The sequence below is a fragment of the uncultured Subdoligranulum sp. genome, from assembly GCF_937890665.1.
Window position 1 is genome coordinate 1 of sequence record NZ_CALADU010000095.1, and the last position, 57,298, is coordinate 57,298.

Annotated in this window: 54 protein-coding genes and 1 pseudogene (1 of these 55 cut by a window edge); 27 read left to right on the forward strand and 28 right to left on the reverse strand. The window is 56.9% G+C overall.

From position 1 onward, the window contains the following. The 3 genes from Q0526_RS05420 to Q0526_RS05430 all read right to left on the reverse strand — a co-directional run. Nucleotides 1-3,154: FtsX-like permease family protein (locus Q0526_RS05420; protein WP_298731439.1), on the reverse strand; the 3,154-nt coding region annotated here is incomplete at its 3' end. Then, nucleotides 3,155-3,880, reverse strand: a complete 726-nt coding sequence (locus Q0526_RS05425; RefSeq protein WP_298731440.1) for an ABC transporter ATP-binding protein — start codon at nt 3,878-3,880, stop codon at nt 3,155-3,157. It lies immediately after the preceding gene. A 112-nt stretch (nt 3,881-3,992) separates the two neighbouring features. Next, on the reverse strand, nt 3,993-4,586 hold the full coding sequence (locus tag Q0526_RS05430) for a penicillin-binding transpeptidase domain-containing protein (protein WP_298731441.1): 594 nt from the start codon (nt 4,584-4,586) through the stop codon (nt 3,993-3,995). Between the two features lie 194 nt (nt 4,587-4,780). On the opposite strand from Q0526_RS05430, the gene Q0526_RS05435 reads away from it, so the two are divergent. Next, a complete protein-coding gene (locus Q0526_RS05435) occupies nt 4,781-6,178 on the forward strand; it encodes a citrate transporter (RefSeq protein WP_298731442.1) in 1,398 nt (465 codons plus the stop codon). Nucleotides 6,179-6,284: 106 nt separating this feature from the next. On the opposite strand, the gene Q0526_RS05440 is transcribed toward Q0526_RS05435, so the two are convergent. Beyond that, nucleotides 6,285-7,838: a recombinase family protein gene (locus Q0526_RS05440; RefSeq protein ID WP_298731443.1), complete on the reverse strand. Its 1,554-nt coding sequence runs from the start codon at nt 7,836-7,838 to the stop codon at nt 6,285-6,287. Between the two features lie 230 nt (nt 7,839-8,068). Next, nucleotides 8,069-9,442, reverse strand: a complete 1,374-nt coding sequence (locus Q0526_RS05445) for a penicillin-binding protein 2 (RefSeq protein ID WP_298731444.1) — start codon at nt 9,440-9,442, stop codon at nt 8,069-8,071. Nucleotides 9,443-9,633: 191 nt separating this feature from the next. Between Q0526_RS05445 and Q0526_RS05450 the strand changes: the two are divergent. The 3 genes and pseudogenes from Q0526_RS05450 (at nt 9,634) to Q0526_RS05460 (ending at nt 13,751) form a co-directional block, all read left to right on the forward strand. Further along, nucleotides 9,634-10,840, forward strand: a pseudogene (locus tag Q0526_RS05450) (iron-containing alcohol dehydrogenase). A gap of 205 nt (nt 10,841-11,045) precedes the next feature. Further along, the gene (locus Q0526_RS05455; RefSeq protein ID WP_298731445.1) at nt 11,046-12,275 is read left to right on the forward strand and encodes a peptidoglycan DD-metalloendopeptidase family protein; all 1,230 of its coding nucleotides are present in this window, start codon (nt 11,046-11,048) and stop codon (nt 12,273-12,275) included. Between the two features lie 33 nt (nt 12,276-12,308). After that, nucleotides 12,309-13,751, forward strand: a complete 1,443-nt coding sequence (locus Q0526_RS05460) for a M23 family metallopeptidase (protein WP_298731446.1) — start codon at nt 12,309-12,311, stop codon at nt 13,749-13,751. Between the two features lie 306 nt (nt 13,752-14,057). Here the strand turns inward: Q0526_RS05460 and Q0526_RS05465 are convergent, their stop codons facing one another. From Q0526_RS05465 to Q0526_RS05475, 4 genes are all read right to left on the reverse strand, one after another. Continuing rightward, a complete protein-coding gene (locus Q0526_RS05465) occupies nt 14,058-14,609 on the reverse strand; it encodes a methionine ABC transporter permease (RefSeq protein WP_366522032.1) in 552 nt (183 codons plus the stop codon). Continuing rightward, entirely contained in the window at nt 14,606-14,749 is a 144-nt protein-coding gene (locus tag Q0526_RS18775; protein ID WP_366522033.1) for a hypothetical protein, read from the reverse strand. Before Q0526_RS18775 ends, Q0526_RS05465 begins: the two co-directional genes overlap by 4 nt. Then, a complete protein-coding gene (locus Q0526_RS05470; protein ID WP_298731447.1) occupies nt 14,749-15,747 on the reverse strand; it encodes an ATP-binding cassette domain-containing protein in 999 nt (332 codons plus the stop codon). Before Q0526_RS05470 ends, Q0526_RS18775 begins: the two co-directional genes overlap by 1 nt. A gap of 103 nt (nt 15,748-15,850) precedes the next feature. Continuing rightward, entirely contained in the window at nt 15,851-16,729 is an 879-nt protein-coding gene (locus Q0526_RS05475) for a MetQ/NlpA family ABC transporter substrate-binding protein (protein WP_298731448.1), read from the reverse strand. Nucleotides 16,730-17,236: 507 nt separating this feature from the next. Here Q0526_RS05475 and Q0526_RS05480 point away from each other — a divergent pair. After that, nucleotides 17,237-17,662, forward strand: coding sequence for an Rrf2 family transcriptional regulator (locus Q0526_RS05480; protein ID WP_298731449.1), 426 nt, complete (start codon nt 17,237-17,239; stop codon nt 17,660-17,662). 59 nt (nt 17,663-17,721) lie between these two features. Here Q0526_RS05480 and Q0526_RS05485 read toward each other — a convergent pair whose 3' ends face one another. Next, nucleotides 17,722-19,008, reverse strand: coding sequence for a GDSL-type esterase/lipase family protein (locus tag Q0526_RS05485; protein WP_298731450.1), 1,287 nt, complete (start codon nt 19,006-19,008; stop codon nt 17,722-17,724). 176 nt (nt 19,009-19,184) lie between these two features. Continuing rightward, nucleotides 19,185-19,835 (reverse strand): ECF transporter S component, encoded by a 651-nt coding sequence (locus tag Q0526_RS05490; RefSeq protein ID WP_298731451.1) that lies wholly within the window; start codon nt 19,833-19,835, stop codon nt 19,185-19,187. Between the two features lie 161 nt (nt 19,836-19,996). Here Q0526_RS05490 and Q0526_RS05495 point away from each other — a divergent pair, with 161 nt between their 5' ends. Continuing rightward, nucleotides 19,997-21,388, forward strand: a complete 1,392-nt coding sequence (locus Q0526_RS05495; RefSeq protein WP_298731452.1) for a PLP-dependent aminotransferase family protein — start codon at nt 19,997-19,999, stop codon at nt 21,386-21,388. Nucleotides 21,389-21,444: 56 nt separating this feature from the next. Here the strand turns inward: Q0526_RS05495 and Q0526_RS05500 are convergent, their stop codons facing one another. The 4 genes from Q0526_RS05500 to Q0526_RS05515 all read right to left on the reverse strand — a co-directional run bounded on the left by Q0526_RS05500 (nt 21,445) and on the right by Q0526_RS05515 (nt 27,352). Next, the gene (locus tag Q0526_RS05500; protein ID WP_298731453.1) at nt 21,445-22,338 is read right to left on the reverse strand and encodes an SPFH domain-containing protein; all 894 of its coding nucleotides are present in this window, start codon (nt 22,336-22,338) and stop codon (nt 21,445-21,447) included. Nucleotides 22,339-22,365: 27 nt separating this feature from the next. Further along, nucleotides 22,366-22,818 (reverse strand): NfeD family protein, encoded by a 453-nt coding sequence (locus Q0526_RS05505; protein WP_298731454.1) that lies wholly within the window; start codon nt 22,816-22,818, stop codon nt 22,366-22,368. Nucleotides 22,819-23,029: 211 nt separating this feature from the next. Continuing rightward, nucleotides 23,030-24,880 (reverse strand): glycoside hydrolase family 13 protein, encoded by a 1,851-nt coding sequence (locus Q0526_RS05510; RefSeq protein WP_298731455.1) that lies wholly within the window; start codon nt 24,878-24,880, stop codon nt 23,030-23,032. A 69-nt stretch (nt 24,881-24,949) separates the two neighbouring features. Continuing rightward, nucleotides 24,950-27,352 (reverse strand): glycogen/starch/alpha-glucan phosphorylase, encoded by a 2,403-nt coding sequence (locus Q0526_RS05515; RefSeq protein WP_298731456.1) that lies wholly within the window; start codon nt 27,350-27,352, stop codon nt 24,950-24,952. A 265-nt stretch (nt 27,353-27,617) separates the two neighbouring features. Between Q0526_RS05515 and Q0526_RS05520 the strand changes: the two genes are divergently transcribed. The 15 genes from Q0526_RS05520 (at nt 27,618) to Q0526_RS05590 (ending at nt 41,234) form a co-directional block, all read left to right on the forward strand. Continuing rightward, on the forward strand, nt 27,618-27,995 hold the full coding sequence (locus Q0526_RS05520) for a cell division protein ZapA (RefSeq protein ID WP_298731457.1): 378 nt from the start codon (nt 27,618-27,620) through the stop codon (nt 27,993-27,995). Further along, on the forward strand, nt 27,992-30,070 hold the full coding sequence (locus tag Q0526_RS05525) for a U32 family peptidase (RefSeq protein WP_298731458.1): 2,079 nt from the start codon (nt 27,992-27,994) through the stop codon (nt 30,068-30,070). Before Q0526_RS05520 ends, Q0526_RS05525 begins: the two co-directional genes overlap by 4 nt. Before the next feature lie 10 nt (nt 30,071-30,080). Continuing rightward, nucleotides 30,081-30,527 (forward strand): dUTP diphosphatase, encoded by a 447-nt coding sequence (gene dut, locus Q0526_RS05530; protein WP_298731459.1) that lies wholly within the window; start codon nt 30,081-30,083, stop codon nt 30,525-30,527. 94 nt (nt 30,528-30,621) lie between these two features. Next, entirely contained in the window at nt 30,622-31,176 is a 555-nt protein-coding gene (locus tag Q0526_RS05535) for a Maf family protein (protein WP_298731460.1), read from the forward strand. A gap of 90 nt (nt 31,177-31,266) precedes the next feature. Then, nucleotides 31,267-32,286: a rod shape-determining protein gene (locus Q0526_RS05540; RefSeq protein ID WP_298731461.1), complete on the forward strand. Its 1,020-nt coding sequence runs from the start codon at nt 31,267-31,269 to the stop codon at nt 32,284-32,286. 165 nt (nt 32,287-32,451) lie between these two features. Continuing rightward, nucleotides 32,452-33,615 (forward strand): LegC family aminotransferase, encoded by a 1,164-nt coding sequence (locus tag Q0526_RS05545; protein ID WP_298731462.1) that lies wholly within the window; start codon nt 32,452-32,454, stop codon nt 33,613-33,615. Nucleotides 33,616-33,645: 30 nt separating this feature from the next. Continuing rightward, on the forward strand, nt 33,646-34,695 hold the full coding sequence (locus tag Q0526_RS05550; RefSeq protein ID WP_298731463.1) for a nucleotidyltransferase family protein: 1,050 nt from the start codon (nt 33,646-33,648) through the stop codon (nt 34,693-34,695). Between the two features lie 22 nt (nt 34,696-34,717). Continuing rightward, entirely contained in the window at nt 34,718-35,713 is a 996-nt protein-coding gene (gene neuB / locus Q0526_RS05555) for an N-acetylneuraminate synthase (RefSeq protein ID WP_298731464.1), read from the forward strand. Continuing rightward, nucleotides 35,694-36,944 (forward strand): UDP-N-acetylglucosamine 2-epimerase, encoded by a 1,251-nt coding sequence (gene neuC, locus Q0526_RS05560; RefSeq protein WP_298731465.1) that lies wholly within the window; start codon nt 35,694-35,696, stop codon nt 36,942-36,944. The genes neuB and neuC overlap by 20 nt, the downstream gene beginning before the upstream one ends. A gap of 1 nt (nt 36,945) precedes the next feature. Next, nucleotides 36,946-37,923, forward strand: a complete 978-nt coding sequence (locus Q0526_RS05565) for a Gfo/Idh/MocA family oxidoreductase (RefSeq protein WP_298731466.1) — start codon at nt 36,946-36,948, stop codon at nt 37,921-37,923. 24 nt (nt 37,924-37,947) lie between these two features. After that, complete coding sequence (locus tag Q0526_RS05570) at nt 37,948-38,295, forward strand: DUF2500 domain-containing protein (protein ID WP_298731467.1); 348 nt, start codon at nt 37,948-37,950, stop codon at nt 38,293-38,295. A 16-nt stretch (nt 38,296-38,311) separates the two neighbouring features. Beyond that, nucleotides 38,312-39,259 carry a Gfo/Idh/MocA family oxidoreductase gene (locus Q0526_RS05575; RefSeq protein ID WP_298731468.1) on the forward strand — a complete coding sequence of 316 codons (948 nt, stop codon included), beginning with the start codon at nt 38,312-38,314 and terminating at the stop codon, nt 39,257-39,259. A gap of 1 nt (nt 39,260) precedes the next feature. Then, nucleotides 39,261-40,025: an acylneuraminate cytidylyltransferase family protein gene (locus Q0526_RS05580; RefSeq protein ID WP_298731469.1), complete on the forward strand. Its 765-nt coding sequence runs from the start codon at nt 39,261-39,263 to the stop codon at nt 40,023-40,025. After that, the gene (locus Q0526_RS05585; protein WP_298731470.1) at nt 40,015-40,794 is read left to right on the forward strand and encodes a threonine/serine exporter family protein; all 780 of its coding nucleotides are present in this window, start codon (nt 40,015-40,017) and stop codon (nt 40,792-40,794) included. Before Q0526_RS05580 ends, Q0526_RS05585 begins: the two co-directional genes overlap by 11 nt. Continuing rightward, a complete protein-coding gene (locus tag Q0526_RS05590) occupies nt 40,788-41,234 on the forward strand; it encodes a threonine/serine exporter family protein (RefSeq protein ID WP_298731471.1) in 447 nt (148 codons plus the stop codon). Before Q0526_RS05585 ends, Q0526_RS05590 begins: the two co-directional genes overlap by 7 nt. 58 nt (nt 41,235-41,292) lie before the next feature. Here Q0526_RS05590 and Q0526_RS05595 read toward each other — a convergent pair whose 3' ends face one another. Together Q0526_RS05595 and Q0526_RS05600 are read right to left on the reverse strand one after the other, a co-directional pair. Continuing rightward, entirely contained in the window at nt 41,293-41,853 is a 561-nt protein-coding gene (locus Q0526_RS05595; protein ID WP_298731472.1) for a DUF4830 domain-containing protein, read from the reverse strand. Nucleotides 41,854-41,913: 60 nt separating this feature from the next. Further along, nucleotides 41,914-42,774 (reverse strand): glycerophosphodiester phosphodiesterase, encoded by an 861-nt coding sequence (locus tag Q0526_RS05600; protein WP_298731473.1) that lies wholly within the window; start codon nt 42,772-42,774, stop codon nt 41,914-41,916. Between the two features lie 176 nt (nt 42,775-42,950). Here Q0526_RS05600 and Q0526_RS05605 point away from each other — a divergent pair, with 176 nt between their 5' ends. From Q0526_RS05605 to Q0526_RS05615, 3 genes are read left to right on the forward strand one after another with little or no spacing between them, the layout of a single operon-like run. Continuing rightward, nucleotides 42,951-43,634 carry a response regulator transcription factor gene (locus Q0526_RS05605; RefSeq protein ID WP_298731474.1) on the forward strand — a complete coding sequence of 228 codons (684 nt, stop codon included), beginning with the start codon at nt 42,951-42,953 and terminating at the stop codon, nt 43,632-43,634. Between the two features lie 17 nt (nt 43,635-43,651). Beyond that, nucleotides 43,652-45,172 (forward strand): HAMP domain-containing sensor histidine kinase, encoded by a 1,521-nt coding sequence (locus Q0526_RS05610; RefSeq protein ID WP_298731475.1) that lies wholly within the window; start codon nt 43,652-43,654, stop codon nt 45,170-45,172. A gap of 19 nt (nt 45,173-45,191) precedes the next feature. Further along, complete coding sequence (locus tag Q0526_RS05615) at nt 45,192-45,728, forward strand: hypothetical protein (protein WP_298731476.1); 537 nt, start codon at nt 45,192-45,194, stop codon at nt 45,726-45,728. A 145-nt stretch (nt 45,729-45,873) separates the two neighbouring features. Here Q0526_RS05615 and Q0526_RS05620 read toward each other — a convergent pair whose 3' ends face one another. Further along, entirely contained in the window at nt 45,874-46,032 is a 159-nt protein-coding gene (locus Q0526_RS05620; RefSeq protein WP_298731477.1) for a DUF1540 domain-containing protein, read from the reverse strand. A gap of 127 nt (nt 46,033-46,159) precedes the next feature. Between Q0526_RS05620 and Q0526_RS05625 the strand changes: the two genes are divergently transcribed. Further along, nucleotides 46,160-46,330 carry a FeoB-associated Cys-rich membrane protein gene (locus Q0526_RS05625; protein WP_298731478.1) on the forward strand — a complete coding sequence of 57 codons (171 nt, stop codon included), beginning with the start codon at nt 46,160-46,162 and terminating at the stop codon, nt 46,328-46,330. Nucleotides 46,331-46,434: 104 nt separating this feature from the next. Here the strand turns inward: Q0526_RS05625 and Q0526_RS05630 are convergent, their stop codons facing one another. The 9 genes from Q0526_RS05630 to Q0526_RS05670 all read right to left on the reverse strand — a co-directional run bounded on the left by Q0526_RS05630 (nt 46,435) and on the right by Q0526_RS05670 (nt 54,663). Beyond that, nucleotides 46,435-47,262 (reverse strand): histidinol-phosphatase HisJ family protein, encoded by an 828-nt coding sequence (locus Q0526_RS05630; RefSeq protein ID WP_298731479.1) that lies wholly within the window; start codon nt 47,260-47,262, stop codon nt 46,435-46,437. 1 nt (nt 47,263) lies between these two features. Continuing rightward, nucleotides 47,264-47,920 (reverse strand): bifunctional phosphoribosyl-AMP cyclohydrolase/phosphoribosyl-ATP diphosphatase HisIE, encoded by a 657-nt coding sequence (hisIE, locus tag Q0526_RS05635; protein ID WP_298731480.1) that lies wholly within the window; start codon nt 47,918-47,920, stop codon nt 47,264-47,266. A 111-nt stretch (nt 47,921-48,031) separates the two neighbouring features. Next, nucleotides 48,032-48,790 (reverse strand): imidazole glycerol phosphate synthase subunit HisF, encoded by a 759-nt coding sequence (hisF, locus tag Q0526_RS05640; protein WP_298731481.1) that lies wholly within the window; start codon nt 48,788-48,790, stop codon nt 48,032-48,034. A 15-nt stretch (nt 48,791-48,805) separates the two neighbouring features. After that, nucleotides 48,806-49,522, reverse strand: coding sequence for a 1-(5-phosphoribosyl)-5-[(5-phosphoribosylamino)methylideneamino]imidazole-4-carboxamide isomerase (hisA, locus tag Q0526_RS05645; RefSeq protein ID WP_298731482.1), 717 nt, complete (start codon nt 49,520-49,522; stop codon nt 48,806-48,808). 12 nt (nt 49,523-49,534) lie between these two features. Further along, entirely contained in the window at nt 49,535-50,152 is a 618-nt protein-coding gene (gene hisH / locus Q0526_RS05650) for an imidazole glycerol phosphate synthase subunit HisH (protein WP_298731483.1), read from the reverse strand. Nucleotides 50,153-50,179: 27 nt separating this feature from the next. Beyond that, nucleotides 50,180-51,250, reverse strand: a complete 1,071-nt coding sequence (hisC, locus tag Q0526_RS05655) for a histidinol-phosphate transaminase (protein WP_298731484.1) — start codon at nt 51,248-51,250, stop codon at nt 50,180-50,182. A gap of 16 nt (nt 51,251-51,266) precedes the next feature. Then, on the reverse strand, nt 51,267-52,556 hold the full coding sequence (gene hisD / locus Q0526_RS05660; protein WP_298731485.1) for a histidinol dehydrogenase: 1,290 nt from the start codon (nt 52,554-52,556) through the stop codon (nt 51,267-51,269). Beyond that, complete coding sequence (gene hisG / locus Q0526_RS05665) at nt 52,553-54,133, reverse strand: ATP phosphoribosyltransferase (protein ID WP_298731486.1); 1,581 nt, start codon at nt 54,131-54,133, stop codon at nt 52,553-52,555. Before hisG ends, hisD begins: the two co-directional genes overlap by 4 nt. Before the next feature lie 137 nt (nt 54,134-54,270). Beyond that, complete coding sequence (locus Q0526_RS05670; protein ID WP_298731487.1) at nt 54,271-54,663, reverse strand: hypothetical protein; 393 nt, start codon at nt 54,661-54,663, stop codon at nt 54,271-54,273. A 169-nt stretch (nt 54,664-54,832) separates the two neighbouring features. Between Q0526_RS05670 and Q0526_RS05675 the strand changes: the two genes are divergently transcribed. Further along, nucleotides 54,833-55,195 carry a CidA/LrgA family protein gene (locus Q0526_RS05675; protein ID WP_298731488.1) on the forward strand — a complete coding sequence of 121 codons (363 nt, stop codon included), beginning with the start codon at nt 54,833-54,835 and terminating at the stop codon, nt 55,193-55,195. Beyond that, nucleotides 55,188-55,883, forward strand: coding sequence for an LrgB family protein (locus Q0526_RS05680; protein ID WP_298731489.1), 696 nt, complete (start codon nt 55,188-55,190; stop codon nt 55,881-55,883). Before Q0526_RS05675 ends, Q0526_RS05680 begins: the two co-directional genes overlap by 8 nt. A gap of 61 nt (nt 55,884-55,944) precedes the next feature. Here Q0526_RS05680 and Q0526_RS05685 read toward each other — a convergent pair whose 3' ends face one another. Next, nucleotides 55,945-57,298 carry the 3' portion of a cation-translocating P-type ATPase gene (locus tag Q0526_RS05685; RefSeq protein WP_298731490.1) on the reverse strand. 1,289 nt of this gene lie beyond the right edge of the window, so the window shows 1,354 of its 2,643 coding nt (coding positions 1,290-2,643); the start codon falls outside the window, past its right edge; its stop codon occupies nt 55,945-55,947.

Genomic DNA, 57,298 nt, shown 5'->3' on the forward strand with positions numbered 1-57,298 from the left:
TGATGCGCTCCAAGAGGATGCGCTTGCCCGCTTTCGGTGCCCGGGGCAGCATGAGCGAAGCGGGCACTTCGGACAGCGACGCCCGGCAAGCCAGTGCCGTCACCCCTACTGTCAGTACCGTCAAGGTACCGCCGGCGAAAAGTGCCTGCGTAAGCCGCCACGGTGTGGCCAGTTCCGGCATATAGTACATCATCGTGTAAGCCGACCAGATGATGGTGGGGAACGCTTTGAATCCTATGGCCAACCCAACCACCGTACCGGATACCGCCGCTGCAAAAGCATACCACAGATACTTTTGCATAATCTCGCGGCGGGTATAGCCCAGCGCTTTCATGGTGCCAATTTGCAGCCGCTCTTCTTCCACCATGCGGGTCATCGTAGTGGAAACCACCAGTGCCGCTACCAAAAAGAAGAATACCGGGAAGATGGTGGTGATGGCCGTCAATTTGTCCACGTTGCCGGTAAAAGAGGAAAAACTCACGTTGTTGCTGCGATCCCAAATATACCATTCCGGCATCTCGATGTCATCCAGCTCTCGCTGTCCGTCCTCGATTTCCGCCCGGGCATCGGCCAATTCCTGCTCGGCCTCCGCTTTGGCATCTTCGTATTCGATCTCGCCGTCCCGCAGTTTTTGGGCATTTTCCGCAATGGTCGCCCGCGCATCATCCAACTCTGCCCGGGCATCGGCCAATTCGGCCTTGGCATCCTCCAACTGACGGCGTGCATCGTCTAGCTGGATTTGCTTGTCGGTCAGGGTTGCCCAACCGTCCTCTAGCTGGACCCGGCCGTCTGCCAGCTCTTTTTTACCCGCCTCGTACTCGGCCACGCCGTCCCGATACTCGGCCCAGCCATCCTCCAATTCTTTCTGGGCATCGCGCAGTTGTACGGCACTATCCTCCAACTGTTTGCGGCCGTCACTCAGTTTCTTTTCATTGGCATAGTACGCTTCCCAAGACGTGTCCAGCGTGCGTCGCCCGTCCACCGTCTCGGCAAAGCCTTCCATGAAGAAGCCCATTTTTTCCTGCTCGGTTTCCAGCCCCTGCTGCCCGCCTGCCACCAGTTTGGCAAAGTAGGTCACGGCTCCCGGCCACGGCTGCGCCTGCTGGTCCAGCCAATTTTGAGCCGCCGCCAAGGTGTCAGCCATCTGGGAACGATCTGACTGCACAATCGCCGTCAACTGCTGGATCAACTGCTGCATCTGTTCTTCTTCGGCCAGTTGATCACCGGTAGCCACAACGGTTTGCTGCGGTGCCTTCTCTTTGGGAGCCGCTTCCTCGGTACAAGGCTGCGCCTCGGCAGGAGCTGCTTCGCTGTCGGTTGCTGCCTGCGGTTCCGACGTCATCTCCTGCAAAGCAGCTTCCTCCGCCGGGGCTCCTTTCTCCGACGCAGCCGGCTCCTGCACCGCTTCTTCCTGTCCTGCCTCCTCGATTTCCGGCTCCGCTGTTTCTTCAGCCGTTTCCGCCGGAGCTTCCGGCAAAGTTTTTCCCTCGGTTTCAGGCTCGTCCGGGTTCGTTTCTTCTGCGGGTTCTTCTTCCGCCATATCCGACGGGGCTGGCGTTTCAGACGGTTCCTCTTCCGGTTCCGCTTGCACGGTCTCATCCGATTCAGAGGCACTTTCTTCTTCACCACCGGTGGGCGGTAGCTGTGCCATCAAATCATCCAGCATCTGCTGAGCCTTCTGCTGCACCTCTCTTGCCGCAGAAGTCAGCGAAAGATCGGCCGCAGAAAGTCCCATCGGCGCCAGATAAGCGTCCAGATCATCCAACGCTTCGTCATAGCTTTCCGGTGTGGGGAGTTCGTTGTCCAACAGCCAGTCTATAAACCCTTGTACATCCTCTGCCGAGACGGTACCTTCCATTTCCGGATTTTGGGTTTGCAGCAGCAAGTTGATCCCTTGGACCAACTGCGCAAGTCCCTCCGCATAGTCCTCTTCGGCGGCATCCAACTGCTTTTTACCGGCGGCCAGCGCCTCTTCCCCATCGGTCAGCTTTTGCAGCGCCTCGTTATATTGCTCTAAACCAGACTCGTACTCTGCCTGTCCCGCTTCCAACTGGCGGCGGGCATCCTCCAACTTAGGTGCATTGGCCGCCAGTTCCGCTTCTCCCTCTTCGATCTTCGCTTGGTTGTCCAGCAGCTCCTGCCGGCCGTCTTCCAACTGGGCGTCCCCATCGTTCACCGTGGCCTCATTGTCCGCCACTTCCTGAACACCGTCGGCATACTCCTGCTCGCCATCCCAGTATTCTTGTTCGCCATCCGCCAACTCCTTGCGGCCGTCTTCCAATTCTGCGGCGGCATCTGCCAGTTCCTGCTGCGCCTCCGCTTCGGCGTCGTAGTACTCTGCCCAAGCATCGTTGATTTCCTGTTGTCCTTCGGCGCGGGTTTCGGCATACCGCGCCTCGCAGCGTTCTTGCTGGATAGCTTCCACGTTGGCTTCCACTGCTTCTACCGTGGCCTCGTAGGCATCCCCCATACTGTTCTGTTCCAGCGCGCCCTGCGCCGTCACATAGATTTCCGTATAGGTTTCGTAGGCAAAGTCCTCGGGCTGCAGGTACATGACCAGATCCACCGTACCGTTGCCTACACTGGCAGGTTCCCGCTCAAAGCTGAAATAGTTGGCGTTATGTACAATGCCGACCACCGTATACTCGGTACAGGCCAGCTTGGTATCCAAGTCTTCGTTTTCGCTGCTGATGGTCAGTTGGGTGCCAATGGGATAATTTGTGTCGGTCAAGTTGGCCCCGGCCTCCACCACACATTCCCCAGACTTTTCCGGCCAGCGGCCATCCGCCAATACAACATGGTTGATGGCATCCTCCCCTTCCGGAGGCAAACTCTGTACCCGGGACACCACAACATCGGCCCCCGCGTTGACCAGCAAATCGGCCGAATAGGCCGGCTGGACCGCGCGGACGCCTTCCACCTGCCGCAGCGCTTCCACATCCTCATCGGTGAGGCCCATTGTCGAGACGATTCGCAGATCGTAGAAGTTAGCGTCGTCCAGATAGGTTTCCATCGACTCCTTCATATCCATGGGCGTCGAATTCAACCCTGCCAAAAAACCGACTCCCAACGCCACGATGGAAAAAATCGCCACGAAGCGGCTGCGAGCACTTTTAAAGGTACGCAGTATGTTTTTTCGGTAGGTGCGTGTCATTTACCATTCGATCCTTTCCACCGGAGTGGGGTTCGGGTTGATCGTTTCCTCGACTACGCGGCCACTGTTGATGCGGATAACCCGGTCCGCCATTGCCGCCAGTGCACTGTTGTGGGTGATGACAATAACCGTTCGCCCCTGCCGCCGGCAGGTGGCTTGCAGCAGCGCCAGCACCTGTTTGCCAGTCTTATAATCTAAGGCACCGGTGGGTTCGTCGCAGAGCAAAATCTTGGGATTTTTCGCCAACGCCCGGGCAATCGATACCCGCTGCTGCTCACCGCCGGAAAGTTGTGCCGGGAAGTTATCGCGCCGATGGGCAAGGCCGACTTCTTCCAGCACGGTATCGGCATCCAACGGGTCCCGGCAGATCTCCGCCGCCAGTTCTACATTTTCCCGGGCGGTCAGATTCTGCACCAGATTGTAAAACTGAAATACAAACCCCACATCATATCGGCGATAGGTAGTCAGCCGCTTTTGGTTAAAATCGCTGACGCACTCTCCGTCCAGCAGGATCTTGCCTTCATCACAGGTATCCATCCCGCCCAGCATATTCAGTACCGTGGTTTTTCCTGCTCCCGAAGGGCCTAAAATGACACAGAATTCCCCCTTCTCGATGGTAAAGCTCACATGATCCGAGGCTGCGATCCGTGTATCGCCCATCTGGTAGTATTTGCAGACATTGTCAAACACCACAAAGGGCTGCTGTTCTTTTTCGGTGTTGGCCATTTTGCTTCTCCTCTGGTTTGGGGTTCTTTTGCTTGTATTATAGCAGACTTTTGTGCAAAATTCCCATACAAATTTTAAACTTTGTGCCCAAATCGACTCTTTTTCACAACTTTCATGGCTGTGCTTCCGGTTCCGCTTGCTGCGGTTCAATGCCCAAATAGGGCAGCGCTTTTTGCAGCACCTCGGCGCATACCGGCCCCGACAACGTACCGCCGCTGGTCGTCCAGCTATGCGGTTCGTCCAGACAGACCAGCACCGCCAGACGCGGCTCGTCGATGGGCGCCACCGCCACAAAGCTGCTGATCCGTGCTCCTTCGTTTTCACTATCCAATTTTTGGCTGGTACCGCTTTTGCCCCCTACACGATAGCCTTTTACCGCTGCGTTTTTACCGGTACCGTCGGTAACCACCCCTTCCATAAGCGTGCACATCGTGGCGCTGGTCTCTTCGCTGATAACGCGGCGTTTCACCGCGGGCTGTGTTTCCTGCACCACCGTGCCATCGGGAGCGGTGATGCGCTGCACCACGTAGGGCTGCATTAGGTTGCCGCCATTGACCACCGCGCAAACCGCCGTTAGCATTTGCAAATAGCTGACCTTACTGCTTTGCCCAAAAGAGCAAGATGCCAGCTCCACCGGCCCCAGCTGATACAGAAATTTGGACCCTAGAACGTTTTTTCTTCTACGCAGCCATTTATAAATTTTCATTATATAGTTAAAATTTCGCTTAAGCCTTCTGGAGAAACTCCCAAAAGCGGCTTGTCAAATATGACAATTTTTTCAAAAAAACGTGAACTTTTTGTTGCATATTCAAACACCTTCGTATATAATGTGTTTTGATAAAATAATCACAACTGCTCGTTCGGAAGGGGGACGAGCAGTCCATAAAAAGGAGGAATACAATGGAATTTGTGATTGGTATCATTCTGGTTCTGAGCTTCTTTGCACTGGCTTACTACTGTGTCAAAGGCCACAACCTGATGATCGGCTTTTTGGTCATTGCTACCGTTTGGACGGTGCTGTCCCTGTTGGGTACGATGGTCGCCTCTCCCGAATTTATTGCGGAAAATGAAATCTTGCAGTTCGGCGGAGATTCCGGCACTACCCTCGTTTCCATTCTGAACAAAATCTATCAGAGTGCACCCGAAGGCTGGGGCACCACGCTGGTCAACGTCTGCTGGGGCGCTTGGTTTGGTCGCGTCCTGATGGACACCGGCATTGCCTCCACCCTGATCCGCAAGACTGTTGAGCTGGGCGGTGACCGTCCCATCGTCACCATCGTCCTGCTGAACGTCGTCACGGCCTTCATCTTCACGGCCATGATGGGCGCAGGTCCCGTTATCGCGATCGGTGTTATCGTTCTGCCCATCTTGATGAGTCTGGGTGTGCCGAAAGCTATTGCCATGTTCACCTTCATGGGTTCCGTATCTGCCGGTATGTATCTGAACCCGGTTCTGCAGTGGAGCCAGCTGCGCGCCTTCATTCTGGCGGCTGACGAAATGCCCGAGTTCTCCTTCACCTGGTACGCCACCCACTGGGGCTACTTCGCACTGGGCATCTCTCTGGTTGTGGTCTGCGTTTTGGCAGGCGTCTACCTGAAGATGAGCAAGCCCAGCCATGCTTGGGCCGCCCAGAGCCGCGGTGCTTCCGAGCAGAGAGACGCGCCCATCTACACGCTGCTCCTGCCGATCGTCCCCGTTGTGCTGAAGATTGCCTTCGACTTCTCCGTCATTGGCGGCTTCGTCATCGCCGGTTTTGCAGCGCTGTTCCTTTGCGGCCGTATGAACGGTTCCTTTAAGGAGAACTGCCAGCTGGTCAACAAGCTGTACTACGACGGCGTTGTGGATACCGCCCCGCTGATCGGCTTCCTGCTGACGCTTCCCATGTTCAACACCTGCGCCAGCTACGCAGCCCCCTACTTCAAGGAAGTTCTGGGCAGCTTCATGCCTACCAACGAGTACGTTATCTGCGCACTGTTCGCAGTCCTGTCCATCATGGGCTTCTTCCGTGGTCCCCTGACCCTGTACGGCTGCGGCGCCGCTACGTTGGGTGTTCTGCGTGCTGTGGGCAACTTCTCTGCTCCCTTCCTGTTCTGCGTGTTCACGATCCCGTCCACGACTGTGAACGTTGGTTCCTGCATCACCCAGAGCTGGATTGCTTGGGGCTTGGCGTACACGAAGGTTGAGTCTCGTGATTACCTCAAACTCTCCATTCCGTTTGCGTACATTGCCTCCATCCTGCTGTACATCCTGACGGCCTTCACCGTGACTGGCCTGACCGGTTCTTGGCTCGTTTCCTAACGGAAGCCGTTTTCGAAAACGCCCCCTTCCGACGTAATCGTTTAATACGACCTCTTTAGGCAGATACCTAAAAGAATAAGCCCCCGGACCTTGTAGGTCCGGGGGCTTATTCTTTTTCCGTGTCCGTGAAGTTGAAGAAGATGGTGATATGTTTGTGGGCATCCACCTCCACACGGCGCACCAGTTGTTGCAGTTGGGCTTTTGCTAGATGATCGAACCGGAGAAACGCCTCTACTTTTTCCTCTACCATGCGAATCTGGTCCTGCTTGTCTTTTCCCTGCGCCAGTTGTTCCAGCTTCTGCTGGCAGCGAAGCTCTTCTTGCCGTAGATTTTTTGAGATGTAACCAAATTCATCCTCACGTAAAATTCCGGCCGCTTTATCTTTGTATGCCTCCAAACGGATACGGCGGACTTTTTCCTGTTGCTGTTCCCATTTGCTGCGCTGTTTCTCAAGATTCAGGTTGTGCTGTTGTTTTTCCGCACACTTTTGAGCTATCGCTTTTGGATCCACCTGATTCTGCGCAAGGGTACGCAGCACCTCCCCCACCATCTGCAAAACCACATCTTCCCGCATGCTATGGGAAGTGCAGCGGTGCGCCGCAGGCTCCCGGCCGTAGGTGTAGCAGTTCAAATACCAGTACCGCCCCCGCTTCTTAGCATAAAGCGGAGCGCCGCAATCGGCACAGTAAGCAATGCCGGTCAACAGGTGGGGATGGTGGGTTGTTTCGTAAGTACGGACTTGCTGCATCGCTTGCGCCAGCGCAAAATCCTCCCGGCTGACCAACGGTTCATGCGTTCCCGCCACCACGATCCAATCTGAAGGATCGACCCGACGGCGGACATGCACTTTATAGTTCACCGTCCGGGTAAACTGCTGGGCCATATCCCCCTGATAGACCGGGTGGCTTAGGATGCGGCGAATCGTTTCGGCATTCCACAAACCTGTAAAGCGGCGGCTCGAATCGACCATCTGCTTTTTTACCGCCGGGGACGGAATCTGCTCCCGATTGAAAATCTTGGCAATTTGGGTGCGGCTGGCCCCACCCAGAAACAACGCAAAGATGCGCTGTACCGTAGGGGCCGTTTCCTCATCCGGCAGAAGATGATACTTGTCCGCCGGATCAATACGGTACCCATAGGGTGCCTGCCGTCCCAGAAACTTTCCCTGCCGTTTCAGAATGCCCAGTGAGGTCCGCACCTTCGCGCTGGCATCGGCAGCGTATAGATCGTTGAACACATTTTTGAAGACCGCCATCTGCTGGACGCTGTCGGTATTGCGGGCGGAGTCATACTGGTCGTTGACCGCGATGAAGCGAATCCCCAAACGGGGAAAAATCTGTTCCAGATACCGCCCCATTTCCGCATAGTTACGGCCCAGCCGGGACAGATCTTTGACAAGGATGCAGTGAACACTGCCGTCCATCAAACAGCGATTCAGTTCCTGAAATCCCGGACGCTCAAAGTCCGTACCGGTATGTCCATCATCCACAAACTCCCGCACAACACGGAACCCATGCCCTTGCGCCCACTCCTGTAAGAAAGCCCGCTGATTTTGGATGGAATCCGACTCGGCCGCCGGGCCATCCGCCGAGGAAAGGCGCAGATACAACACCGCAGCCTCTCTGGCAGGCATCTTTTCCAACGCCCTGTTTTCCTTCATATGGCTTCCCCCTGCCCTTCGAGGTTCAGATTGCTCAGCAGTTGTTCCAGATAGTCCGCCAGCGTTCGGCTCCCTGCCTCTGTGGCAAATAGGACGGTAATCTCCGGTTCGTCCATCGTCACTCCCCCTTTTTCCCTCATGGTGCTCCCCAGATTCTTTGGTTCATTCTATGCAGAACTTTTCCGCAATATTTTCTTTGGTTTGGGAGTAGAAGAGAACCCCTTATGACTCTAACCCAAAAGGGATTTTTCCAGCGCTATAACCGGTTTGTTTCTTATCCCCTGTAACCGTCCAAAAGTATGCACCGGCCCCATCCGGTCGGCGGTATAGTATTCACTCCGCTTGATTTCTCCGGGCAGATCGATTCCGGTGCCCTCCCGCAGACCGAACGCTTCGAAATAATTGCAGAAGTTTTCCTTCCCCAATCGCGCGCCGATCTGGATGAAGCAGGGATTGCAACTGACCGCCAACCCCTGCGCGAAAGTTTCCAGTCCATGGACATGGCCATTGGCACAGCGGAAGCGCGTCCCGGCCACATTGATTTTACCGGCGCAGACAAAGGTATCGGTGGGGGTACACACCCCTGTATCCAGTGCTGCCGCCGCTGTAATCAGTTTAAAAACACTGCCCGGTTCATACAAATCACTGATTGCCTTGTTCCGCCATTGGGTCTGTTGGGCTTCTTGCAGGGCTGCGCTGCGTGCCTCCCCCGTCAAGGCATCCACTTGCGCCCGTAATTCTTCGTTGATGAGCAGCCGCGGCGTGTTGGGGTCATAGTCCGGTTGGCTGGTCATTGCCAATACCGCCCCGGTTTGTACATCCATAACGATACCTACCCCGCGCTGGGCCACGTTGTGTTCTTTCACCGCCGCATCGATGGCGCTTTCCAGCCAATGCTGGATATTGGCATCAATCGTCAGCGTCAACGTATTCCCCGGGACCGCTTCCACCAAAGTTTGGTAATGGGTAGGCATATCATAGCCCCACGCATTTTTTGCCGTCAAAATCTCACCGTTTTGTCCGGTCAAGACCTCGTCGTATTCCAGCTCCAATCCCCATAGACCGGCATTGTCCACATCGGTAAAGCCCAGTATTCCCCCCATGAAATCCCCTTGCGGGTAAACCCGCTTGGTATCCTGTCGGATCTGGATGCCTTGTGCTCCCTGCTCGATACACCAACTGCGCACCGCATCTGCCATCTCTTGGTCCACACGGCGGCGCAGCAAACAATCGTTGGAACTGCGCTGGTTGAGCTTTTCCAAAGTTTCTTCGTAGTCCAGTTCCAAAATCTCGCTGAGTGCTTGGGCTGCCGGTTCCACCAGTTCATCCGCCAATTCCCGCGGCGCCGCACGGATGGTCCAGCAGGTTTCACTGGCTGCCAACAAGGTTCCGTCAGCCGCATAGATTTCCCCCCGGGCCGCCGGCAGTACAGCCCCCCGAAGCTGCTGATCCGCCGCTCGCGCGGCATAGCCCGCGGGGTCCCACAACTGCAAAACACAAAGACGGGCCAACAGCCCACCAAAGCATACTACTGCCAACCCAGCGGCCAGCACCCGTGCCCGCCGCCGCATGGTACGATTTTGTTGGGGTGAGAGATGGCGCATGGCAAACCCTCCTTTTTATAAAGCAGCCCCTTAGACCACTGCTGTTGTACCCTATGCCAAGGCTTCCGTCAAAATGCCGAATTTCGAGGTGGAAATTCTCCCTATCGCCGATTGACGTTTGCCTGTTGCCATTGTACACTGGAGTCAACAACATTGACATTTTCTTGTCAATTACTAAGGAGGTAATTCCCATGGCAAGATTTACTTTACCCCGCGACCTGTATCATGGCCCCAACGCGCTGGAGGCGCTGAAAACCCTTCCCGGCAAACGCGCTATGATTTGTGTCGGCGGCGGTTCGATGAAGCGCTTCGGTTTTCTGGATCGTGCCGAAGCATACTTAAAGGAAGCTGGTATGGAGGTTGCCCTGTTTGAGGGCATCGAACCCGATCCTTCGGTGGAAACCGTTATGAAGGGCGCTGCTGCCATGCAGGAGTTCCAGCCCGACTGGATTGTTGCCATCGGCGGCGGTTCCCCCATCGACGCGGCCAAGGCGATGTGGATCAAGTACGAATACCCCGACATCACCTTTGAGGATATGTGCAAGGTATTCGGTATTCCGCCGCTGCGCCGCAAGGCACATTTCTGCGCCATTTCTTCCACCTCCGGCACCGCCACGGAAGTCACGGCTTTCTCGATCATTACCGACTACGACAAGGGCATCAAATATCCCATTGCCGACTTTGAGATTACGCCCGACGTGGCCATCGTGGATCCCGAGCTGGCCCAAGAAGCTGGTGGCCCACACCGGTATGGACGCCATGACCCACGCCATCGAGGCCTATGTCTCCACGGCAAATTGTGATTTCACCGATCCTTTGGCACTGCATGCCATCGAGATGATCCAGAACGACCTCGTCGGCAGCTACAACGGCGACATGGCCAAGCGTGACGCGATGCACAACGCACAGTGTCTGGCCGGCATGGCGTTCTCCAACGCGCTGCTGGGCATTGTACACAGCATGGCCCATAAGACCGGTGCTGCTTTTGCCGACTACGGCGCCCATATCATCCATGGTGCTGCCAATGCCATGTATCTGCCCAAGGTCATTGCCTTTAACGCCAAAGACCCCACGGCCAAAAAGCGTTACGGCGTGATCGCCGACAAGATGCATCTGGGCGGCGGCAACGATGATGAGAAAGTCGCCCTGCTGATTGCCTATCTGCGCGGCATGAACGACGACCTGAACATCCCGCATTGCATCGCGCATTACGGTGCAGATTCTTACCCCTGCGAGCAGGGCTTTGTACCGGAAGAAGTCTTCCTGCAGCGTCTGCCTGAGATTGCCAAGAACGCTATCGGCGATGCCTGCACTGGTTCCAACCCGCGTCAGCCCTCGCAGGAGGAGATGGAGAAACTGCTGAAGTGCTGCTACTACGACACCGAGGTAGATTTCTAAAAAAAGAAGATCTTGTGGCTCTCCTGAGCGCCGCATAACAAACAAAGAACGCCTCTCTGGTCCTTCCAGAGAGGCGTCCTTTGTTGCGGTCAGTCGGCCGCCGGTGGGTCTGCCGTTTCTTGACAGATTTAGTCTATCGTGATAGACTAATGATACGTTTTGGCAGTTTTTCCCTCATTCCAAGATAAAAAAGGAGGCCTGCTGTATGATCGGTTTGCCACGGGCACGCGTTGCCGCTGCTTTGTCGGCAGTCTGTCTGCTTGCTTGCACAGCTTCCCTTCCGGTACGCGCCGACAACCGGGAACAGCAGTTGGCTAACCAGCAGCAGCAAGCACAACAGGCCTACGAAAATGCACAGAACCAACTGGAGGATTTGCAAAACCAACAAGCCGAAACTGAATCGCAGATCGATCAACTGCAAGGGAAAGCCTCCGATGTTGCCGCCCAGCTTTCCAGTGTATATACCGCCCTGCAGGAGGCTGACCGAAACCTTTTGGAGCAGCAGGCTTTGGCCGACGAAGCGGCCGAAGCCTTAGCCCAGACCCAACAGGCCTATGACGACAGCCTGCTTCGCTGCAAAGAACAACTGCGGGCTATGCAAGTCTTGGAGGGTGGCGGTGCCATCGGGCTGTTGGCACAGGCGGACAGCCTGTACCAGCTATTGACCTTCACCGAAAGTTTGCAGCAAATCAGTGCCAAAAACGAGGAGATTTTGCAGGATCTGGACACACAAGCCGCCGCCTTGGAGGAGGCCAAGAAGCAAGCGGAAGCTGCCCGTCAGCAGGCAGAGGAGGCCAAAACAGCGCTGGATGCTCAGCAAAATCAGTTGAGCGATACGCAAACCCAACTGCAAACGGCTCTGCAAGACGCCAACGATGCTTTGAGCGAGCAGGAGGCCCAAGAGCAGGCCCAAGCGGTAGTCACCGAGGCCGCCAAAAAGGCCTATGAAGAAGCCACCGCCGCTTTGGATGCCTATGTGCGGGCCCAGAGCGACCGCTATACCACCGCCGACTTAGTCCTGACCAGTCTGGACTTCCGCTGTCCTTTGGACAGTTACAGCAGCATCACTACCCGCTTTGGCGAAGCCGACTCGTGGGGCACACCGCATCGCGGCACCGACTTTGCTGCACCCAACGGAACCCCCATCTATGCCATCGCCGATGGTGTGATTAGCGCCGCAGGACCGGTGACCAGCTACGGAAACTGTGTGCAGGTCAGCCATGGTACCGCCAGCGACGGCAACCGCTATGACAGCCTGTATGCCCACATGAGCCGAATCGCGGTCACACAGGGTCAGAGCGTCCAAAAAGGGGATGTCATCGGGTATGTGGGCAATACCGGTGATGTCTACGGCGTCAACGGAGGATACCACCTACATCTCGAGTTGCGTGTCAACGGCAACCGGGTGGATCCGCTGTCCTATGTGCCCTGCTGATTTACACTACCGAGGCGGAGGAGGCGCCGCATCATGTTTCTTTCTTCCATCCTGCAAAGTACGCTGGGTGATTTTCTCTATGCCGTAGGGTTCTTTGTCGAATACAGTTTTGTGCGCTTGGTGCGCGGTCTAAAATCGATTTGGCGCTGGCTGCTGGTTTCGCTGGGCAACCTGCTGGTGGTGGCGCTTCGGCCACCGGTACAGGCATTGGTAGATTTCGGCAGCGCTTTGCGTCAGCCGGGGCAGTTGCTTCGCTATCTGCTACCGTTGGTCGCTACAGGCGGACTGGTTTTTCTGGTCCGCGCCGGGCTCTCTCTGCCTTTCGCACTGCGGGTAGAGGTCAACGGCCAGACTGTAGGATATGTGGCCAGTGAATCGGTTTTTGACAGCGCCCGCGCCGATGTGCTGGCCCGCGTGAACTCCGCCCGAACACTGTTGGCCGCCGACAGCGAAACTCTGGACTGGGAGATTGAACCCGGCTATACCCTTTCGGTCAGTACAGAAACGATGACCGAAACAGAGATCGCCAACGAGATCTTGCGGATCAGCGGCAGCGAGATCACGGAAGGCACTGCCGTTTACGTAGACGGCGCCCTGCGTTTTGTCACCACCGAGGGGGATCATCTGCGCCGGTATCTGCGTACCATCGAGGAGCCTTGGGAAGATCCCACCAGCACCAGCACACGGGTTTCTTTTGCCCACGATCTCCGGTTGGTGGACGGTGTTTATCTGACGGATTCCATTACGCCCTACACCGACATTCTGCAAGATTTGCAGGCAGAGGACGGTGCCCTGCTGCAAGTTCAGGTCAACCAAACGGTGACCGAAGTGCAGGAAATCGCCTACGATACCGAAACACAGGAAGACAGCGAGATGGATTTCGGGAAGAGCGAGACGATTCAAGCCGGTGTGCCCGGCAGCCAAGCCATCACCCATGAATTGACCTATGTCAACGGAACGCTGCTGGACGATCAGGTCGTAGATGTGCAAGTGCTTCAGTCCCCCACCCCCGAGATCATTCGCCGTGGCACGCGGCTGCAAAGCGGCATGATCGGCAAACTGGGTACCGGCACCTTCATCTGGCCGGTGCCGGGCTACCGCTCCATCTCCCGTTGGGCCAACTTGAACCGCAACTCTCCCGGCTATCACCGCGGTGTGGATATCGCGGCCCCCTACGGCACACCGATCTACGCCGCCGACAGCGGCACCGTCGTGGCAGTGGTCCATATGCATTATAGCTGGGGCAACTACGTGCAGATCGACCACGGCAACGGATATAAGACTTTATACGCCCATATGTCCAGCTTTGCAGTCGAGCTGGGTGATACCGTCACGCAGGGTCAGGTCATTGGTTATGTGGGCAACACCGGCAATTCCTACGGCAACCATTGCCATCTGGAAATGACCTACAACGACGTTCTATTTAGCGCCCGGGATGTTTTCCCCGATATGCCCACCAGAAACCCTGACTTCTAACACAAAACATTCCAAGAAAAAGCTCCGCCCCCAAATGCGATTGTGCGCATCTGGGGGCGGAGCTTTTCGGTTGCAAATTTTAGGGGAGTAACAACTTGAACTTGAGGAATCTTTATTCAAAAGGCACGAGGCCGAATTGGTTGTCTGCGCCGGGCCGGGACATTTGCCCCTCGCATGGTCCGGCGACAGTGAATTGGGTCTTTGGTATGTACCTTGACTTCCCTTATAGGATAACGGGCGAATGTGTCCGAGTTGTCACATGATTTTGAACCTTTTATGAATTTGGAAAAATCCGGCAAGTCGCTTTCAGCGCTGGATCCGCTTGTCGCAGCGGTTGGCCAGATAGGTTCCCACGGTTTGCAGAATCTGTACCAGAATGACCAGCAAAGCGGTAGCGAAGATTTCCAGCAGACCGTTGAAGCGATAGTAGCCGTAGTTGATGGCGATTTTGCCCAAACCACCGCCGCCGATAATAGCTGCCATAGCGCCATAGCCCATGATGGTGGTGGTGGCAATGGTCACGTTGGCGATCAAACTGGGCATACTCTCAGGAATCATGACTTTGGTAATGATCTGCAGCGGTGTGGCGCCCATGCTTTGGGCCGCTTCGATCACACCGGCATCCACCTCTCGGATGCTGGTTTCCACCAGACGGGAAACAAAGGGAAAAGAAGCAATGACCAACGGCACAATCGAAGCCGGCGTACCGATAGAAGTCCCCAGCAGCAGCCGGGACAGCGGGATGACAATGATCATCAAAATCAGGAACGGCACACTGCGCAGCAGGTTGATCACTGCATTGAGCAGGCTCATAAACCAACGCGGCAAAGGCCGAATGCCGCCGGCTTCACCCGTCACAAGGCAGACGCCCAACCGAAAACCAAGGCCAACAAAGTGGCTACGGCCGTGGACCAGATGGTTTCCCACGTTTCAAAGGGGATGGTGGGCAATACCTGCAAAAAAGTAGCCCACTCTTTACTTGCCAACAATTCTGCCATCAGCCGTTCACCTCCTCACAGGTAATGCCGGGATAGTTCCGAATGTACTCCATCGCTTTGTCTGCGGTTTCATCTTCCGGCAAAGCCAACAGCATGCTGCCCAGCGTCTGCCCATTTACCACCCGGGTATCTGCTGCCAAAATCGACACCAGCGCGCCGCACTGGATGGCCAAGCTGGCCACCAGCGGTTTGTCGGTGGTCTGGGTACCGTTGAACGCTACCCGGACCAGCTTGTGCCCCGGCATAGCTTCCGCCTTGGGCGCCCCAGCCGGATAGACCAGCCGCCGCGCCGCATCGGAGGTGGGGTGGCTGAAGATTGCCTGTACCTCCCCTTCTTCCACTACGGTACCTTCATCCAGAATCGCCACACGGTTGCAGATTTCCTCCACAACGCTCATCTGGTGGGTGATGACCACCACCGTAATCCCCAGCTCCCGGTTGATCTTCTGGATCAACTGCAGGATGGCGTGGGTAGTGTTGGGGTCCAGCGCACTGGTCGCCTCGTCGCACAGCAAAACTTTGGGATTGGTAGCCAGCGCACGGGCAATGGCAATGCGCTGTTTCTGTCCGCCGGAGAGCTGGGCCGGATAGGCTTCCGCTTTATCCGGCAAGCCCACCAATTCCAGCAGTTCCCGGGCACGGGTTTCCGCCTTTTCCTTCGGCACTTTGGCCAGCTCCATCGGGAACATAATGTTGCGCAGGCAGGTGCGCTGCATCAGCAGGTTGAACTGCTGAAAGATCATCGTGATGTCGCGGCGTGCCGCACGCAGTTCAGCCGCACTGAGCTGCTGCATCTGGTGGCCGTCCACCACCACATTGCCTTCATCGGGTCGTTCCAGCATATTGATGCAGCGCACCAAGGTGGATTTGCCTGCACCGGACATGCCGATGATGCCGTAGATATCTCCGTCCCGGATGGTCAGGTTGATATCGTTCAAGGCGACGACCGTACCGCTTTTGGTGGCAAAGCGTTTGGTCAGGTGTTGCAATTCGATCATGGGTTTTCCCCCTCATTCTACAATAGGGAACGGGACCAACGCCCGTTCCCTATTGATTGTACCTTACATGCCCCGGGCTTGCAAGGCTTTTTGCCGTTTTTACTTAGAAAAGGGCCACAACAGCGCCGTCATAGGTCTCGTTGATGTAATCCTTGACTTCCTGACTCTGCAAAGCCTGCAGCAGAGCCTGTACGCCGGGGTTATTTTCGTTGCCTTCCTTGACCACCAGCACATTGGCGTAGGTCTGGGCCGCTTCCGAGGAAGCATCCTCGGTGGCCAGCGCGTCATTGCCTACCGAGAAGCCGGCTTCCAACGCATAGTTGCCGTTCATCACCGCGTAGTCTACATCCGCCAGCGTACGGGGCAACTGAGCAGCTTCCAGTTCCTTTACCTCCACATTGTGGGGATTTTCGGTAATGTCATTGACGGTGGCAGTCAGACCCGCATCCTCCCGGATGGTGATGATGCCCTGTGCAGCCAGAAGCTGCAACGCACGGGCTTCGTTGGTGGTGTCGTTGGGCACCGTGATAACCGCGCCGTCAGGGATCTCCTCCAGACTCTGACTCTTGCCGGGGTAGATGCCCAGCGGCTCGTAGTGAATGTCACCTACGCTGACCAGATGGGTGCCGTTTTCCTCGTTAAAGGAGTCGAGGTAGGGCTGATGCTGGAAGTAGTTCGCGTCCACTTCACCGCTTTCGGTGACCATATTGGGCTGCACATAATCGCTGAACTCAACGATTTCCAGCGTAATGCCCTGCTCTGCCAGCAGTTCCTTGGCCACATTGAGGATCTCGGCGTGAGGCGTGGGAGAGGCCGCCACCTTGATGGTAGTCCCGGCCAAATCGCTGCCAGTCTCCGCCGTAGAGGCAGCTTCCGAGGAAGCCGAGGTCGCGGTGGATTCGGAAACAGAAGCGGTAGAACCGCAGGCGGCAAGGCTAAGAGCCAGCGTACCGGCCAGAGCAGCAGAAATCAACTTTTTCATAGGTAAAATCTCCTTTTCATTTGGTTGTGTGGTGTTGTGTGCGGGCAGGTCCCTCTACCTGCCGTCACATTCGCACACCGGGCTGTTTGTATACCGGACCACGTTCCATTACAATGTCCTCCTTATCGGATTAGAAGCCAAAACAAAAGCGGGGCGCCGAACCGCTTCGGCACCCCGCTGTGTTCCTTTCTTTACGCGCCCAAATTCGCGCACGAGAAGGCAAGCACAGGCCGCCGAAGCAAACTGCACATGCACATCATCATGCCAAAGTGACGGCTACGGTTCATCGCCTGTGTTCCCCTTTTTTGCAAATTGGGCAAGCCGGTAAACGGCTTCTCTGGCTATGAGTATAGACTTGTTTGCGGCATCTGTCAACACTTTTTGCATAAAATGTGTCTAAAATCAGAATTTTATACAAACCAAGGCAAAAATCCACAAAGGGCTTGCCAATTTCCTACAAATATGGTATGGTAATGGTAATCCAACACAAAGAAAGAGGCAACCCAGATGAAATTTTCGACCCGCGACCGTTACGCTTTGCGCCTGATGGTGGAGCTGGCCAACCACGGCGAGACACTGGTACCCCTGAAAGAGATCAGCGATACCCAGCAGATCAGCCTAAAATATCTGGAACAGATCATCACGCCCCTTGCCAAAGCCGGGCTGGTCACCAGCGTCCGCGGGGCACAGGGCGGGTATCGGCTGGCGCGCCCCGCCGAGCAGATCACTGCCGGGGAAATTTTGCGTGCAGTGGAGGGCGAGCTGACTGCCATCCCCTGCCTTGGCGCCAACGTGGATTGTCCCCGCCGAGATCAATGCCAGACCTTAGATTTTTGGTGTGGTCTGAACGACCTGATCAACGACTATGTGGACGGCATTAGCCTTGCCCGTCTACAAGCCGGGCAGCAAAAAAACAAATCAACCGCAGAATAAGAAAAGCCCTCGCAGCATTCCGTTGGGATGCTGTGGGGGCTAAGTATTTGTACCAGAAATCAGGCGGTTTCGTTGCCGTCTGTTTCGGCTGTGTTATCGGTTCCGGAGTTCTGCTCACCGTCGCCGGAACTCGATCCACCAGAAGGCGAATCGGTAGACTCCGGAGGCGGCGCCTCCGTCGGCACCGGTGTAGGAGTAGCCGGTACCGGCGTGGGGGTAGCCGGTTCGGGAGTAGGTGCTTCCGTGGGCACCGGGGTGGGTGCCTGTGTCGGTACTGGCGTAGGCGCCTGCGTCGGAACCGGAGTCGGCGCTACCGTCGGCGCCGCCGTAGGTGCCGGGGTAACCACAACCTCCGACGAGGAGGACTGCGACTGGCTCTGCGCCGCACTGGACGACGAGGTGTTGGTCACCGTAGACGCCGTGGAAGAGGAAACATCCTTATCCCCGATGTGCTTTGCCACATTTTTTACGGTAGGACGATCATCTTCGGTAATATAGCTGTGGGTACGCACATAGTCGAACAGTTCTTCCATCGCTGCCTTGGTCAAGTGGATTCCGTCGCTGGATTCCACGTATCCGCTCTTGGCGTAACCGGTGGAAGAATCCTTGAGCACCTCAGCGCTGTTCAAGAATTTCCAATCATTTTCTTTGCACATCTCCACCAGCGCTTTGTTGTACTCGTCCACCTGCGTCTGGGTCAAGTTCTGGTTGGAGTGTACCTTGCCCAGCGGCGGGATGGAATTCACAATGATGTCCACACTGGGATAGGCTTCCACGATGGTTTCGATGCCCGCCTGATAGTTCTCTACAAATTTTTCTGCCGAATAGCTGGGGCTCAAATCGTTGGTGCCGAAGGTCAAAATCACACGGCGCGGCTGCATCAAGGCCACGGCTTTGGCCATTGTCACATAATTGGAATAGCCCTGTAACTGCACACAAGCATAGGTAGCCAGCGAACGGGCACTCATGCCCACCGAGCCAATGGCATTGTCGTAGGTGCAGTAATCGAACATGCGGTACATACGCGCCGTGTTGCTGTCCCCTAGGAAAAGGGTCTCATCCACATAACTCTGCCCGGCATCCTCGCTCTCTTCCAAAATCGTGGAAGAATACTGCGTTGCATCGATAGTATTTTCGTCCTTATTGTACCCGCTTTCGGTCACAAGGGACTCGCTGTCCGAGGTTACCTCTTCCTCCGAGGCGAACAAATCCAGACCGCCCACCAATACAAAGGATATAGCTACGCTGACCAGCAGCATCAGACTGCACAAACCCATGACAAGGTACATCTTGCTGCGGAGATCCAGCGGCATCTTTTTTGCATTTTGCTTTGTTTTGCGTGCCATTGCGTTTCCTTTCGCGCAAAGGGACTTTCTGTGCGCCCCCATTTTTCTGTACAACGCTTTTACATATATCGTCTATTGTACACTATTTTTGCCGCAAGCGCCAGTGTTTTCGCAATTTTTACATATTTTAGCGCGCAAAAGACAAACCCCTGCAGATGCAGGGGTCTTTTCTTAGTTCATGCCTGTTTGGGGAGCAAATGCGCCCGCGTAAGAGCCGGCTCCAAAGCCAGATACAAAACCACCGCGCAAACCGTAGACACCAACGAATTGACCAACGTCACACCGCCGGCAACTTTGATAAGTACCGTGGCCACCTCAACAGGCTGGCCAAAAATGTACCGGTCCCGGAAGTAGCCAATCAAGGGGTCGGTAAAGACATTGACCAGCAGGCCGCTGAACGCACTGGCGGTCACCATAACCAGATACCGCGCTTTGCCGTCCCCTTTGCGGTGACCCAGCTTGAAAACACGGTGCGCCGTGAAGCCACAGACGATGCCAATGATAAACTTCAAGATAAAGGTGGTAAAAGCATAACCCGGATCCCCGGCGATCACATCGGCCAGCGCCAGACCAATCGCGCCTGCCAACCCGCCCGAAACACCGTCCAGCAGCAAGGCCGTCAACGCCGTGAAAGTGTTGCCCAGATGAAAGGAAGAACCCCCCGCAAAAGGGATGCGGAAAAACTCGTAGGCCACAAAGCTCAATGCCGCCATAACGCCCACCATGCTGATCTTTTGCACGGTAAACTTGGTTTTGGTCAGCGCGGCAATCAGCAGCGCCGCCGCCACCGCGGCAAACAGCAGCAACCACATTGTTGCAGTATCCATGGTAAAACCACTCCTTGTATTGATTTTCTCCACCCCTTTTGCGCATGAGGGCGGTTGACAAATTCTTTCCTGCAGGGTATGCTCCTATTATAGCGTTTTCTGGCTCCGAATAAATGCCCAGTTTTTGATTTTTTTATGGTGCCAGTTGGAGGTGGCTTTTCATGATCGAACTGCATCCCGAGGAGAAAATCCCTCTATACGAACAGCTCTATCACGCGCTGGCGGATGAAATCCGCAGTGGTCAGCGAGCGCCCGGCACCGCACTGCCCGGCCGGCGCACCATGGCCGCCCAGCAAGGGGTCAGCATCAACACCGTGGACAGCGCCTACCAGATGCTGGCCGCGGAAGGTCTGGCAGAGGCCCGGCCACGCAGCGGATTTTATGTGCAAAAGACCTACGGCATGCTGCACAATCGCCAAGTGCGTTCCACGCCGGTTTCCGCTGTGCAAGAGCCGGCAGTCCCCGCGCCACGGTATGACCTGTCCACCGGCAGCATCGACACCGATTTGTTCCCGGCACGCAGTTGGGGACGCATCCAAAAGGAAATGCTTTACCAACGCCCTGAGTTGTTGCAGCGCGGCGAGATGCAGGGGGATGAAGCGCTGCGGCTCCAGATTGCCCGGTATCTTTCGGCCTATCGCGGCGTCGATTGCACCCCTGAGCAGATCGTGATTGGCGCCGGCATAGAATATCTGCTGGGTTGTCTGGCACACCTGTTTGCGGGCAGCACCGCCGCGGTGGAAAACCCCGGCTACTCTCGGACCCGGGCCGTGCTGCAGAACAATGGTATCCCCTGTCGGTTGGTGGACATCGATCAGGAGGGCCTTTCCGCCGAAGCACTGGAAGAAAGCGGCGCCAACCTTTGTTACCTGACTCCCAGCCATCATTTTCCCACCGGCGTAACGATGCCCGCCCCACGGCGCGCACAGATTCTGGCTTGGGCGGCAGCGCAGCCGGGGCGATATATCTTAGAGGACGACTATGACTCGGAATTTCGCTTTGACACCCGCCCCCTGCCCAGCCTGCAAGGAATGGCCGGTCCCGACGGACCGGTAGTCTATCTGACCACTTTCTCGAAAAGTTTGGCGCCGGGAATTCGCATCGCCTGCATGGTGCTGCCCCGCAATTTGCTGGCTCGCTACCGACAAGATTTTGCCGTGTATGCCAACACCGTAGGACGTTTTGACCAACAAACCCTTGCCGAATTTATGGCAGGCGGCTATTTTACCCGTCATTTGGCGCGGATGCGTTTGGTCTACAAGCGCCGGATGGAAGCTTTTGCCGCGGCGCTGCGCTGTCAGTTGCCGGGTGTCACGTTGGGCAGCGTACACAGCGGACTTCACTTTTTGCTGACGCTGTCCGGGGCTGGCGGAGAAACGGCTATGGTGGAAGCCGCTGCCCGGGAAGGCGTTCGGCTGCGTGGATTGCGGGAATACTACCTAGCCCGTCCCGAATACTGTCCACCGGACACGGTGGTGGCAGGTTATTCCGCCTTGAAAGAGGAGGATATTCCCGCCGTAGCCGCCGCATTGGCTCGGGCTTGGATCGGCTGATACAACAAAAGAGGGACGACCAACGCCGTCCCGGTCTGTTTGCTGTATCTTTTGTTTTACTTGGCCGCGCCGCCAGAAATTTCCTGAATGGCCGCCACAGTGGCCGCCAGATTCTGCATATCGCTGGGTACAATGAGCTTGGTAGCCTTGCCGTCGGCCACCTTTTCCATCGCTTCCATGCTGCGCAGCGCCAAGAAGTTATGGTTGGGATTGGCCTCGTTGATCAGCCGGATGGCATCGGCCTGCGCCTTCTGCACCGTCAGCAGGGCCTGCGCCTCACCTTCGGCCTCCCGAATGCGCTGCTGCTTGACGGCTTCCGCCCGCAGGATTGCCGACTCCTTCTCGCCCTCTGCACGGGTGATGGCAGCCTGCTTTTCGCCTTCCGCCAACAAGATGGAGGCGCGCTTTTCCCGGTCAGCTTTCATCTGCTTTTCCATGGCCTGCCGAATTTCCAGCGGCGGTTCGATATTTTTCAGTTCCACACGGTTGACCTTGATGCCCCAACGGTCGGTGGATTCATCAAGGCTGGCGGTGATACGCGTGTTGATGGCATCCCGGCTGGTCAGCGTTTCGTCCAACGTCATCGAACCGATGATATCACGCAGCGTGGTGGCAGACAAATTTTCGATAGCCTGAATCGGACGGTTGACACCGTAGGCATAGAGCTTCGCGTCAAACACTTGGAAGAACACCACCGTGTCGATCATCATGGTGACGTTATCCCGGGTGATGACCGGCTGAGGCGGGAAATCTGCCGCTTCTTCCTTCAGGGAAACTTTGCGGGCCACCCGCTCCACAAAGGGGGTGCGGATATGCAGGCCGGCGCCCCAAGTGTCTTTGTAGACACCAAGCCACTCGGTCACATAGGCATTGGACTGCGGCACGATGACGATGCAGCGCACCAAAATGATCAGAACCACCACCAACAGTATGGCAAAAATCAGTAACATAGAGGGACCTCCTTTTTTCTTCCAAAATCAGGCGGTGGCTGTTGTGTCCACAGTCACCGGACATACGATGAGAATCGCGCCATCCACATCGGTGACACGGCAGGGCGTGCCTTGCGGCATGGGGGCTTCGGCGCGGGCCTGCCAGTCCAAACCATCTACCCGCACACGACCCAAGTATCCTGGCTGAATGTCCACCAACACCACACCCTGCTTCCCGATGGTCAGCGGGGAACCATTGGTGACCGGCGCTTTCCGCTGTTTGCGGCGCTTGGCCAGCGTAGGGATCATGATAAGCAGCGCCACTGCGGAAACCACCGCAAAGACCGCGATCTGCACCGACAGGGATTCAGTGAAGAAACTTACGATCATTGCGGCTGCGGCCCCTGCCGCAAACCAGATGGACACCAGTGCAGTGGTGGAAGCTTCCAGCACCACAAAAGCGATCACGGCAATCAGCCAAAAAAAGACGTCTGTCGACATAGGACGGAACCTCCTTCCGTACAGGACCTTCTTTGTCAACACTTTAACATGTTAAACGAAGACTGTCAAGATTCTTACTTGTAAATTTCCCGTTTACCACATAGATTCCGCTTCCTCTGTATAGAAGACGTTTTTGCTTGTACGGCAGCCCTTTTTCCGCCAGCAAAAAGCGCTTTGGCCGCCGTCCATAGCAGCCAAAGCGCTTCATAATTTAATAGATGGAAAAATACCCCACATGAACCGGAGCGTTATCCTCCACCAAAACGGTGAAGCCGCCGGGATTGACTTCGGTGGATTTACCAAAGGCTGTTTCTGCCAAAAGATGCGGACCACGGTTCAAAATGATCTCCGCCGTCTGCTTCCTGCCCACCCGCCGGTAGTGAAGGATATCCCCTTCGGCACGGACGATTTCAAACCGGCCGCCGTCAAAGGCATCGCAGCTCTTGCGCAGCCGCGAAAGGGTCTTCATCGGTCCACGCAGCCGTTCCTCGGTGGAATTCCAGTCAAAGTAGGCCCGGTTGAAGGGGTCCCGGTAGCCTTGCATCCCAATCTCGTCGCCGTAGTAGACGCATGGCACGCCGGGCAGCGTGAAGATCATCGCATACCCCAACAGCATCTTGCGCAGACCTTCCTCCACTTTGCTGGGCGGGATACGGCGGCCGCTCTGCCAGTAACGGTCCCGGCCGTTGGCAGGTTCCCCTGCTATGGCGGTCAGTGCCCGCTCTGTATCGTGGGTAGAAAGGAAGTTCATCAGGCAGTGGAGTGCCGGCGGCGGATAGTTCTCACAGATCGTCAGCAGTTGCTCGCTCACTGCCGCCACGTCGGCCCCCCGCAGGTAGTCCAATACGGCGTTGCGGAAGGGATAATTCATGACCGTGTCCAGTCCCTTGCCCCGTAGGTAGGTGCGGCGGCGTCCAAAGGCTTCCTTGGTGGTAGCGTCCTCCCACACTTCCCCTATGAGCAGTTTATCTTCGCCATGGGCTTTGACAGCCTGCCGGATCTTTTCGATAAACTCGTCGGGCAACTCATCGGCCACATCCAACCGGAAGCCGGAAGCTCCCAGTCCCAGCCATGTATCGATGACGCCGCCCTTACCGCAGACAAATTCCTCGTAGGAGGGGGAATCTTCCTGCACTTCAGGCAGGGTTTCAAAGCCCCACCAGCAACGATACCCGCTGGGGTAACCGGAATCGAAGTCGTACCAGCTTCGATAGGGCGAGTGGCGGTCACGATAGGCACCGCCAGGTCCATAGCGGCCTTCCCGGTTGAAATAAAGGGAATCCGATCCCGTATGGCTGAACACCCCATCCAGAATGATGCGGATGCCCTCCTTTTTGGCGGCAGCGCATAACGCCGCGAAATCGGCGTTGGTGCCCAGCAAGGGGTCCGCCTTGAGGTAGTTGGCCGTATTGTAGCGATGGTTGGCATGGGCCTCAAAAATCGGGTTGAGATAGATGCAGGTCACGCCCAACTCCCGCAGGTAGGGCAGCTTTTGCTGGATGCCCGCAAAGTCCCCGCCGTAATAATCCATGTTCAGGTAGCCATCGTCCTGCTCGTTGGGCCAGAAATAGGGCTCACCGGTTTTGTCGGCCCGGTAGATCCGATCGGCAAAAGGCATGGGTTTATTGGGGATTCCCTCACAAAAACGGTCCGGGAAAATCTGGTACATCGTTCCATTGCGGAACCAGTCCGGTGTGGTGAAGCCTTTTTCGTAGACGGTCAACTGCCAACTGGCGCCCCCCGTCCAACTAAGCACCCCTTCCCCACCGCCGCCCCGATAAATCTTGCGAAAATCGGTGTACAGGTCGAAATAATAAAAGTACAATCCCGGTGTGGTCGGTGCGATGCGAAAGGTAAAGTGGTTGACCTGCGGTGTCTGACCGTCAAAATTCATGCGGTAGTGGACAGGGTCCTCCTTGTCTTTGGTCAGAACCAGATGAGGATCCACATAGCCCAACTGCTCGGGGACGGTCAGGTGAAAGGTCACTTCCTGCCCAGCCTCCACAGCGCCGAAAGGCGTCTTGCAGGCAGGATCAAAACTGTTGTAATAGGTGTGCGGCATACAAAGCCCCCTGTTCAGAGTAAAACTGCCGCGGTCAGACGGCCGCGGCAGCAAAATTACACAGGGAAATTATTTGACCGGCGTGGCACCCCAGATGTCGCGCGCGTAGTCCATGATGGAACGGTCGGCACTGAAGATGCCCGCATTGGCAATGTTCATCAGGCTCATGTGGTTCCACTTCTTCTTGTCCTGGTACAGCTGCTGGACAGTCTGCTGGGCACGGCGGTAATCCTTGAAGTCTGCCATGACCATGTACGGGTCAGAGTTGCGCAGGTTGTTGGTCACTTCGCTGAAGTTCTCACCATTCCAGCCCTTTTCCAGCATATCCAGAACTGCCATCGCAGTGTTGTCGCCGGAAATGAAGGCAGAAGGATGGTATCCCATCCCCTTGAGGGCGTTGACCTCGGGGGTAAGCATACCGAAGATGATCTCGTTGTCATGACCGGCAGCATCGGCAATTTCTACGTTGGCGCCGTCCAGCGTGCCGAGGGTGATGGCACCGTTGAGCATGAACTTCATGTTGCCGGTACCGGAAGCCTCGGTGCCAGCCAGAGAGATCTGCTCAGAAACTTCAGAGGCGGGCATCAGACGCTCGGACAGAGTGACGCAGTAATCTTCCAGATAGACCACACGCAGCTTATCGCGCACTGCGGGATCCTCGTCGATCATCTTGCCCAGCTTGCAGATCATACGAATCATCTGCTTGGCCATATAGTAGCCGGGGGCCGCCTTGGCGCCGAAAATATAGGTCTTGGGGGTGAACTCGGCGTTGGGGTTATTCTTCAGGTAGAGATACTCTGCCGCAATGTTCAGGGCATTCAGATGCTGACGCTTGTACTCATGCATCCGCTTAACCTGACAGTCGAAAATCGAATCAGGATCGATGATCTGGCCGGTAGACTTTTGCAGATAGTTGGCAAAAATTACCTTGTTTTCATGTTTGACCTTGGCCAGCTTCTCCTGCACAGCAGCATCATCGGCAAACTGCTCCAGCTTTTTCAGGTTGGAGGCATCGGTCTTGAAGCCGTCGCCGATGGTTTCCTCCAGCAGGTTGGTCAGACCGGGGTTGGACGCCAGCAGCCAGCGGCGATAGGCAATGCCGTTGGTGACGTTCTTGAACGCCTTGGGCTTGAACAGATAGTAGTCATGGAAGACGCTATCCTTGATGATCTCGCTATGCAGCTTGGAAACGCCGTTGATGGCATGGCAGACATAGGCGCAAATATTGGCCGTGCGCACCTGATTGTCGCCCAAAATGGCCATATAATTGATCTTGCCGTAGTCGCCGGGGAACGCCTTTTCCAGCTCGATGCGGCAGCGGCGGTCCAACTCGCAGACGATCTGCCAGATACGGGGCAGCGTGCTGCGGAAGATATCGGCGTTCCACTTCTCCAACGCCTCGCTCATGACGGTGTGGTTGGTGTAGGCAAATACCTTGCGGCAGATATCGAAAGCGGTATCCCAGTCGTAGCTGCACTCATCCAACAAAATGCGCATCATTTCGGGGATGGCCACGGTGGGATGGGTGTCGTTCAGCTGGATAGCCACCTTGTCGGGCAGGTTGTCCAGGGTGCCGTACTGGTTCAGGTGGTTCTGCAGAATGTCGGCAATGGACGCAGCCGAGAAGAAGTACTGCTGACGCAGACGCAGAATCTTGCCTTCGGTATGGTTGTCGTTGGGGTAAAGGATCTTGGAGATCAGCTCTGCGGAGGCAGACTGGCTGATGGCCGTGTTGTAATTGCCGGCGTTGAAGCTGCTCATATCAAAGCTGGGCGCCTTGGCCTGCCACAGACGCAGCTTGGAAACACCCTGACTGCCGTAACCGGCCACATACATATCGTTGGGCACGGCGATGACCGAGTTGTAGTTCTCGTACTTGACGTGATGGAAGCCGCCCTCCCAGGTCTCGATGGCCTGACCGTCAAAACGGATCTCCTGCGCCTGATCGGGATGGGACTTGATCCACACCTGACCGCCGGGCAGCCAGTTGTCCGCCGTTTCCTGCTGCCAGCCGTCCACGATCTTCTGCTTGAAGATGCCGTACTCGTACAGGATGGAGTAACCGGTACCGGGGATGCAATCCGTAGCCATACCGTCCAGATAGCAGGCAGCCAGACGGCCCAAACCGCCATTGCCAAGGCCCGCATCGGGTTCCCGATCGTAGATGGTATCGATCTTAATGTCGGCATCGGCCAGAACGCTCTCTGCCACCTCGTTCAGCCCAAGGTTGAACAGGCTGGTGCGCAGGCTGCGGCCCATCAAAAATTCCATGCAGAGATAATATACCTGCTTTTTGCCCTCGCCCAAGACCTTGGACTGGAACCGCTTCTGGCGGTCCGACATGATCTGGCGGGTGATGGAAGCCAAACAACGGTAGATCTGATCGGCGGATGCAGTGTCCAACGTGACATTGCACTCGCTCATCAGAGTATCTTTGAGCATCTTCTCAAACTCACGCTTGGTATATTTCAAAATCGTTCTCTCCTTACTATTTTGTTTTGGGATCACTGATTTTTCCTAAGTTTAACGGCATCCAAAATTGCCATATTATTGATTATAGCCACATTTTGGGAATTGCGCAAGGGAAAATTGCCTCTTTGACGGCTTTTTTACACTTTTCCACAAAAAGGGCTTTTGCTGATTGCCGTTTTGTATTATAATATTGGTAAGATTTTTCTCGCCTGCCCGTTGACGCAGGATTCAATTTAAACATAAAGCAGGAAGGAGCACAATTTTTATGGGAATGGCTACTTCAAAAGTACGGCTGAACATCTGTGGGTCCAGCTATGTGGTCAATACCAGCGAGAGTGAAGACTATATGCAGAATCTGGCTGACCGGCTGAATCTGGACATGAACGAGCTGATGGCCTCCTCCAATTCCGTTTCCATTACCACCGCTGCCGTCATGACAGCGCTGAATTATCGGGACGAACTGGAAAAGGCCAGCGGCAGTGCCGATAATATGCGCCGCCAGATCAAGGATTACCTCGAAGATGCCGCCAGTGCCAAGATGGCCGCCGAGGAAGTGCGCCGCGAAAACGCCACGCTGAAACGCCGGATCGATGAACTGGAACGCCGTTTGCGCCGTTCCCAGAACAGTCAGGAGATGCCGTGAGCCGCCCGCTGGAGATTTTAGCCCCCGCGGGCAACCGCGAAATGCTTGGCGCCGCTGTGTTCAGCGGCGCTGATGCTGTTTATCTGGGGCTTACCGGATTTAATGCCCGCCGCACGGCGGGCAACTTTACGCCCGAGGAGCTGCGGGAGGCCGTGGCCTTCTGCCATGCCCGGGGCGTGCGGGTCCACGTCACCCTGAACACCTTGGTCTATGCTCGGGAGCTGGATGGCTTGGCCGACGCGGTACGCGCCGTGGCCCAAGCCGGTGCTGACGCGGTCATTTCCGACGATCTGGCCACCGCTCAGCTTGTAAAGCAGATTGCCCCCACGTTGCATCTGCACGGCTCCACCCAAATGAGCGTGCATACCCCCGCCGGTGCGCAGGAGTTGGCATCGTTGGGCTACGACCGGGTGATTCTCGCCCGGGAACTTTCGTTGGAAGAGATCCGGGCCGTTTGTGCCGCCAGCCCCATTGAATGTGAGGTATTCATTCATGGCGCACTCTGCATGAGCGTCAGCGGCCAATGCATGATGAGCGCTTTTCTGGGCGGACGCAGCGGCAACCGCGGCGCCTGTGCGGGGCCCTGCCGCCTGCCATTTGACGCCTCGGCCGGGCTGGCACCGGGCAAACCGGGCCAAGCCTGCCACCTAAGCCTTAAGGATATGGACCATATCCCCCACCTGCGGGAGCTGATGGATGCCGGTGTGGCCAGCGTCAAGATCGAAGGCCGGCTGCGCACCCCCGAATACGCGGCAGCCAGTGTGGCTGCCTGCCGCGCTGTGCGGGCCGGACAGCCCTATGATGAGGCACTGGTGCGGGATATTTTCTCCCGTTCGGGCTTCACCGACGGTTACCTGACCGGACGCAACGATGGCAAGATGTTCGGCGTGCGCACCGAGGCCGATGCCGCCGCCACCCGCGCCGCCACCCCCAAGGCCCGGGAGCTTTTCCGCCGGGAGTTGCAGCGCATCCCCGTGCGTTTTACCGCCACCTGTGAAACCGAAGGCGTCAAACTCTCGGTAACCGACGAGGACGGCCACAAGGCAGTGGTTTACAGCGAAGAAGTGCCGCAGCCCGCCCAGAAAGACCAAACCCCTGCCATCCAGCGGGCACTGGGCAAGACCGGCGGCACGCCCTTCGTCTGCGAAGCGGTGGATTTACAGGGCACCCCGGGCTTTTTGCCGGGCAGTGTCTGGAATGAACTGCGCCGGGAGGCTTTGGAAACGCTGTTGGAAAAGCGCTCGGTGGTTGTCCCCCATGGGGTACAGCCTTATCTTGCACCCCACTTTGCTTCCCATCCCGTAGGGGCCGTCCCCACACTGGCCGCCCGGTTTGCCACTGTCGCCCAATGTCCGGCAAACTTTGTGGACCGGCTGCAATGGCTGATCTTCCCCCTCAGTGAGGCTGACAAAATCCCCGCCCATTGGCGCAGCAAAACCTTGCTGGAACTGCCCCGGGTCATGTTCGGTAAGCTGGAAGCCCAGGCTACCGCTCGGCTGCAATCGCTGCAAGGCGCCGGTTTTGCCGGTGCGGTAGCAAACAATGTTGCCCATCTGCGGATTGCCCAGAATTGGCCGCTCTATGGCGGGTTGGGGCTTAATATTACCAACCCCTTGTCTGCCGCCCGTTATACGGAATTGGGACTGCGGGGGCTCCTGCTTCATCCCGAAACCGCCCTCAACGCTATGCAGGCAATCGCCCCCCTATATAAAGAGGCTCCCATCCCCACAGCGGCCCTTTGTTACGGGCATATTCCGCTGATGCTGACCCGGGCCTGCCCCCTGCGCAACGTACGAAGCTGCGCCCAATGTTCCGGCGGCGGCACGCTGCGGGACCGCAAAGGCCGGGATTTCACCGTGACCTGCTCGGCACCCGGTGGCGCGTGGATCCGCACGGTATGGAACCCCGTACCGCTGTATATGGGAGACCGAATGACCGAATTGCCGGTGGATGTGGCGGTAGCGGCCTTCACCACCGAGTCCCCTGCCCGTACCGCCCAGATTTTGGACGCCTTAACGGCGGGTCAACCGTTTGACAGCGAGTTCACCCGTGGGCTATACTATACCAACAACTGAGAGGTTTTCTATGCAAATGACCGTTTCCTGCAAAAAACTGGACCCCCGTGCCAAGCTGCCCGTCTACGCAACCCCCGGTGCCGCTGCCGCCGACTTGTGCGCTTTGCTGGATGAACCGCTGACCATCGCCCCGATGCAGCGGATTCTGGTACCGACCGGGCTGGCTATCGAACTGCCCAATGCCCAATGTGTGGCTTTGGTCTACGCTCGCAGTGGGCTTTCCATCAAACACGGCCTCTGCATGGCCAACGGCGTGGGTGTTATTGACAGCGACTACCGTGGGGAACTGCGGGTGCCGATGATCAACCTGTCCGACACCCCCTACACCGTCCAGCCCGGGGAGCGCGTAGCCCAGCTTTGCATCGCCCCGGTTTGGCAGGCCGCCTTTGTGCAGGCTGAAACGCTGAGCGATACCGACCGGGGCACCGGCGGGTTTGGCTCCACCGGAACGGTGTAAGGACAAGCAATTTCCAAAATTTTCCAGTCTCGTGTCGGTGCGGCAGATTTCGACGTCCCCACCCGACTATAATCGAACACGAAAGGACCCCGCCATGGCTTTGATTCTGGCTTCCGGCAGCCCGCGCCGCCGGGAATTGATGGCTTTGATCACAACGGACTACACCGTCATCACCAGCGACGTGGATGAAAGCAAGATCGCCGCCGATACCCCCGCTCATCTGGCGCAGGCGTTGGCTACCGCTAAAGCTCGCGCCGTGGCAGCCCAGCACCCCGCCGACATTGTCTGCGGCTTTGACACGGTGGTGGACTGCAACGGCGAAGTGTTCGGCAAACCGCGCGATGAAGCCGACGCTTTGCGGATGCTGCGTGCGCTTTCGGGCTGCACCCACAAGGTACATACCGGTGTATGCATCTGCCGCGGTGCCCGGGCTGCTGCGACGGTTGAAACTACGTTGGTCCACTTTTCCCCCATTGAGGAGGCGGATCTGCTGGCCTATGTGCGCACGCCGGAACCTTACGACAAAGCCGGGGCTTACGCCATTCAAGGCCATGCGGCGTTGTGGTGCGCGGGCATTGCGGGGTGCTACTACAATATTATGGGGCTGCCGGTACACCGGGCGGCGCAGTTGCTGCGCGAATTTTGCTGACGGGTACCGCTGCGCAGCCCCCAAGTGAGGGAGCTGTGCATGAGCAGGATTGCAGATTTTTTCAAAGCTTTTTTCGGGAGAATACGCGCTATGTTTACCAAAGACATTGGCATTGATTTGGGCACCGCGAACACGCTGGTCTATATGAAAGGCCGTGGGATCATCATGCGGGAACCCAGCGTGGTGGCTGTGGACCCTCGCAGCGATGAGCTGCGGGTTCGCAGCGTAGGGCACGAGGCCAAGGCCGTCATCGGCCGTGCCCCGGGTTCCATCGTGGCGGTGCGGCCGCTGAAGGACGGCGTCATTGCCGATTTTGACATCACCGCCGCCATGCTGCAAAGTTTTATCCGGCAGGCCTGCGGCAACAATATTTTGGCCCGTCCCCGGGTGGTCATCTGTGTCCCTTCCGGTGTGACTGAAGTGGAACGCCGTGCCGTACGGCAGGCAGCAGCCAAAGCCGGTGCCCGGCAGGTCACCGTTGTGGAAGAACCCATGGCGGCAGCCATCGGTGCAGGGCTGCCCACCACCGACGCTGTGGGCAGCATGATTGTTGACATCGGCGGCGGTACGGCGGAAGTGGCAGTCATCAGCCTGTCGGGTATTGTGGCCAGCCGCAGCGTGCGCTGTGCCGGCGACACGCTGGACCAGAGCATCATTGCCTTTATCAAGCGGAAATATAACCTGCTGGTGGGCGAACGCACCGCCGAACAAATCAAGATTGAGATCGGTTCCGCCTGTCCGCAGGACCCCGAGACCAGCATGGAGATCAAGGGTCGTAATCTGGTGGACGGCCTGCCCAAGGATATTTTAATCCGTTCTGAGGAAGTGCGGGAGGCAATGAGCGAAAGCCTGCTGCGCATCGTAGACGCCATCAAAGACACCTTGGAGCGCACCCCGCCGGAACTGTCCAGTGACATCATCGACCGGGGCATCATGCTGTCGGGCGGCGGTGCCCTGCTCCGTGGGCTGGACACCCTGATTCAGAATGAAACCGGCATTACCGTGCATGTAGCCGAAAGCCCGCTGGATTGCGTGGCCTTGGGTGCCGGTGCCGTGCTGGATAACCCGGAATTGGCGGGCAAACGCAAAGAGGAACTCAGCTATTTGTAAGGATTTCAGAACCATACAAGGGGCGCGGCCATAGCGGCTGCGCCCCTTTTTCTGTGCAAAATAGAGGTTTCTCTTGCCGTAAAAGGGCAAACGCAGTATAATGACAATGTATATTTGTAAGTATAGGCCGCATTTTTGCGGTAACCATACAGGGAGGCAATCCGTATGTCTGAGTTTATCCCCCTTTCGGTCCCGAATTTTGGTCCGCGGGAGGCCGAGCTGGCTGGGGAAGCCATTACCTCCGGCTGGGTTTCCACCAGCGGCGGCAAGGTCACCGAATTTGAAGAGGCGTTGGCCCGGTATCTGGGTATGGACCGCGCCGTAGCCTGCAACGGCGGTTCCAGTGCGCTGCATCTGGCCGCCATGGCCGCCGGCATTACCCGAGGGGATGAGGTCATTGTACCCACGCTGACCTTCATCGCGGCAGTCAACCCGCTGACCCGCTATGTAGGGGCCGAGCCCATCTTTATCGGTTGCGATGATTCGCTCTGCATCGATCCCGATGCCGTAGAAGATTTCTGCCGCACCCACTGTGAACTGCGGGACGGCAAACTCTACAACAAAACCACCGGCGCCCATGTAAAAGCGCTGGAAGCCGTCCATGTGTTCGGCAATATGGCGGACATGCCCCGCCTGTTGGAGATCGCCCAGCGCTATCATCTCATCCTTATTGAGGATGCCACCGAAGCTTTGGGCACCCACTATACCGAGGGCCCTCTGGCCGGGAAGTTTGCCGGCACCATCGGTGATATCGGCTGTTACAGCTTCAACGGCAACAAGATCATCACCACCGGGGCGGGCGGTGCTGTGGTATCCAACCATCCCGATTGGGCCGAACACGCCAAGCATCTTTCCACGCAGGCCAAAGCGGACATGCTGCAATTCCTCCACGATGAGGTCGGCTACAACTACCGTATGACCAACGTGCAGGCCTGTCTGGGACTGGCCCAACTGGAGCGGCTGGAAGGCTTCATCGCCCACAAAAAGGAGCTTTATGACCACTATGTAGCCCGGCTGGACGGCGTACAGGGACTGCACATTCTGCCGTTCCGCACCAAGGGCGTTCGTCCCAACCGTTGGTTCTTCAGCCTGTACCTGAAAGATTCCGGGCTGGACCGGGACACTGTCATCGAAAAACTGCAAGCTCAAAAAATCCAGACCCGCCCGGTTTGGGCTTTGATCCACGAGCAGGCCGACTACCCCCGCAACGAAGGCTATCATCTGGAGAAGGCGCAAGACTACCGGAAATACATCGTCAACCTTCCCTGCTCCACCAACCTGTCGCTCGAGGATTGCGAGCGAGTCTGTCAGGCGGTTTTGAGCCTGTAACCCACCACCGACCGAGAGGGGGATCATCCTTTGATCCAAGTAGAAGAATTGTTCCTTGCACCGGACGCCACCGTGCTGGAAGCGCTGCGCAAGCTGGACGAAACCGGCCAGCGCATCCTGTTTATTGCGCCGCAGGGCCGGTTGGAAGCAGCTTTGACCGACGGGGACATCCGCAAGTTTTTCCTGCGGGGGGGCACGCCCGATCAAGCTGTGCAGTTGGCGGCCAACTACCATCCGCTGAGCCTACCCATAGCGGAACGGGGCCGCGCCAAAGAGGTCCTGCAGGCCAATCGCATCGACGCCTTGCCCATTCTGGACAAGCGGGGCGTCATCACCGACATTGTCTTTGCCCACGGTCTGGATGTGGACAACCGCAAACATGCCGATATTCCGGTGGTCATGATGGCCGGCGGACTGGGGACCCGGCTCTACCCCTATACGAAAATCCTGCCCAAGCCGCTGATCCCCGTGGGCGAACAGCCCATCGCCGAACTGATTATGGATCGGTTCCGGGATTTCGGCTGCCGCCAGTTCACCATGATCGTCAACTATAAACGCGGCATGATCAAGTCCTATTTCAACGAGTTGGAGAAGGACTACACCGTAGATTTTGCCGATGAAGATGTCTTTATGGGCACCGGCGGCGGGCTTTGCCTGCTCAAAGGAAAGCTCCAATCCCCCTTCTTCTTCACCAACTGTGATACGCTGCTGGATGTGGATTTTGGGGACATCTACGAGTACCACAAAAAGCACGGCAATCTGGTGACAATGGTCTGTGCTTTCAAGCACTATACCGTACCGTACGGCGTAGTGGAACTGGGACCGGACGGCGGGATCGCCGCCATGCGGGAAAAACCGGAGCTGGATTTTCTGACCAACACCGGCGTCTACGTAGTGGAACCCCGGGTGGTGGACGAAATGCAGGACGGGGAGGTTATTGGCTTCCCCGATGTGATCGAACGCTACCGTGCCGCCGGAGAAAAGGTAGGGGTCTACCCCATTGCCGAGAGCAGTTGGATGGATATGGGCCAGCTGGAAGAACTGGAAAAAATGCGGCGCAAACTGGAAAACCAGTCCTGACATACCAATAAAGGAGAGAACTATGCCCGTCACGATTATTGCCGAAGCCGGGGTCAACCACAACGGGGACCTTGCCATGGCCAAGCGCATGGCGCTGGTCGCCAAAGAATGCGGTGCCGATATTGTCAAATACCAGACCGCCGTGCCCGAGCTGGTGGTAAGCAAATTTGCCGAAAAGGCGGAATACCAGAAGCAGACCACCGATGCTGCGGAAAGCCAGTTGGAGATGATCCGCAAGCTGCACTTTTCCTTTGAGGGACACCGGGAGTTGAAGGAATACTGCGATTCCATCGGCATTCAATACCTGTCGGCACCGTTCGACATCCCCAGTGTGCAGTTTCTCGGCACGCTGAACTTGCCGCTGATCAAGATTCCCTCCGGCGAGATTACCAATCTCCCCTATCTGGAAGAGGTGGCCAAGCTGCACACGCCGGTGCTGCTTTCCACCGGGATGAGCAACCTCAACGAGATCACCGACGCACTGGCCATTCTGGATGACAACGGCTGCCCGGAGGCCACTGTACTGCATTGCAATACCCAATACCCCACCCCCTATGAAGATGCCAACCTGACCGTCATGCTGGAGCTGTTTGACCAGTTTGGCCTGCCGGTGGGGCTGTCCGACCATACCCCGGGCTGGGAATGCGATGTAGCGGCCACTGTGCTGGGTGCCTCGGTCATCGAAAAACATTTTACGCTGGACAAGACGCTGCCCGGCCCCGACCAGAAAGCCAGTCTGGACCCCACCGAGTTTAAAGCCATGGTGGAGGCTGTACGCCACGTAGAGGCGTCTCTGGGGGACGGCCACAAACATCTGACTGCCAGCGAGGCCCCCAATAAAGCCGTAGCCCGCAAGAGCATTGTGGCGGCCCGGTCCATTGCGGCGGGGGAAGTATTCACCGTCGACAACCTGACCACCAAGCGCCCCGGCGACGGCATCAGTCCTATGCGCTGGTACGAAGTACTGGGCAAGACGGCTCCCCGCGCCTTTGCGGAGGATGAAAAAATCGAACTGTAAACTCAGCGGCGGCGGCAAAAATTGCCGCCGCGCTGTGCAGAAAGGACTGCCTATGCGTACCATCTGCGTTGTAACGGCCACCCGGGCTGAATACGGCCTGCTGCGTCCCGTTTTGCAGAAAATGGGTAAGGATCCCAAGCTGCAGCTGCAGCTTGTAGTGACCGGCGCGCACCTCTGCCCATGGCTGGGGGAAACGGTCCGGGAGATCGAAGCCGACGGCTTGCCCATTGCAGCAAGACTGTCCATCTTCCAACAGGCCGAAGAGCCGGTGGCACAAACCATCGCCCGTACCTTGACCGTTTTTGACGGCTATTTTGCCGCCCATCGTCCGGACGCCGTCCTATTGCTGGGCGACCGGTTCGAAATCTTTGGGGTGGCAGCCGCGGCCGCGGCCCGGCACCTGCCCATCGCCCACATTTCCGGCGGGGATGTAACGTTAGGCGCTGCCGACGAGTACTACCGCCATTGCATCACCAAGATGGCGGTCCTCCATTTTCCCTCCTGTGCAGACAGCGCCGCCCGTCTGGTACGCATGGGGGAAGAACCCGACCGGGTTTTCTGCGTCGGCGGATTGGGGGATGAAAACATCCGCACCCTGCCCAAAATGACCCGGCAGGAGCTGTGTGAATCCACGGGGTTCCCGTTGGACCGACCCTTTGCTCTGGTAACCTACCATCCCGAAACCAGTGCCGACGCCCCTGATCCTGCCGATCAGGTAAAGGCCCTGTGTACAGCTATGGCGGCTATCCCGGACCTATTCTGGCTGATCACCGGCTCCAACGCCGATGCCGGCGGCCGGATCTGCACCGAAGCAATGCAGGCTTTCGCCGCCGCTCATCCCGACCGCGCCGGTTTTCTGCAAAGTCTAGGCCTGCGGCGGTATCTCTCAGCTATGCAATACGCTTCTCTGGTGGCCGGCAACTCCTCGTCGGGTGTGGTGGAGACCCCCACGTTTGGGGTCCCTACCGTAAACATCGGTCAGCGGCAGGCCGGGCGGCTGCTCTGCGCCAACGTAGTGAGCTGTCCCGCCGAAGCCGCTGCCATCGAGCGTGCGCTGCGTAAAGCACTCTCCCCTGCGTTTGCCGCCACCGCCCGCACCGCCCAAAGTCCCTACAACGGCGGTGATACCAGCGGTAAGATCTGCGCGGTGCTGCGCCGCTTTGATTTTACCCCCGTGAAGACTTTTTACGACGGCCCTGTGCCGGACTTTGATCCCCAAAGGAGCATATGATATGAAACTTCTTATTGTAGGACTGGGCAGCATGGGTAAGCGCCGCGCCCGGCTGGCCCAAGGGATGGATGACACACTGGAGATTTTCGGCGTGGACAGCGCCGAGGCTCGCCGCGCCGAAGCTCAAACGCTGGGGCTTGTGACCGCTGCCTATGCCGGAATCGACGAAGCGGTAAACGCTGCCCATCCTGATGCGGCACTGGTCTGCACGGCCCCCTTGTCCCATGCCGGCATCATCAGCGAACTGCTGGACCATGACCTGCCGGTTTTTACCGAGCTGAATCTGGTGCGGGACGGTTATGCCGAGAATATGGCCAAGGCAGCCCAAAAACAGTTGCCGCTCTTTCTGTCCTCCACCATGCTCTACCGGCGGGAAACCCAGTATATCAAGCAAGCGGTACAGCACTTTGGCAAACCGGTACACTATCTCTACCACATCGGGCAATATCTGCCTGACTGGCACACCTGGGAGAATTACAAAAACTTCTTTGTGGGCAACGCCCGTACCGGCGGCGTTCGGGAAATTTTCGGCATCGACCTGCCTTGGCTGCTGGACGCCTTTGGGGACGTGGAAACCATGACGGTGCAGACCGACTCCATCAGCGGGCTGGGCCTGCCGTACCCCGACTGCGCCACCCTGCTGCTGCGCCATAAGAGCGGTGCGCAGGGCGTACTGGCCGCAGACGTCGTTTCCCCCAAAGCCGTGCGCAACTTTGAATGTTTTGGCGACGGGCTGCATCTCTTCTGGGAGGGCAACCCCAAGGCGCTGTACGAGTTCCGGGACGGCGACAAACAATTTGTGGATACATATACCAGCTTTGAACACGACAGCCGTTACAGCGACAACATCGTGGAGAACGCCTATGTGGACGAGCTGGCCAACTTCTTCGGTGTGCTGAAAGGTACCGAAGCGCCGCGTTGGAGCTTTGAGAAAGATCTGGCTGCCATCGAGCTGATGGATGCGGTAGAACGTGCATAACGCCCTATAAAGGAGGACTCGGCCATGTTTCTTGACCCGTTTTCTTTTGTATATTCTGTATTTCCACTATTGGTGATGGCGCTGTTTCTCTTTGCCGTGATACGCGGCCTGCGGGAATGGTCCCGCAACAACGCCTCCCCACGGCTTAGCGCCCCCGCCACGGTGGTGGCCAGACGCCGGGCCCATCATCACGACGGCAACACCCACACCACCAACACCAGCTACTATGCCACCTTCCAATTTGAAAGCGGAGACCGGCTGGAACTGCGCTTGCCTTGGCGGGATGCCGGCATGATTGCCGAAGGGGATCACGGGATTTTGCATTTTCAAGGTACCCGCTATCTGGGGTTTGACCGCGATGTGACTGTCTGACAGGGAGATTTTGCCCATGAAAACATTGACCGCCCTCTTTGTGGGGCTAGGCTCCATTGGCACCCGGCATCTGAACAATCTGGCCGACCTGTGTGCCGATCGGGGCTGGACCTTACAGGCTGACGCACTGCGCAGTGACGTCACCCGTCCGCTGCGTCCCGGCGTGGCGGAAAAACTCCACACCCAATACACTGATGTGACCGCGCTGCCTGCCCACTACGATCTGGTCTTCATCACCAATCCCACCAGCCTGCATGCCGAGGCACTGCGCACCGTCTATGGCCGGGGGGAGGCACTTTTCATCGAAAAACCGATCTTCTCTGCGGAGCAATCTCATCTGGATTTGGGCGACTATCTGCCCGCCGGGCAGAAAGCCTATGTAGCTGCCCCCATGCGCTGGTGCGGCACCATGCTGGCTTTGAAGGAGCTGCTGCCCACGCTGCGCCCCTACTGTGCCCGGGTGATTTGTTCCAGTTATCTGCCCGACTGGCGCCCCGGTGTGGATTATCGCACCGTGTACAGTGCCCACAAGGCGCTGGGCGGCGGTGTTACCATCGATCTGATCCACGAATGGGACTATCTGGTGGATCTATTCGGCGTACCGGAGCAACTCTATAACCTGAAAGGCACTTATTCGGATCTGGAGATCGACTCCGACGACCTTTCGGTGTACATTGCCCGCTATCCTTCCCTGCTGGCCGAGGTACACCTTGACTATTTCGGCCGGGGGTACCGCCGCAGCATCGAGCTGTTCTGCCGCGACGGCAGCGCAGTAGCAGACTTTGGTGCGGGCACCTTGACGCTGCCCGATGGCACCGTACAGCATTACGAGGAGGACGTTAACCGCCGTTACCAGCGGGAGATGGCCTATTTTGTGGATTACGCGCTGGGAAGCACCCCAGCTAGCTGCAACCCGCCGGAGTTGGCGTTGCAGGTATTACAACTGACGTTGGGAGAGAAATAAGATGAACCGTCTGCTCATCACCATTTGCGGCCGTGCCGGCAGCAAAGGTTTCAAAAACAAAAATCTGAAAGTATTCTGCGGCAAGCCGCTGGTCTACTACTCGTTGAGTGCTGCGGAGCTGTTCTGCCGCAACCACCCCGAATTGCAGGTAGATCTAGCCTTGAACACCGACAGCGAAGAGCTGGCAAAGCTTGTCGCTGCGCAGTACCCGGAAGTGATTTACCTGCCCCGGGGCGCCGAATTGGGCGGCGACAAGGTTCCCAAAATGGCCGTCTATCAGGACAGTCTGCGCCGAATGGAAGAACGCACCGGCGCCCCCTATGACTGGCATATGGATTTGGACATTACCAGCCCGCTGCGCACCGCTGCGGATATTGAAAATGCCTTTGCCCTCAAGCAATCCCGGGAGGATTTGGATCTGGTGTTCAGCGTCTGTGAAGCACGCCGCAATCCTTGGTTTAATATGGTCAAGACGGTGGGGGATCATGTGGAACAGGTCATCCACAGCGAATTCACCGGCCGTCAGCAAGCCCCGGATGTCTATGATGTCAATGCCTCTATCTACGTATTCCGCCGGGATTTTCTGGCCCAAAACACCGATGGTATGTTGTGGCGGGGCAAGATCGGCGTCAGCGTCATGATGGATACCGGCATTATTGACATTGACTCGGAACACGATTATCTGCTCATGGAGGCCATTGCCGAGCATCTGTACCATCACTACCCGGAATTCAATGCCGTGCGGGAGAATATTCGTGGCGAGTGATACTTTTGAACAGCGGATGGATCTCGTGCTGGATGCCGGACAGCTTATGTTGGAAAACGGCGGTGAGGTGTTCCGTGCCCAGCAAACCATGGAGATCATGGCCCGCAGCCTGCATTTGCAGGAATTTCATGTCTATGTATTGACCAATGGCATTTTTGCCTCGGCAAGTCCAGCCGGCGGCGAGAGCCTGAGCATGGTGCGCCATGTGCCATTGGTTTCCATCCATCTAGGCCGGGTAGAAGCCGTCAATGCCCTTTCTCGGGCGCTGGCCACTGAAGAGCTGGACTTCTCCACCGCCCGGCAAAAGCTGGATGCTGCGCAGGCGTTGGATTCCCCCCCGCCCCGCGCCGAGCGTCTGGCCTGCGTGGTGGGCAGTGCCTGTTTTGCTTTTCTGTTCGGCGGCGCCCTGTTGGAAATGTTGGTTGCTGCCGTGGCCGGTTTACTGGAATCCGTCATCTGTCAACAATTCGGCAAACGGCGGATCAACCGTATTTTTACCGATATTATTGCCGCGTGGCTGTGTACGCTGTGGGCGCTGGGCATCAGCTTTTTTGTGCCCACGCTGGATGTCAATACCGCCACCATCGGTGCTTTGATGGTACTGACCCCCGGTGTAGCCTTAACGATGGGCATTCGGGACATCATCAATGCGGACTATCTTTCGGGCGCGATTCGGCTGCTGGACGCCGTACTCATTGCCGGCAGCATCGCCTGCGGCGTGGTGCTGGCATGGCTGGCCGCCCGCGGATTGGGGGCGATCGTATGGTGACACCACTATGGGTCCAGTATCTGGCCCAATTTCTGGTGGCCATTGTGGCGACCATCAGTTTCGGTGTGACCTTTCGGGTCCCGCCTCGGCATTATCTCGCCTGCGGCCTGACCGGTGCGGTGGGTTGGCTGGTCTATGTTTTATGTGCCGGTCTGTTCACTATGAGCGCCCCGGTGGCCACACTGATGGCTGCCCTGCCGCTGACCGCCTGCGCGCGGCTGTTTGCCATCCGCCACAAAGCGCCCATCACCCTATTTTTGCTGTGCGGTATTTTTCCGCTGGTACCGGGAGCCGGCATCTACTACACTGCCTATTATTTCTTGCGGGATGACCGCACGCTATTTGCCAACAAAGGGGTGGAAACCCTAAAAATTGCGGTGGCGCTGGCATTGGGAATCGCATTGGTATGCAGCATTCCCCTTAAACGCCACAAAAACTAACCCAAAACCGCCGGAGAATCGCAAAAGATTCTCCGGCGGTTTGTCGTATCGGTCAACCTTATTCGGTGGGATATTCAATCTCAGTTTCTGCTGCGGCTGCCTCCGCCTGCGGTTCCTCCAGCTGGGCCGCTGCGGTTTCGGCGCTGGCCTTTGCCGCCGTAATGAGTCCCGTCACCTCTCCGGACGGCTTTTGCAGCAGGTAGGCTCCGATCGCCTTCGCTTTGTAAACCAACAAAACGCAATAGGTGTCCTGATCGCCGGTGGATAGCTCGGGACAGAGCAGCGTCCATTTTTCCACCGTCTTTCCCTTGTAATCCGAAAGATCCAAATCGCTCTCCTGCACCACCTGATTGAACGCGGTAAAGCTGTCATCCCACTTTTTGGGGATCTTGACTTTATCCACCGTTGCCGACGCCAAATCGGTTTCGAAGCCATATCCGGTAAAATAGGTACCAATGTCCTGCGTGGTTTCAATGCCCGGGGCGGCGTCAGCATTGGCCGCTACCGCGCCGTCTGAAAAATGTACCGCTGCTGCCACCGTGCCGCACAGACACACCGCACACAGGGCAAGCGCACCCGCCTGCCGCAAACCGGGTTTTGTAACCGTGAATAAAAACATAAGCGCAGCCCCCTTGTCTTTGTTCCATGCAAAGATATGCGCGGGCTGCGCCGGATATGCTTATTTATACTTAGGTTCTGCTTCGTACCATTGGAAAATCACCGCATCGTTTTCCCGTTCCAGCCGGGCAATGTCATGTTCCGGCATAGCCGTCCACATTACCGTCATGGCCCCCAGCGCCGCACACAGCCGAATGGCCCAGTTGCGCTTGTCAGGGCACCAGGCGATGAAATCCGGCCGGGCCAGCAGGTTGCCGAAGCAGTGGGACAACAGATATGCCGGCAGCGCTGCCGTGCCGTAGATCCGGTGACGGCGGTAGCTATCCACCAACTGTCCCCGCGCCACACCGGGGGCTAAAATCCGCACCAAACGGACCACCCGGGGGTCAAAACTCTCAATGCAATAGGGACCGGAATACCCCTTGAGCGCAGTCAGCACCGCCCGGCAAAGTTCCAGCAGATAGCGGCCGCGATACTCGTACCGGCTTTTGATTTCAACAATTAATGGTGTGTTGGGGTTGGCCGCCGCTACCGTGCGCAAGACATCGGTAAAAAGCGGTGCATGTTCCCCGCTGCCTGCCAAAGGCAGTGACGAAACCACCGGCCACGGTGTGTGGGACACGCCCCCCTGTGCCGGCGTCATCCGGTCCAGTGTATCATCGTGAAAAACCACCAACTGGCGGTCCTTGGTAAACTGTACATCCAGTTCAATCCCATACCCGCCCTTGGCTGCCGCCGCAAAGGCCGGCAAGCTATTTTCCGGCGGGCGCTGCTGTGTGCCAAACAGGCCCCGATGGGCATAACTGCGGCCGCAGAATGGTTGACGCAACGCCGTGCGCGGCGCACCCGGCCAAACCAAAAACAACACCAATACGACAAACAGAATCGGTATCGCTGCCACCAACAGGAACCACCACAGCATAGCATCACTCCTTTCGTTTTGATTGTACCGCACCGGCCGAAAAAATGCAATCGCCCGCAAAGGGCAACGAGGCCGGGTGCAGAAATTTTATAGTTTTTTTCAAAAGTTTTCACAATTTCGCCACGGCAAAAGGATATTGTGGTAGAATAGAAAGTGTGAAAAAGGAGGCCGACTTTATGGCAAAAATTTTGGTCGTGGACGATGAACCGCGGATCCGGGATCTGATTCGCGAACATTTGCAATATGCCGGTTTCACCTGCGAGGAGGCAGGCGATGGCGCTGCAGCACTGAGCACGCTGAGTCAGGGCGGGATTGATCTGGTAATTTTGGACATCATGATGCCCTTTATGGACGGCATGACTTGTCTGCGCGAGATGCGCACCCGCAAAATTATGACGCCGGTCATTATGCTGACCGCTCGCAGTGAAGAATATGATAAACTGGCCGGCTTAGAGGGCGGCGCCGATGACTACGTGGTAAAACCCTTCTCCCCCCGGGAACTGGTGGCTCGGGTCAAGGCCGTTCTGGCACGCACTATGCCCAAACCGGAAGAGTCCCATGGCAGCTATGTGTTTGGGGATTTGCACATTGATACTGCCAGCCATACTGTAAAAATTGCCGGACAGGAAGCGCCCCTGACCCCCAAGGAGTTTGATTTGTTGGTCTTTTTGGTCAGCAACAAGGGCATCGCGCTGAGCCGGGAAAAGATCCTGCAAAAGGTGTGGAACTACGACTACTACGGCGAAGACCGCACCGTGGATACCCACATCAAGATGTTGCGCAGCCATCTGGGGCCTTGCCGCAACTATATTGTGACAGTATGGGGCATCGGCTACAAATTTGACCCCGATACCCTGTAAAAAGGAGTGCAGAAAGCTTGAAACAAGGCATCTCCAAACCGCGGCGGGGTTTTGTGTTGAGCATTCGGTGGCAGTTGATGCTGTTCATCGGGGCCATGACCCTGCTGACCTTGGCGCTGGTCTGGGGTGTGATCACCTACGCGCTGGTGCCCCAGTATAACCGCACCATCCGCGCCAAGCTGGAGAGCAAAACCACCGCCATCGTAGCCATGATCGATCAAAGCGAGGTTCCTATCTCCAACCGGGACTTTGGCATCTTGGTGCTGAACAACGATTTTTGGGAAGGCGTGAACGACACCTTCCAATCCAAGACCATCAATGTGGACGGCTGCTGTGTAGACTTCAGCGATTCCACCCTGCGTTGCCTCAAAGCCTACGAAAGCATGTACCCCTGCATGCTCCATGAGAGTACCGGCGCTTTCGGCGGGAACTTTGGGTATAATGTAAACACATCGCTGGTCATTCAGATGCGTCAGAAGCTGTTTGAAACCGGCAGCCTCTACGAAGTCGTACGCTCCGGGTCCAGCCAGCAGATGCTGGTGGGACAATTATCGGCCGACGGCAAATACGGTGTGATTGTCTCCACCAGCCTAGCCCAAATCTCCACTGCCGCTGAGGTTTTGCGGTCCATTCTGGGCCCGTTGGCACTGCTTTTGTTGTTCTTTGATCTGCTGTTCGCCATGCTGTTCAGCCGGTGGTTCACCCGCCCCATCGAGCGGCTCTCTGCCGGTGCGCAGGAGATTGCTTCCGGCAACTACGATGTCCAGATCTCGGTGGTGCATCGGGATGAGATCGGCCGACTGGCGGAAGACTTCAACCATATGGCCGCGGAAGTGAAACGCAGTGCCCAGTTGGAGAAGGATATTCTGGCCAATGTCAGTCACGATTTGCGCACCCCCTTGACCCTCATCAAAGGATATGCTGAGACGGTGCGGGATCTGACCGGCACCGACGATGCCAAGCGCACCGAGCAGTGCAACATCATTGTGGATGAGACTGACCGGCTTTCCACGCTGGTCAACAGTGTGATGGAATTGAGCAAGGTGCAAAACGGCTCCGAAAAGCCCAATTTGGTGGACTTTGATATGAGCGAACTTTGCTTTGAGGTCGCGGGTCGCTATGACGCACTGTGCGACCAGAATCACTGGACGCTTCAGTTGGAAGCCGACCACGCCGCCCCGGTCAGCGCTGACCCTGCCATGATGGAGCGGGTGCTGCACAACCTGCTGGGCAACGCCTTCCATCACATTGGTGAAGATGGTGTGGTGGTGTTGCGGGTACTGCCGCAGGAAACCGGCTGCCGCGTAGAGGTGGAAGACCATGGTCCCGGGATTCCGCCGGAAGATTTACCGCACCTATTTGACCGGTACTACCGTGCCCGCCAAGACGCCGGCAAAACCGGTACCGGGCTGGGCCTTTCCATCACAAAGGCCATTCTGCAGCAACATGGCTTTGCTTTTGGGGTGAACAGCGCCGTGGGCCAAGGGTCCACCTTCTGGTTCACCATGCAGGACACCCGTACGCAACCCCATCCCTGAATTGTCGGAGGTAATCGCGATGGATAAACTCAACCGTGAAATGGATGAACAACTGAAAAACCGTGTGGCCGATTTGACCGCCCACAACGATGAAACCGGTGACGGCAAACTGGACGCTGCCGACCTGAAAGCCCAACTGAACCGCATTGAGGCTCAGTTGGAACTGCAGGACCAACAAAACCGCCATATCATGCGCAACCAACGGCTGCGCATGATGCTGAGCATTGCTATGACAGCCGTATTACTGATAGCACTGGGAGTTTTTTGGTACTACTCCCGCACCGCCTACCAACAGGTGATGGAGTCCACCGCGCAGGTAAATGAACTGGCTACCACCGTGCAAAGCAGTCTGGACACGGTAGACCCCGAAGCGTTGGATTCCATGATGCAGGATCTGCCGGAAATTACCGAGCAGCTCAAGCGCATTGATGTGGATGCCCTGAACGAGGTGCTGACTGAACTACCCACCCTGATGGACAATGTCAACAAACTTCAGGCGCAGGTAGATTCCATCAACAGTTGGTTCAACGGATTGGGGTCGATGTTCCGTTCCTAAAAGTTTCCTACCGTTTGCAGGGTGGGAACGGGTTATCGATCGCAAGGGTGCCGTACAAGCGCTGCCATTTCCACTATAAACAAACCGGGCCGCAGGGAGAGACTTCTCCCCTGCGGCCCGGTTCGTACGGCAGTGCCGGCTATCCTCAGCGCTGGCGGTAGCTCTGGCAGTAGTGCGGGTTATCTACGCCCTGATTGCCATTCTCGGAATGCTCAGTGATCTTGATCGCGTCCAGATTGCACGTGCAGCCGTTCTGGTTGTACGCACAGGAGCAAACATCACAGGTAACGTTGGTATTCTCCATTTTGGCTCACCTCCTTACCGGTAGTATGGCCAACTGTCGGCTTTTTATGCGTGCCGCCTTGCGCAAACCGTTCCCCTTGTGCTATACTGAACAGGAAGGGATGCGCTCCATCCCGGGAGGTACCAACATGAATCTTGCAAGTGTTATCGTTTTGGTCGTAGTCTTTGTGCTGCTGGCATTGGCGGTATTGTTTATCAGCCAAAATGGCGGTTGGCAAGGCGGCTGCGGCGGCAACTGTGCTAGCTGCCACAATAAGTGCGCCACCCCCAAGCCTAAAGAGGAAACCAAGAAACCGTAATATCGGGCCCTTTCTCTGACCGGAAAGGGCTTTTTTACTGTAAAAAATCGCCCTGTGGCACCCATGGCGCCGTAGGGCGATTTTCTATAACTCTTTGTGCTTACTCAAAGAGAACAGGCCTGAAAGCCGTCCTTGCCCAGCACCTGCACCTTAGAATAGCCCAGTGCCTTGAGCTTGGCTGCTGCTTCTTCGTAACCGAAGGTGAGCGCCTTGGTATCGTGGGCGTCGGCGGTGATCACCACATTGCCGGACAACGCCAGCCAGTCTTTCAGGATCTCGTCCGAGGGGAAGAAGTCCTTGCGGAACCCACGGTACACCGCCGAGGTATTGACTTCCAGCACGCAACGGTTGCGGGCCGCCACCATCAGCGCGGCGTCGGCAGCCGCTTTGTAGCGGGGATCCTGTTCATCGAAGAACTTGCCGTCCCCATTGATCTTTTTGATCAAATCGAAATGACCGAGGATGGTGGGCTTTTTCTCCGCCACTTTGGCCACATTGGCAAAGTAGGCTTCCACCACAGCCAGCCCGTCGCCGTCAAAATCGTCGGCAATGCAGGCAGCCAGATCACTTTCCCGCCAGTCGATCTCGTAATATTTGCCGGTCTTGGGTCCCTGCACATAGTGGCAGCTACCGATGCAATAATCATAATCTGCCGGGTTATCATCGCTGAAGAGGTCCCACTCCAGCCCGCAGAGAATATCCAGCTTACCGGCATAGCGCTCTTTCAGCTTGGCAACCTGCGCTTTGTAGAGCGCCGTGCGGCTTTTGGTCATGCAGTATTCCAGATCGCAGGGGGTGTGGCTATGACCACTGAAGCCCAGCGTCTGCAGCCCGGCGCGCCACGCCGTAACCGCCATTTCCTCTAAGGTATTTTTGCCGTCGCACAGTTTGGAATGTACGTGGACGGAACTTTTCAGATATTCGCCCGCCATATTACTGCATCCTTTCCTGCTTTACTTTATGGTCAATGACATGCCGTTTTTCCAGTTCTTTGGTGATATCCTCCACCGAGATGCCCAGCTCGATCATCAGCACCATGACATGATAGGCCAGATCGCTGATTTCGTAGATGGTTTCCTCTTTGTCCCGTTTGCTGCCGGCAATGATAACTTCGGTGGATTCTTCCCCCACCTTTTTGAGGATCTTTTCCAGCCCTTTGTCGAAAAGATAGCTGGTGTAGCTGCCCTCTTTGGGGTCGGTCTTACGGCCTTCGATCAGTTCGTACAGTCCCTGCCAGGTGAACTGCTTGAGCTCATCCGAAACATAGACCGGATTGAAGAAGCAGCTCTCGGCACCGGTATGGCAGGCAGGGCCTTCCTTGATTACGTCGATAACCAACGCATCCTTATCACAGTCCGCCGTGATGGAAACAACGCGCTGCACATTGCCCGACGTTTCACCTTTGCGCCAGATTTCCTGCCGGCTGCGGGACCAGAACACCGTGCGTCCTTCGGCAATGGTCAGGGCCAACGTTTCCGCGTTCATATAGGCGAGGGTCAGCACTCCCTTGGTATAGTGATCCTGCACGATGGCGGGAATCAACCCATGGGAATTGAAATGGAGCGATTGAGAATTTTGGGTGATTTCCATCTTGAGAAACCTCCTGCTCAAGAACGTTTGGTGCGGGCCGCACCGATGGCACCGCCCGCCCCAAGAAAATATATGTATAGTGTACCTGTTTTTGTCGCGTTTGGCAAGGGGTCAGAGCCGCATTTCCACGCCATTTTGCCGCAGATAGTCTTTGAGGTCCCGAATCAGGACCTGTTTGGTGTGGAAGATGGAAGCGGCCAACCCCGCATCTACTGCCGGATGCTCTCGGAACAAGGTGAGGAAATCCTCTTTGCAGCCGGCTCCGCCTGAAGCGATGATGGGCACCGCGCACCGTGCTGCCACCGCATCCAGTAGTTCCAGATCAAAGCCATTTTTTACGCCGTCGGTGTCGATGGAGTTGACCACCAATTCTCCGGCGCCATTGTGGACCCCTTGTTCCAGCCAGTCCAACGCGTCGATGCCGGTGTTTTCTCGGCCGCCTTTGGCAAAAAGCATAAACTTACCGTCCACCCGCTTGATGTCGGCGGAAAGCACGACGCATTGGTTGCCGTACTTCTGGGCCGCCACCGAAATGATGCCGGGATTGGCAATGGCGCCGGAATTGACACTGACCTTATCGGCACCGCACTTGAGGACTCGGTCAAAATCTTCCAACGTGCGGATACCGCCCCCCACTGTTAGAGGGATAAAGATCTGGCTGGCTACCTGCCGCAAAATGTCCGTAAAAAGGGTGCGCCCCTCCACACTGGCGGTGATGTCATAGAACACTAGTTCATCGGCCCCCGACTCGTTGTAGAAGCGGGCCATTTCCACCGGGTCAGCCAGATCCTGCAGCCCTTCAAAGTTAACGCCCTTGACCACCCGGCCGTTTTTCACGTCCAGACAGGGAATGATCCGTTTGGTAATCATCGTCGGTTCCTCCTTTTACGTCTGATAGCGACGCACGGCCTCGGCCAGATCGATGGCGCCGGTATAGATGGATTTGCCCAAGATAGCTGCATGGCAGCCCATGGCTTGCAGCGCTTCCAGTTCCTCCATCCGGGCAATCCCGCCCGAAGCAGTTACCTCGATGCCGGGGATGGTCAGCAGTTCCCGATACAGGTCCAAATTGGTTCCCTGCAGGGTGCCATCCCGGGAGATATCGGTGGCGATGATCGCCCCTACCCCAGCCGCCGCACACCGACGGCAGAAATCCACCCCCGGTTCCGGGGTGACTTCCTTCCAGCCATTGACGGCTACATACCCCTGTTTCATGTCCACCCCCACAGCGATCTGCGGGCCGTAGGTTTGGGCCATCTGTTGGGTAAAGGCAAAGTTTTTCACGGCAACGGTGCCGAGGATACAGCGGTCTACCCCGAGGTCCAGATACCGGCGGATGCGTTCCTCGTCCCGGATGCCGCCGCCCACCTCAATTTTCAGTCCACCCAATTTGGCAATGGCTGCAATAGTTTGCAAATTGGCGGTGGTGTCGTCCTTCGCGCCATCCAGATCCACCACATGCAGATACCGGGCCCCAGCCTCCAAAAAGGCTTGTGCCTGCGCCACCGGGTCGGCGTTATAGACGGTCATCTGATCATAATCGCCCTGATAGAGCCGCACAGCCTGTCCGCCGCGCAGATCAATGGCAGGATAAAGTTTCATCAAAGCCCCTCCTTACAGTTCGGCAAACGCCTTCAGCAGGCGCAGACCGGTATCACCGGATTTTTCGGGGTGGAACTGGGTGCCATACACATGGCCGCTGCGCACCGCACCGGTCACCGGAATGCTGTACTCGCTGGTGGCCAAGGTGGAGGAGGCACACTGTTTGGCGTAATAACTGTGTACATAGTAGACATACTCTCCATCCCGCACATACCGGAACAGCGGATCCGACGCCCGTTCGGGCACAATGTGCAGCGCGTTCCAGCCAATGTGGGGAACCTTCAGCGTCGGCTCCTGCAAATCGTCCGCCAAGGGGCAAACTTCCCCGGGAATCAACCCCAGACCGGTATGTTCCCCGTACTCATAGCTTTTTTCAAAGAGCAACTGCATACCCAAGCAGATGCCCAGCAACGGCTTATGCTGGGTTTCCTCTTTCAGCACCGGCACCAATCCCGTAGCTTCCAACTTGGCCATAGCATCGGCAAAGGCCCCCACGCCGGGCAGCAGGATGTGGCTGGCCGCCCGCAAGTCCGCAGCGTCGCCGGTGACCCGCACTTCGGCGCCCAAACTCCGAACACTGGACGACAGGCTGAACAAATTGCCCACACCATAATCCACAATGGCGATCATAACATTTTCCTCCTCATTGGTAGTTCCTCAGCACTGCGGGGGCAGGATCTCGTCCAGTGCTGCAAAGAAGCGCTGCATCTGTTCCGGCGTGCCGATGGTAATACGCAGATACCGGTCGATGCGGGGCGCGTTGAAGTAGCGGATCAGGATGCCCCGCTGACGCAGCGCCTCAAAGATTTGTTTGCAGGGCATCCGGTCGGTGGTGACAAACAAAAAGTTGGTGGCAGAATCCAGCACGGTAAAGCCCCGGGCCCGCAGTTTCTCGGTGGTGTCGGCCCGGGTGGTCAGTACCTTGCCGGTCACCGACCGGAAATACGCCTCATCCCGGATAGCCGCCGCCCCTGCCGCCTGCGTCAGCGAGTTAACATTATAGGGGCTATAACTGAACTTGACCCGGTTCATATCGGCAATGAGTTCCGGCCGGGCCAAACAGAAGCCCAACCGGGCCCCCGCCAGATTATGGGTCTTGGAGAAGGTGTGGGTAATCACCAGATTGTCATACCGCGCCAACAACGGCAGGCAGCTAGCCCCTGCCGGGGCAAATTCTATATAGGTTTCGTCCACAATCACAATATTGTTGGGGTTGGTGCGTACCACTTCCTCGATGGCCTCCACTGGCGCCAGCAGGCTGGTGGGGGCGTTGGGGTTGGCAATGACAATGGTCTCGTGCAGCCCACAATATTGTTTCAAGTCGATGGTAAAGTCCTCTTTCAGAGGAATGACATGCTGGGGAATGTGCAACAAATCACAGAGTACCGGATAGAAACTGTAAGTAATGTCGGCAAAAGCCAGCGGGGTTTCCTCATCGCAGAATGCCCGCAGAGCCAGCAGCAAATTCTCATCACTGCCGTTGCCGCAAAGTACGTTTTCCGGGCTGACGCCCCAGTGATCGGCAATGGCTCGGTTGAGGTCGGCATTGGTCAAGTCGGAATAAAGGCGCAGCCCCGGTACTGCCGCCGCCACCGCCGCCGCCACACCGGGTGCCGGCGGGTAGGGGTTTTCGTTGGCATTGAGCTTAACCAGATTGTCGATTTTCAGCTGTTCGCCGGGAGTATAGGGTTCCAGCGCAGCCAGTGTCTTGGTAAAGTAACGGCTCATCCTTGCTGCCCTCCGCTCACTGGTCCTCAAACCGGATCGTTACGCTCTTGGCATGGGCGTGCAGGCCCTCGTGCTCGGCAAAGTTGGCGATCCGCTTTTCTACCTGCCCCAGCGCTTCCCGGGTATAGTAGATAAAGCTGGACTTTTTCACAAAGTCATCCACGCCCAACGGGCTGCTGAACCGAGCGGTGCCGCTGGTGGGCAACGTATGGTTGGGTCCAGCGAAATAGTCGCCCAGTGCTTCCGGCACGTTCTTACCGAGGAAGATACTGCCGGCGTTTTCCACCTGATTGAGCACCGCAAAGGGATCGTCCACGCAGATTTCCAGATGTTCCGGCGCGATAATGTTGACGGCCTCGATGGCTTTCTTCATATCGTCGGTGACGATGATCTTGCCGTTGGTATCCACACTGGCCCGTGCAATGGCCGCCCGGGGCAATTGGGGAATCTGTACTTCCAGTTCCGCCTGCACGGCGCGGGCCAGCTCCCAACTATCGGTAACCAGTACCGGGGTTGCCAGTTTGTCGTGTTCGGCCTGACTGAGCAAGTCCGCCGCTACCCAAGCCGGGTTGCAGCTACCGTCCGCCAGCACCAGAATCTCGGACGGGCCGGCAATCATATCGATGCCCACCTTGCCGAACACCTTCCGCTTGGCAGTGGCCACATAGATGTTGCCGGGACCTACGATCTTGTCCACAGCGGGCACGCTCTCGGTGCCGTATGCCAGCGCAGCTACCGCCTGCGCACCGCCGGTCTTAAAGATGCAGTCAATGCCTGCAATTACCGCCGCTGCCAGAATGCCCGGGTTCACCTTGCCGCCGGGCCCCGCCGGTGTGGTCATCACGATCTGGCGCACCCCCGCCACCTTGGCAGGGATCACATCCATCAGTACCGTGGACGGGTAAGCCGCCGTACCACCCGGCACGTAGACACCGGCCCGTTGGATGGGAGTGTATTTCTGGCCCAGCACCACGCCGGGCTTATCGGTCAGCACAAAGTTTTTGTGGAGCTGCTGCTCATGGAAATGGCGGATGTTTTCCGCCGCCATCTTCAGGGTGGTGATGAATTCGGGGTCCTGTGCATCCAGTTCCGCAAAAGCTTCGTCGATTTCCTGCTGGGTGACCTGCACCGAGGTCATCTCGGCATGGTCAAACTTAGCCGCATAGTCCAGTAAGGCTGCATCGCCCCGGGCACGTACATCGGCAATGATGGCGTCCACCGTCGCCTCCACGTCCGCCTCGGCACGGATATCCCGGTTCAGAATCTCTTCGGGTTTGACTTCCTCGAAATTGTACAGGCGAATCATTGAGCAAGCGCCTCCTTCATCTTGTTGAGCAGCTCGGTCATCTGCTGATATTTGAATTTATAGCTGGCTTTGTTGGCAATGAACCGGGCCGAGATCGGCATAAACGCTTCAATCACCGTCAGATCGTTTTCCCGCAGCGTCGTGCCGGTCTCTACAATATCCACGATCACATCGGACAGCCCCAAAATGGGCGCCAGTTCGATAGAACCGTTGAGTTTGATAATATCGATGTCACGGCCTTGCCGCTCGTAATGGTCCCGGGCGATGTTCACGAACTTGGTGGCTACCCGCAGTGCGCGGCTTTCATCATCCACAAAGTCCTTGGGGCCCGCCACGCACATCCGACATTTGCCCATGCCGGTATCCAGCAGTTCGTAGACGTCCGCATTGGATTCCGCCAGAATATCCTTTCCTACAATGCCGATGTCCGCCGCCCCATGTTCCACATAGATGGCCACATCGCTGGGCTTGACGAGGAAATACCGGACCCCTGCCTCAGGGTTTTCCACCGCCAGCTTACGGGACTCGTTGTAGTCCTCGTTGGCGCGGTAGCCGGCCTCTGCCAGCAAACGGTAAGCCTTGTCCCCCAAACGCCCCTTGGGCAGGGCGATGTTCAGCCAGACCTTCTCGCCGTCGGACCGGGTCTGGCCGCTTTGTCCGGTCAGCCGTTCCAATTCATCCAGATAGATGGCAAATCCAAGGGCGTTGGCCCCCGGCGTAAAGCGCTGCATCAGGTAGTCATACCGACCGCCTTTAAGCACCGCTCTGGGGGCGCCCGCCACATAGCCGGTGAATACCAACCCATTGTAGTATTCCATCTCATCGGCCATGCTCAGGTCCAACTGGGTCCCGCGACCTTCCTCCCCCAGTTGATTTTGCAGCGCCTGCAATTCTTCCAGCGCCTCCCGCTGGGCCTCACTGCGGCAGCTTGCCCGGGCCGCCGTCAGGGTAGCCCCCAACGGTCCATGCAGCCGCAGCAACCCGCACAGTGCTTCGGCAGCGTCCTCATTCAGCCCTTCCGCTTTGGCGGCGGCTTGCAGTTCATGGGCGTTTTTCTCGTTGAGCAATTCCAGCAGCCGGCCCCGCGCGGTCTGGGGTACCTGCAAGGCATCCAGCAGGCCGGTGACAAAGCCCATATGGCTCACTTCCAACACGGTGGGCACCTGCAGCGCTGCCAGACTTTGCAGCGCCAAACGCACCACTTCGGCCTGTGCCGCAGCGTCCACCGCCCCCATGCATTCCAACCCCATCTGGTGGATGGTCTGGAAGGTGTGGCTTTCCCGACTGGGGCGGCACACTTCCTCATTATAATAGAACCGCTTGCAGCTCCCCGGTGCCGGCTGGGCCGTCTTGGCGATGGACAGCGTCACATCGGGTTTGATGGCCCGCAGCTTGCCATCCAAATCAGTGAAGGTCACCACCTGTGCGTCAGGCAAAAAACGCTGGTATTCCTGATAGAGGGCATATTCCTCAAACCGGGAACAGCGGTATTTGCGGTAGCCTGCCTGCTCGTACAATGCACGCAGTCGAAACGTTGCCTGCTCGGCGGGGGTGAAATTTTGCAGCTGAATTTCCATAAAGTTCCCTACCCCTCCACACATATAAAAGCATTATACTTTAGTGCAATAAAGTTGTAAAGTGCATTTTTATACAGTAAAATACAAAAAGGCGCACCTTTGCCTGTGACAAAGATGCGCCTGATGCGTTGGTTCTATCAACCCTTGCAGCCCTGTTCGTCCCAATCACCAAAATCTGCCGGGTCTGCGATTTTGGTGGCGTCGTACTTTCCGTCCGCCGTTTTGGGGACCTCCACCGCACCCAATTCTACCGGGTTGGCGTTGGGGGTATCATCACCCGTCTGCACCGGATGAGCGGCCACAGGCGGCTGATATACGGCATCGGTTTCCGGGGACGCGGTGGCAGGGGCTTGTTCAGCCTCGGCAGACGCATCGTCTTCGGGCTCGGCGGCGTCGGTTTCAACCTCGTCCTCCGGGCCCACAATATGCTCATACTCCTCACCGTGCTCCCGCTTTTGCAGCACATACACGGCAGCGCCCACAGCAGCGGCACCCACGGCCAAACCGGCCAATTTCTTCAGCAAAGACATGTCAAAACCTCTTTTCCCATTCCCCGATCGGGTTTTGGGTTAGTATACCACACTCTGCATCAAAATACAAGTGGCACATAATTTCACATTTTTTTGCTTCGTGGGAATTGTAGAATTTCTTTGAAAGTGGTATGATGGGACAGCATTTTAGCATAAAGAGGGATTGTATATGAAGTTCGTGTTCCAATTCGCCCGGATTGTAGGCTTTTGCCTGCTGGGCGAGATCTTGGCGACCGTACTGCCGCTGCCTATTCCGGCCAGCGTTTACGGCCTGCTGCTGATGGTAGCCGCCCTGCGCCTAGGGTTGCTGCGGCTGGAACAGGTACGGGAAACCGGCCTGTTTTTGACAGGGATCTTTCCCCTGCTTTTTGTGCCTGCCGCCAGCGGCGTTATGGAATTGGGCAGCCAGATGATGGAGGTCATCGTACCGGTGTTGATCGCCATTGTCCCCATCACCGCGCTGGTAATGGCGGTGACCGGCTGTGTAGCCCAGCATTGCACCACTGGGCGGGAGGTGCAGCGCCATGAGTGAGTTTTTACAAAACTGCGGCAGTTGGGGCGTTTTTGCCACGCTGGCGGTTTATGCCTTGGGGGTTCTGATCAACCGCAAGACGAAATGGGCCCTGTGCAATCCGCTGCTGCTGGGCAGTATTTTTATGATCGTCTTCCTGCGCTGTTTCGCCATTCCCTATGCCGATTACAGTGCCAGCGCAGCCCCCGTCAACTGGCTGTTGGCTCCGGCCACCGTCAGTTTGGCCATTCCACTGTATGAAAAGTGGGAACTGCTGGAAAAGAATGTAGGGGCGATTCTGGCCGCCATCCTCGCCGGTGTGCTGACTAGTCTGGGCAGTGTGCTGCTAATGGCTTGGGTGCTGCGGATGGAACGTGCCAACGCCGTGACTCTTCTGCCTAAATCGGTGACCACCGCAATCGGTATGGACATTGCCGAAACCTTGGGCGGTACCGCTGCCTTGGCAGGCGCGGTCATTATTCTGACCGGTATTGCAGGCAGCTTACTGGCGGAAACGGTCTGCAAGGTTTGTCATATCACCGATCCCATTGCCAAAGGATTGGCTTTAGGCACTTCGGCCCACGCGGTAGGCACCAGCAAAGCCTTACAGATGGGCGAAGTGGAGGGCGCCATCAGTGGGCTGGCCATTGCGGTAGCCGGCGTGCTGACTGCCGTGTTGGCGCCCGTGGCAGCCAACTTCCTGCCGTAAAAGACACAAAATAAGGACCCGCTTCTTTTGGGGAAAAGCGGGTCCTTATTGTTTGGCTGCATTAGCGTGTGGGGGCGGCATGGCGCTGTATCCATTTAACGCCTTCCACAATGGGGATTACCAGTATCGCCAGACTGACCGCCAGCAGATATTCCCGCGGCGAGATGGGCGTAAAGCCGAACAGGTCCGCCAATACAGGAATTTCCAGCACAGCCGTAGTCAACAACAAACTACCCAGCATGGCTCCCCAGAGCACCGGGTTATGGGTGTGCAGTGTGAAAACGCTTTGACGCTGACTGCGCAGATTGAAACTGTGGAAGATTTCACACATACTCATCGTCAAAAAGGCCATCGTCATACCATCCGGGCTGGCCCCTCTGGGCATTTCCCATCCGCCCACCTCGATACAGTGGCCCAGCAGATAGGAGATCATCGTGATAACTGTGATCAGCACCCCTTGGTAAGCAATATCCAATCCCAGTCCTCCCGCAAAAATTCCGTCAGTGGCGCGGCGCGGTGCGCGGTGCATCAGGTCGGGCTCGCCCTTTTCCATGCCCAGCGCCAACGCCGGGAAGCAGTCGGTGATCAGGTTGATAAAAAGGAGATGCACCGGGTTGAGCAGCGTAAAACCTAACAAGGTTGCTCCAAATACCCCCAGCACCTCACTCATATTGGAAGCCAGCAAAAACTGGATGGACTTGCGAATGTTGTCGTAGATTCGGCGGCCTTCCTCCACAGCGGCCACAATGGTGGCAAAGTTGTCGTCGGCCAACACCATATCCGCCACATTTTTCGTCACGTCCGTACCGGTGATGCCCATACCAATGCCGATGTCTGCCATCTTAATGGAGGGCGCATCGTTGACACCGTCGCCCGTCATCGCCGTAACAGCGCCCCGTTTGCGCCATGCTGCCACGATGCGGGTCTTGTGTTCGGGCTGGACCCGGGCATAGACCCCATACCGCTCCACGGCTTGTTCCAACTCCTCGTCAGAGAGGGCATCCAGTTCTGCGCCGGTCAGGGCTTGCTCCGGTGATTCAATGATTTGCAGCTGTTTGCCAATGGCCACGGCGGTATCCTTATGGTCACCGGTGATCATCACCGGTCGGATGCCCGCTTGCCGGCACTCTGCGATGGCGGCAGCCACCTCGGGACGTACTGGGTCCATCATGCCTGTCAGACCCAAAAAACAAAGGTCTTGTTCCCACTGCGCAGGGTCTCCCTCGGCAGGTCGCTGGAGCCAGCGGCGTTCGGCTGCAGCCAAAACTCGCAATGCCCTGTCAGCCATAGCCTTATTTTGTGCCAACAGCGCCTGACGCTTGGTATCGGTCAAGGGGTATATCTGCCCATTTTCCTGATAGGTAGTACAGCGCTGCAAAACCACATCCGGTGCGCCCTTGGTGTACTGCACAAAT

Coding starts and splice junctions, on each gene's coding strand:
- Q0526_RS05425 (WP_298731440.1), bottom strand. CDS start 3,880: ATGGCCAACACCGAAAAAGAACAGCAGCCCTTTGTGGTGTTTGACAAT.
- Q0526_RS05430 (WP_298731441.1), bottom strand. CDS start 4,586: ATGAAAATTTATAAATGGCTGCGTAGAAGAAAAAACGTTCTAGGGTCC.
- Q0526_RS05435 (WP_298731442.1), top strand. CDS start 4,781: ATGGAATTTGTGATTGGTATCATTCTGGTTCTGAGCTTCTTTGCACTG.
- Q0526_RS05440 (WP_298731443.1), bottom strand. CDS start 7,838: ATGAAGGAAAACAGGGCGTTGGAAAAGATGCCTGCCAGAGAGGCTGCG.
- Q0526_RS05445 (WP_298731444.1), bottom strand. CDS start 9,442: ATGCGCCATCTCTCACCCCAACAAAATCGTACCATGCGGCGGCGGGCA.
- Q0526_RS05455 (WP_298731445.1), top strand. CDS start 11,046: ATGATCGGTTTGCCACGGGCACGCGTTGCCGCTGCTTTGTCGGCAGTC.
- Q0526_RS05460 (WP_298731446.1), top strand. CDS start 12,309: ATGTTTCTTTCTTCCATCCTGCAAAGTACGCTGGGTGATTTTCTCTAT.
- Q0526_RS18775 (WP_366522033.1), bottom strand. CDS start 14,749: ATGGCAGAATTGTTGGCAAGTAAAGAGTGGGCTACTTTTTTGCAGGTA.
- Q0526_RS05470 (WP_298731447.1), bottom strand. CDS start 15,747: ATGATCGAATTGCAACACCTGACCAAACGCTTTGCCACCAAAAGCGGT.
- Q0526_RS05475 (WP_298731448.1), bottom strand. CDS start 16,729: ATGAAAAAGTTGATTTCTGCTGCTCTGGCCGGTACGCTGGCTCTTAGC.
- Q0526_RS05480 (WP_298731449.1), top strand. CDS start 17,237: ATGAAATTTTCGACCCGCGACCGTTACGCTTTGCGCCTGATGGTGGAG.
- Q0526_RS05485 (WP_298731450.1), bottom strand. CDS start 19,008: ATGGCACGCAAAACAAAGCAAAATGCAAAAAAGATGCCGCTGGATCTC.
- Q0526_RS05490 (WP_298731451.1), bottom strand. CDS start 19,835: ATGGATACTGCAACAATGTGGTTGCTGCTGTTTGCCGCGGTGGCGGCG.
- Q0526_RS05495 (WP_298731452.1), top strand. CDS start 19,997: ATGATCGAACTGCATCCCGAGGAGAAAATCCCTCTATACGAACAGCTC.
- Q0526_RS05500 (WP_298731453.1), bottom strand. CDS start 22,338: ATGTTACTGATTTTTGCCATACTGTTGGTGGTGGTTCTGATCATTTTG.
- Q0526_RS05505 (WP_298731454.1), bottom strand. CDS start 22,818: ATGTCGACAGACGTCTTTTTTTGGCTGATTGCCGTGATCGCTTTTGTG.
- Q0526_RS05510 (WP_298731455.1), bottom strand. CDS start 24,880: ATGCCGCACACCTATTACAACAGTTTTGATCCTGCCTGCAAGACGCCT.
- Q0526_RS05520 (WP_298731457.1), top strand. CDS start 27,618: ATGGGAATGGCTACTTCAAAAGTACGGCTGAACATCTGTGGGTCCAGC.
- dut (WP_298731459.1), top strand. CDS start 30,081: ATGCAAATGACCGTTTCCTGCAAAAAACTGGACCCCCGTGCCAAGCTG.
- Q0526_RS05535 (WP_298731460.1), top strand. CDS start 30,622: ATGGCTTTGATTCTGGCTTCCGGCAGCCCGCGCCGCCGGGAATTGATG.
- Q0526_RS05540 (WP_298731461.1), top strand. CDS start 31,267: ATGTTTACCAAAGACATTGGCATTGATTTGGGCACCGCGAACACGCTG.
- Q0526_RS05545 (WP_298731462.1), top strand. CDS start 32,452: ATGTCTGAGTTTATCCCCCTTTCGGTCCCGAATTTTGGTCCGCGGGAG.
- neuB (WP_298731464.1), top strand. CDS start 34,718: ATGCCCGTCACGATTATTGCCGAAGCCGGGGTCAACCACAACGGGGAC.
- neuC (WP_298731465.1), top strand. CDS start 35,694: ATGAAAAAATCGAACTGTAAACTCAGCGGCGGCGGCAAAAATTGCCGC.
- Q0526_RS05565 (WP_298731466.1), top strand. CDS start 36,946: ATGAAACTTCTTATTGTAGGACTGGGCAGCATGGGTAAGCGCCGCGCC.
- Q0526_RS05570 (WP_298731467.1), top strand. CDS start 37,948: ATGTTTCTTGACCCGTTTTCTTTTGTATATTCTGTATTTCCACTATTG.
- Q0526_RS05575 (WP_298731468.1), top strand. CDS start 38,312: ATGAAAACATTGACCGCCCTCTTTGTGGGGCTAGGCTCCATTGGCACC.
- Q0526_RS05580 (WP_298731469.1), top strand. CDS start 39,261: ATGAACCGTCTGCTCATCACCATTTGCGGCCGTGCCGGCAGCAAAGGT.
- Q0526_RS05590 (WP_298731471.1), top strand. CDS start 40,788: ATGGTGACACCACTATGGGTCCAGTATCTGGCCCAATTTCTGGTGGCC.
- Q0526_RS05595 (WP_298731472.1), bottom strand. CDS start 41,853: ATGTTTTTATTCACGGTTACAAAACCCGGTTTGCGGCAGGCGGGTGCG.
- Q0526_RS05600 (WP_298731473.1), bottom strand. CDS start 42,774: ATGCTGTGGTGGTTCCTGTTGGTGGCAGCGATACCGATTCTGTTTGTC.
- Q0526_RS05605 (WP_298731474.1), top strand. CDS start 42,951: ATGGCAAAAATTTTGGTCGTGGACGATGAACCGCGGATCCGGGATCTG.
- Q0526_RS05615 (WP_298731476.1), top strand. CDS start 45,192: ATGGATAAACTCAACCGTGAAATGGATGAACAACTGAAAAACCGTGTG.
- Q0526_RS05620 (WP_298731477.1), bottom strand. CDS start 46,032: ATGGAGAATACCAACGTTACCTGTGATGTTTGCTCCTGTGCGTACAAC.
- Q0526_RS05625 (WP_298731478.1), top strand. CDS start 46,160: ATGAATCTTGCAAGTGTTATCGTTTTGGTCGTAGTCTTTGTGCTGCTG.
- Q0526_RS05630 (WP_298731479.1), bottom strand. CDS start 47,262: ATGGCGGGCGAATATCTGAAAAGTTCCGTCCACGTACATTCCAAACTG.
- hisIE (WP_298731480.1), bottom strand. CDS start 47,920: ATGGAAATCACCCAAAATTCTCAATCGCTCCATTTCAATTCCCATGGG.
- hisF (WP_298731481.1), bottom strand. CDS start 48,790: ATGATTACCAAACGGATCATTCCCTGTCTGGACGTGAAAAACGGCCGG.
- hisA (WP_298731482.1), bottom strand. CDS start 49,522: ATGAAACTTTATCCTGCCATTGATCTGCGCGGCGGACAGGCTGTGCGG.
- hisH (WP_298731483.1), bottom strand. CDS start 50,152: ATGATCGCCATTGTGGATTATGGTGTGGGCAATTTGTTCAGCCTGTCG.
- hisC (WP_298731484.1), bottom strand. CDS start 51,250: ATGAGCCGTTACTTTACCAAGACACTGGCTGCGCTGGAACCCTATACT.
- hisD (WP_298731485.1), bottom strand. CDS start 52,556: ATGATTCGCCTGTACAATTTCGAGGAAGTCAAACCCGAAGAGATTCTG.
- hisG (WP_298731486.1), bottom strand. CDS start 54,133: ATGGAAATTCAGCTGCAAAATTTCACCCCCGCCGAGCAGGCAACGTTT.
- Q0526_RS05670 (WP_298731487.1), bottom strand. CDS start 54,663: ATGTCTTTGCTGAAGAAATTGGCCGGTTTGGCCGTGGGTGCCGCTGCT.
- Q0526_RS05675 (WP_298731488.1), top strand. CDS start 54,833: ATGAAGTTCGTGTTCCAATTCGCCCGGATTGTAGGCTTTTGCCTGCTG.
- Q0526_RS05680 (WP_298731489.1), top strand. CDS start 55,188: ATGAGTGAGTTTTTACAAAACTGCGGCAGTTGGGGCGTTTTTGCCACG.